The organism is Leclercia sp. M-A074-M (assembly GCF_965195605.1).
GTDB lineage: Bacteria > Pseudomonadota > Gammaproteobacteria > Enterobacterales > Enterobacteriaceae > Enterobacter.
Map to the genome: position 1 here is coordinate 1 of NZ_CBDAHM010000013.1, position 56908 is coordinate 56908.

At 56.7% G+C, this 56908-nt stretch carries 54 protein-coding genes, 4 tRNA genes and 1 pseudogene (1 of these 59 cut by a window edge); 18 read left to right on the plus strand and 41 right to left on the minus strand.

Going from position 1 to position 56908, the window contains the following annotated elements; genetic code table 11:
- A partial coding sequence (locus ACOKCT_RS20660) for a hypothetical protein (RefSeq protein WP_420193845.1) occupies positions 1–304 on the plus strand: 304 nt, incomplete at its 5' end.
- Between the two features lie 122 nt (positions 305–426).
- Here the strand turns inward: ACOKCT_RS20660 and hemG are convergent.
- The 4 genes from hemG to pepQ are packed head-to-tail and all read right to left on the minus strand — an operon-like array spanning position 427 to position 4418.
- A complete protein-coding gene (gene hemG, locus ACOKCT_RS20665) occupies positions 427–969 on the minus strand; it encodes a menaquinone-dependent protoporphyrinogen IX dehydrogenase (protein ID WP_103177408.1) in 543 nt (180 codons plus the stop codon).
- An 11-nt stretch (positions 970–980) separates the two neighbouring features.
- The gene (trkH, locus tag ACOKCT_RS20670; RefSeq protein ID WP_103177409.1) at positions 981–2432 is read right to left on the minus strand and encodes a Trk system potassium transporter TrkH; all 1452 of its coding nucleotides are present in this window, start codon (positions 2430–2432) and stop codon (positions 981–983) included.
- A gap of 40 nt (positions 2433–2472) precedes the next feature.
- A complete protein-coding gene (locus ACOKCT_RS20675; RefSeq protein WP_156655348.1) occupies positions 2473–3087 on the minus strand; it encodes an IMPACT family protein in 615 nt (204 codons plus the stop codon).
- Positions 3087–4418: a Xaa-Pro dipeptidase gene (gene pepQ / locus ACOKCT_RS20680; RefSeq protein ID WP_103177411.1), complete on the minus strand. Its 1332-nt coding sequence runs from the start codon at positions 4416–4418 to the stop codon at positions 3087–3089. Before pepQ ends, ACOKCT_RS20675 begins: the two co-directional genes overlap by 1 nt.
- A gap of 187 nt (positions 4419–4605) precedes the next feature.
- On the opposite strand from pepQ, the gene fadB reads away from it, so the two are divergent.
- Positions 4606–6795, plus strand: coding sequence for a fatty acid oxidation complex subunit alpha FadB (gene fadB / locus ACOKCT_RS20685; protein ID WP_420193846.1), 2190 nt, complete (start codon positions 4606–4608; stop codon positions 6793–6795).
- A 9-nt stretch (positions 6796–6804) separates the two neighbouring features.
- Positions 6805–7968, plus strand: a complete 1164-nt coding sequence (gene fadA / locus ACOKCT_RS20690) for an acetyl-CoA C-acyltransferase FadA (protein ID WP_103177414.1) — start codon at positions 6805–6807, stop codon at positions 7966–7968.
- A gap of 183 nt (positions 7969–8151) precedes the next feature.
- Here the strand turns inward: fadA and fre are convergent, their stop codons facing one another.
- Together fre and ubiD are read right to left on the minus strand one after the other, a co-directional pair.
- A complete protein-coding gene (gene fre, locus ACOKCT_RS20695) occupies positions 8152–8853 on the minus strand; it encodes an NAD(P)H-flavin reductase (protein WP_103825360.1) in 702 nt (233 codons plus the stop codon).
- Between the two features lie 43 nt (positions 8854–8896).
- A complete protein-coding gene (ubiD, locus tag ACOKCT_RS20700; RefSeq protein ID WP_103177416.1) occupies positions 8897–10381 on the minus strand; it encodes a 4-hydroxy-3-polyprenylbenzoate decarboxylase in 1485 nt (494 codons plus the stop codon).
- Positions 10382–10564: 183 nt separating this feature from the next.
- On the opposite strand from ubiD, the gene rfaH reads away from it, so the two are divergent.
- Positions 10565–11056: a transcription/translation regulatory transformer protein RfaH gene (gene rfaH, locus ACOKCT_RS20705; RefSeq protein WP_103177417.1), complete on the plus strand. Its 492-nt coding sequence runs from the start codon at positions 10565–10567 to the stop codon at positions 11054–11056.
- On the opposite strand, the gene tatD is transcribed toward rfaH, so the two are convergent.
- From tatD to udp, 9 genes are all read right to left on the minus strand, one after another.
- Positions 11053–11835 carry a 3'-5' ssDNA/RNA exonuclease TatD gene (tatD, locus tag ACOKCT_RS20710; RefSeq protein ID WP_103177418.1) on the minus strand — a complete coding sequence of 261 codons (783 nt, stop codon included), beginning with the start codon at positions 11833–11835 and terminating at the stop codon, positions 11053–11055. The genes rfaH and tatD overlap by 4 nt on opposite strands.
- A gap of 41 nt (positions 11836–11876) precedes the next feature.
- Positions 11877–12629 (minus strand): Sec-independent protein translocase subunit TatC, encoded by a 753-nt coding sequence (gene tatC, locus ACOKCT_RS20715; RefSeq protein WP_103177419.1) that lies wholly within the window; start codon positions 12627–12629, stop codon positions 11877–11879.
- A gap of 2 nt (positions 12630–12631) precedes the next feature.
- Positions 12632–13159 (minus strand): Sec-independent protein translocase protein TatB, encoded by a 528-nt coding sequence (tatB, locus tag ACOKCT_RS20720; protein ID WP_103177420.1) that lies wholly within the window; start codon positions 13157–13159, stop codon positions 12632–12634.
- A 3-nt stretch (positions 13160–13162) separates the two neighbouring features.
- A complete protein-coding gene (gene tatA / locus ACOKCT_RS20725) occupies positions 13163–13417 on the minus strand; it encodes a Sec-independent protein translocase subunit TatA (RefSeq protein WP_103177421.1) in 255 nt (84 codons plus the stop codon).
- 76 nt (positions 13418–13493) lie between these two features.
- Positions 13494–15134 carry a ubiquinone biosynthesis regulatory protein kinase UbiB gene (ubiB, locus tag ACOKCT_RS20730; protein WP_103177422.1) on the minus strand — a complete coding sequence of 547 codons (1641 nt, stop codon included), beginning with the start codon at positions 15132–15134 and terminating at the stop codon, positions 13494–13496.
- Positions 15131–15736 (minus strand): ubiquinone biosynthesis protein UbiJ, encoded by a 606-nt coding sequence (gene ubiJ / locus ACOKCT_RS20735; protein WP_103177423.1) that lies wholly within the window; start codon positions 15734–15736, stop codon positions 15131–15133. Before ubiJ ends, ubiB begins: the two co-directional genes overlap by 4 nt.
- Before the next feature lie 13 nt (positions 15737–15749).
- The gene (ubiE, locus tag ACOKCT_RS20740; RefSeq protein ID WP_103177424.1) at positions 15750–16505 is read right to left on the minus strand and encodes a bifunctional demethylmenaquinone methyltransferase/2-methoxy-6-polyprenyl-1,4-benzoquinol methylase UbiE; all 756 of its coding nucleotides are present in this window, start codon (positions 16503–16505) and stop codon (positions 15750–15752) included.
- 89 nt (positions 16506–16594) lie between these two features.
- Positions 16595–18019, minus strand: a complete 1425-nt coding sequence (gene rmuC / locus ACOKCT_RS20745) for a DNA recombination protein RmuC (RefSeq protein WP_420193847.1) — start codon at positions 18017–18019, stop codon at positions 16595–16597.
- A 139-nt stretch (positions 18020–18158) separates the two neighbouring features.
- Positions 18159–18920 carry a uridine phosphorylase gene (gene udp / locus ACOKCT_RS20750; RefSeq protein ID WP_045417628.1) on the minus strand — a complete coding sequence of 254 codons (762 nt, stop codon included), beginning with the start codon at positions 18918–18920 and terminating at the stop codon, positions 18159–18161.
- A gap of 251 nt (positions 18921–19171) precedes the next feature.
- Here udp and ACOKCT_RS20755 point away from each other — a divergent pair, with 251 nt between their 5' ends.
- The 4 genes and pseudogenes from ACOKCT_RS20755 (at position 19172) to ACOKCT_RS20770 (ending at position 21524) form a co-directional block, all read left to right on the plus strand.
- Complete coding sequence (locus ACOKCT_RS20755) at positions 19172–19975, plus strand: dienelactone hydrolase family protein (RefSeq protein WP_103177426.1); 804 nt, start codon at positions 19172–19174, stop codon at positions 19973–19975.
- A 243-nt stretch (positions 19976–20218) separates the two neighbouring features.
- Positions 20219–20716 (plus strand): annotated as a pseudogene (locus ACOKCT_RS20760) (Hcp family type VI secretion system effector).
- Positions 20713–21081, plus strand: a complete 369-nt coding sequence (locus tag ACOKCT_RS20765) for a tlde1 domain-containing protein (protein ID WP_103177428.1) — start codon at positions 20713–20715, stop codon at positions 21079–21081. Before ACOKCT_RS20760 ends, ACOKCT_RS20765 begins: the two are co-directional and overlap by 4 nt.
- Positions 21081–21524, plus strand: coding sequence for a Shiga toxin A subunit (locus ACOKCT_RS20770; protein WP_214422507.1), 444 nt, complete (start codon positions 21081–21083; stop codon positions 21522–21524). Before ACOKCT_RS20765 ends, ACOKCT_RS20770 begins: the two co-directional genes overlap by 1 nt.
- A 63-nt stretch (positions 21525–21587) precedes the next feature.
- On the opposite strand, the gene metE is transcribed toward ACOKCT_RS20770, so the two are convergent.
- Complete coding sequence (gene metE / locus ACOKCT_RS20775) at positions 21588–23849, minus strand: 5-methyltetrahydropteroyltriglutamate--homocysteine S-methyltransferase (RefSeq protein WP_214422508.1); 2262 nt, start codon at positions 23847–23849, stop codon at positions 21588–21590.
- 117 nt (positions 23850–23966) lie between these two features.
- On the opposite strand from metE, the gene metR reads away from it, so the two are divergent.
- Complete coding sequence (metR, locus tag ACOKCT_RS20780; protein WP_156240006.1) at positions 23967–24920, plus strand: HTH-type transcriptional regulator MetR; 954 nt, start codon at positions 23967–23969, stop codon at positions 24918–24920.
- Here the strand turns inward: metR and ACOKCT_RS20785 are convergent.
- The 3 genes from ACOKCT_RS20785 to pldB all read right to left on the minus strand — a co-directional run bounded on the left by ACOKCT_RS20785 (position 24808) and on the right by pldB (position 27608).
- A complete protein-coding gene (locus ACOKCT_RS20785) occupies positions 24808–25707 on the minus strand; it encodes a carboxylate/amino acid/amine transporter (protein ID WP_180210072.1) in 900 nt (299 codons plus the stop codon). The two genes, metR and ACOKCT_RS20785, sit on opposite strands and share 113 nt — an antisense overlap.
- Before the next feature lie 82 nt (positions 25708–25789).
- The gene (gene yigL / locus ACOKCT_RS20790; RefSeq protein WP_103177433.1) at positions 25790–26590 is read right to left on the minus strand and encodes a sugar/pyridoxal phosphate phosphatase YigL; all 801 of its coding nucleotides are present in this window, start codon (positions 26588–26590) and stop codon (positions 25790–25792) included.
- Between the two features lie 25 nt (positions 26591–26615).
- Positions 26616–27608: a lysophospholipase L2 gene (gene pldB / locus ACOKCT_RS20795; protein WP_103177434.1), complete on the minus strand. Its 993-nt coding sequence runs from the start codon at positions 27606–27608 to the stop codon at positions 26616–26618.
- A gap of 109 nt (positions 27609–27717) precedes the next feature.
- On the opposite strand from pldB, the gene rhtB reads away from it, so the two are divergent.
- Positions 27718–28338 (plus strand): homoserine/homoserine lactone efflux protein, encoded by a 621-nt coding sequence (rhtB, locus tag ACOKCT_RS20800; RefSeq protein ID WP_103177435.1) that lies wholly within the window; start codon positions 27718–27720, stop codon positions 28336–28338.
- Here the strand turns inward: rhtB and rhtC are convergent.
- The 3 genes from rhtC to pldA form a co-directional block, all read right to left on the minus strand.
- Positions 28335–28955 (minus strand): threonine export protein RhtC, encoded by a 621-nt coding sequence (gene rhtC, locus ACOKCT_RS20805; protein WP_420193848.1) that lies wholly within the window; start codon positions 28953–28955, stop codon positions 28335–28337. The two genes, rhtB and rhtC, sit on opposite strands and share 4 nt — an antisense overlap.
- A 61-nt stretch (positions 28956–29016) precedes the next feature.
- Positions 29017–30846: an ATP-dependent DNA helicase RecQ gene (gene recQ, locus ACOKCT_RS20810; protein ID WP_103825341.1), complete on the minus strand. Its 1830-nt coding sequence runs from the start codon at positions 30844–30846 to the stop codon at positions 29017–29019.
- 91 nt (positions 30847–30937) lie between these two features.
- Positions 30938–31798: a phospholipase A gene (pldA, locus tag ACOKCT_RS20815; protein WP_103177438.1), complete on the minus strand. Its 861-nt coding sequence runs from the start codon at positions 31796–31798 to the stop codon at positions 30938–30940.
- Between the two features lie 156 nt (positions 31799–31954).
- On the opposite strand from pldA, the gene yigI reads away from it, so the two are divergent.
- Together yigI and rarD are read left to right on the plus strand one after the other, a co-directional pair.
- On the plus strand, positions 31955–32422 hold the full coding sequence (gene yigI, locus ACOKCT_RS20820) for an acyl-CoA thioesterase YigI (protein ID WP_103177439.1): 468 nt from the start codon (positions 31955–31957) through the stop codon (positions 32420–32422).
- A 51-nt stretch (positions 32423–32473) separates the two neighbouring features.
- A complete protein-coding gene (rarD, locus tag ACOKCT_RS20825; RefSeq protein WP_114316424.1) occupies positions 32474–33370 on the plus strand; it encodes an EamA family transporter RarD in 897 nt (298 codons plus the stop codon).
- Positions 33371–33460: 90 nt separating this feature from the next.
- On the opposite strand, the gene corA is transcribed toward rarD, so the two are convergent.
- The 8 genes from corA to lptM form a co-directional block, all read right to left on the minus strand.
- Positions 33461–34411, minus strand: coding sequence for a magnesium/cobalt transporter CorA (gene corA, locus ACOKCT_RS20830; RefSeq protein WP_039031208.1), 951 nt, complete (start codon positions 34409–34411; stop codon positions 33461–33463).
- 148 nt (positions 34412–34559) lie between these two features.
- Positions 34560–34616, minus strand: coding sequence for a YsgD/CorL family protein (gene ysgD / locus ACOKCT_RS20835; protein ID WP_212743980.1), 57 nt, complete (start codon positions 34614–34616; stop codon positions 34560–34562).
- 149 nt (positions 34617–34765) lie between these two features.
- Positions 34766–36928, minus strand: coding sequence for a DNA helicase II (gene uvrD, locus ACOKCT_RS20840; protein WP_103177441.1), 2163 nt, complete (start codon positions 36926–36928; stop codon positions 34766–34768).
- Between the two features lie 107 nt (positions 36929–37035).
- On the minus strand, positions 37036–37752 hold the full coding sequence (gene yigB, locus ACOKCT_RS20845; RefSeq protein ID WP_103177442.1) for a 5-amino-6-(5-phospho-D-ribitylamino)uracil phosphatase YigB: 717 nt from the start codon (positions 37750–37752) through the stop codon (positions 37036–37038).
- Positions 37752–38654, minus strand: a complete 903-nt coding sequence (gene xerC, locus ACOKCT_RS20850; RefSeq protein WP_156655353.1) for a tyrosine recombinase XerC — start codon at positions 38652–38654, stop codon at positions 37752–37754. The genes yigB and xerC overlap by 1 nt, the downstream gene beginning before the upstream one ends.
- Positions 38651–39358, minus strand: a complete 708-nt coding sequence (locus tag ACOKCT_RS20855) for a DUF484 domain-containing protein (protein WP_420193849.1) — start codon at positions 39356–39358, stop codon at positions 38651–38653. The genes xerC and ACOKCT_RS20855 overlap by 4 nt, the downstream gene beginning before the upstream one ends.
- Entirely contained in the window at positions 39355–40179 is an 825-nt protein-coding gene (gene dapF / locus ACOKCT_RS20860; protein WP_114388254.1) for a diaminopimelate epimerase, read from the minus strand. Before dapF ends, ACOKCT_RS20855 begins: the two co-directional genes overlap by 4 nt.
- 32 nt (positions 40180–40211) lie before the next feature.
- Entirely contained in the window at positions 40212–40415 is a 204-nt protein-coding gene (gene lptM / locus ACOKCT_RS20865; protein ID WP_103177446.1) for an LPS translocon maturation chaperone LptM, read from the minus strand.
- A 136-nt stretch (positions 40416–40551) separates the two neighbouring features.
- Here lptM and cyaY point away from each other — a divergent pair, with 136 nt between their 5' ends.
- The gene (cyaY, locus tag ACOKCT_RS20870) at positions 40552–40872 is read left to right on the plus strand and encodes an iron donor protein CyaY (protein WP_103177447.1); all 321 of its coding nucleotides are present in this window, start codon (positions 40552–40554) and stop codon (positions 40870–40872) included.
- A gap of 91 nt (positions 40873–40963) precedes the next feature.
- Here cyaY and cyaA read toward each other — a convergent pair whose 3' ends face one another.
- Positions 40964–43510 (minus strand): class I adenylate cyclase, encoded by a 2547-nt coding sequence (gene cyaA / locus ACOKCT_RS20875; protein WP_325942067.1) that lies wholly within the window; start codon positions 43508–43510, stop codon positions 40964–40966.
- A gap of 345 nt (positions 43511–43855) precedes the next feature.
- Here cyaA and hemC point away from each other — a divergent pair, with 345 nt between their 5' ends.
- From hemC to ACOKCT_RS20900, 5 genes are all read left to right on the plus strand, one after another.
- Complete coding sequence (gene hemC, locus ACOKCT_RS20880) at positions 43856–44797, plus strand: hydroxymethylbilane synthase (protein WP_103177450.1); 942 nt, start codon at positions 43856–43858, stop codon at positions 44795–44797.
- Entirely contained in the window at positions 44794–45534 is a 741-nt protein-coding gene (gene hemD / locus ACOKCT_RS20885; RefSeq protein WP_420193850.1) for a uroporphyrinogen-III synthase, read from the plus strand. Before hemC ends, hemD begins: the two co-directional genes overlap by 4 nt.
- Positions 45535–45555: 21 nt before the next feature.
- Complete coding sequence (hemX, locus tag ACOKCT_RS20890) at positions 45556–46734, plus strand: uroporphyrinogen-III C-methyltransferase (protein ID WP_114388261.1); 1179 nt, start codon at positions 45556–45558, stop codon at positions 46732–46734.
- A gap of 2 nt (positions 46735–46736) precedes the next feature.
- The gene (gene hemY, locus ACOKCT_RS20895) at positions 46737–47936 is read left to right on the plus strand and encodes a protoheme IX biogenesis protein HemY (protein WP_103825327.1); all 1200 of its coding nucleotides are present in this window, start codon (positions 46737–46739) and stop codon (positions 47934–47936) included.
- A gap of 159 nt (positions 47937–48095) precedes the next feature.
- Positions 48096–49301, plus strand: a complete 1206-nt coding sequence (locus tag ACOKCT_RS20900) for an MFS transporter (protein WP_420193851.1) — start codon at positions 48096–48098, stop codon at positions 49299–49301.
- A 501-nt stretch (positions 49302–49802) separates the two neighbouring features.
- Here the strand turns inward: ACOKCT_RS20900 and ACOKCT_RS20905 are convergent.
- The 10 genes from ACOKCT_RS20905 to rffA form a co-directional block, all read right to left on the minus strand.
- Positions 49803–49879, minus strand: a tRNA-Pro gene (locus tag ACOKCT_RS20905).
- Between the two features lie 44 nt (positions 49880–49923).
- Positions 49924–50009: transfer RNA gene (locus ACOKCT_RS20910), tRNA-Leu, on the minus strand.
- Between the two features lie 21 nt (positions 50010–50030).
- Positions 50031–50106, minus strand: a tRNA-His gene (locus ACOKCT_RS20915).
- Positions 50107–50180: 74 nt separating this feature from the next.
- Positions 50181–50257, minus strand: a tRNA-Arg gene (locus ACOKCT_RS20920).
- 105 nt (positions 50258–50362) lie between these two features.
- Complete coding sequence (thrP, locus tag ACOKCT_RS20925) at positions 50363–51745, minus strand: bifunctional threonine/serine APC transporter ThrP (protein WP_103177455.1); 1383 nt, start codon at positions 51743–51745, stop codon at positions 50363–50365.
- A gap of 268 nt (positions 51746–52013) precedes the next feature.
- Positions 52014–52754 carry a lipopolysaccharide N-acetylmannosaminouronosyltransferase gene (gene wecG / locus ACOKCT_RS20930; RefSeq protein ID WP_159340422.1) on the minus strand — a complete coding sequence of 247 codons (741 nt, stop codon included), beginning with the start codon at positions 52752–52754 and terminating at the stop codon, positions 52014–52016.
- A gap of 12 nt (positions 52755–52766) precedes the next feature.
- Positions 52767–54119 carry an ECA oligosaccharide polymerase gene (gene wzyE, locus ACOKCT_RS20935; protein ID WP_103177457.1) on the minus strand — a complete coding sequence of 451 codons (1353 nt, stop codon included), beginning with the start codon at positions 54117–54119 and terminating at the stop codon, positions 52767–52769.
- On the minus strand, positions 54116–55195 hold the full coding sequence (locus tag ACOKCT_RS20940; RefSeq protein ID WP_420193852.1) for a TDP-N-acetylfucosamine:lipid II N-acetylfucosaminyltransferase: 1080 nt from the start codon (positions 55193–55195) through the stop codon (positions 54116–54118). Before ACOKCT_RS20940 ends, wzyE begins: the two co-directional genes overlap by 4 nt.
- Positions 55192–56442, minus strand: coding sequence for a lipid III flippase WzxE (gene wzxE, locus ACOKCT_RS20945; protein ID WP_214422512.1), 1251 nt, complete (start codon positions 56440–56442; stop codon positions 55192–55194). Before wzxE ends, ACOKCT_RS20940 begins: the two co-directional genes overlap by 4 nt.
- A 1-nt stretch (position 56443) precedes the next feature.
- Positions 56444–56908: the 3' end of a dTDP-4-amino-4,6-dideoxygalactose transaminase gene (gene rffA, locus ACOKCT_RS20950; protein WP_420193853.1), read on the minus strand. 666 nt of this gene lie beyond the right edge of the window; only the last 465 of its 1131 coding nucleotides appear in the window; its start codon lies beyond the right edge, outside the window; its stop codon occupies positions 56444–56446.

Below are 56908 nucleotides of genomic sequence, written 5' to 3' on the forward strand. Positions count from 1 at the left end.
AGGCCTGCCGCCAGCGTTCAATCTGAGCCATGATCAAACTCTTCAATTTAAGTTTGATGCTCGTGAATTAAACTTCGTAATGAATTACGTGTTCACTCAGAGACTTGGTATTCATTTATTGTCCGAAGACATTAAGAATCCATGTCACTTTGAGTGCCCACACAGATTGTCTGATAAATTGTTAAAGAGCAGTGCCGCTTCGCTTTTTCGCTGCGACGCGGGGTGTGCATATTACGCTTCCCCGCCTCAGAGTCAAGCGATTATTTTCGCTTTTCTCCGTGAGGTTCTTACCGAACCCCGCTGACCCGGCGGCGTGTTTGCCGTTGTTCCGTGTCAGTGGTGGCGCATTATAGGGAGTTATCTGACGGTGACAAGCAGAAATCTTAAAAAGTTTTCCGTTCGCTTACTTTTCGACCTTTGCGACTATTAATGCCGCGAATTGCGGGTTAATTGCGCAATTTCCCGGGCGAAACTGGAGACCTGGGACCAGTCGGTATAGACCACCTCTTTACGGGTATCCGTTTCGCCGCCTGTCATCTTCATAATAAGGCGGATCATAAAGCGATCGTACCAGCGGTAGCGCGGATAACGCAGCGCACCCGCAAAGACGGCACAGGCAGTTGGCTTCCAGGGTGAGTTCAGTAAAAACTTGCGCGTGTAGCTGTTGGTTTGCGGCGTGCGCTTTTCCGCTTTACGCGCCACCAGATTCACAGAGTAGAAAGCGCCAGGCAGGCTATTCAGCATTGCCGTATGCTTTTTCACGAAGCGATCCACCGCAGGATGGAAATGACCGTAACGAATCGAGGCGCCAATCACCACGCGGTCATACTCCTGCCACGCAATCTCTTCTGTGCGGTTCAGATTGACGACATCCGCATAGATACCCTGCTCTTTTAACTCAGAAGCCAGAAAAGCGGCAATCTCCCGCGTCTGCCCGTCGCGCGTTGAAAATAGAATTAATGTTTTCACAAACGGCTCCCTTATTCGCGCCAGAATGTTGGTGTCAGGAGAACCAACAGCGTAAAGACCTCAAGACGCCCGAACAGCATATTGGCAATCAGGATCCACTTCGCGGTTGGGTTCATACTGGCAAAGTTGTCTGCGACCACGCCAAGGCCCGGCCCCAGGTTGTTCAGTGTGGCGACCACGGAGGCAAATGCCGAAAAGTCATCCACGCCCGTCGCGATGATCGCCAGCATGCTGACGATAAAGACCAGCGCGTAGGCAGAGAAGAAGCCCCACACCGCCTCCAGAATACGCTCCGGCAGTGCGCGGTTGCCCAGTTTGATGCTGTAAACCGCATTCGGGTGTACCAGACGCTTAAGCTCGCGGTTCCCCTGTTTAAAGAGCAGCAGAATGCGGATCACCTTCAGGCCACCGCCCGTCGAACCGGCACAGCCGCCGATAAAGGCCGAACAGAGCAGCAGCACAGGCAGGAAGAGCGGCCAGCGCGCGATACTGTCGGTGGTGAACCCTGCGGTGGTCGCCATCGATACCACCTGGAAGAAAGCCTGATTAAGGGTGGTGACCGCCGAGTCATAGACATCGTGTAGCCACAGCACCAGGGTACAGATAGCCACCAGCGTCAGCTGCACGCCAATGAACATGCGGAACTCCGGGTCGCGCCAGTACACCTTCAGGTTACGGCCGCTTAACAGCGAGAAGTGCAGGCCGTAGTTACAGCCGGAGATAAGCAGGAAGATAGCAATGATGGTATTGATTGTAGGGCTGTCAAAATAGCCGACGCTGGCATCATGGGTTGAGAACCCACCAATGGCGATGGTCGCAAAACTATGGCCAATGGCATCAAAGGCTGGCATCCCGGCGAACCACAGCGCCAGCGCACAGGCGACCGTCAGCAGAACATAGATCAGCCATAACGTTTTGGCCGTCTCGGCAATACGCGGGCGCATTTTATTATCTTTCAGCGGCCCCGGCATTTCGGCACGGTAGAGCTGCATCCCCCCGACGCCCAATATTGGCAGGATAGCTACGGCTAATACGATGATCCCCATACCGCCGAACCATTGCAGCATCTGCCGGTAAAAAAGGATGGCATGAGGTAATGAGTCCAGCCCCACCAACGTGGTGGCTCCGGTGGTGGTCAGCCCGGAAAAGGATTCGAAGAAGGCATCGGTGATCGTCAGGTTGGGTTGTTCCGAGAAGATGAAGGGTAATGCCCCCACGCTGCCCAGCACGGTCCAGAACAGCACCACGATCAGGAAGCCTTCCCGGGATTTCAGCTCCCCTTTCTGACGGCGGTTAGGCCACCACAGCAGGGAGCCAATCATCAGCGCGACGAAAAAGGTCTGCGTAAAGGCGCGGCCCGCACCATCCCGATAAATAAGCGCTACCAGTCCCGGGAGGATCATCGTCCCGGAGAAAAGTATGACCAGCAATCCAACAATTCGGGTTATGGCACGAAAATGCATCTCTGCCGCTTCCTTTGGTATTCAATAAGTAGGGTGGGGATTATTCTTCAATCGGCCGCAATTGCAACGAACCACGACTAAAATCAGCCAGTTTTGCTGAGAATGCCGGAAGCGCCGCCTGGGGTAATGCCACCCGCAAGTGCACCATCGCCTGGTAGTCACTGAGTACGATCAGGCCCTGATACTGCTTCAGCAAGGCCTCGATGCCGGATAACTGGGCGTAATCGCACAATAAAGTATATTCGGTAAGTGGCGTTTTGCGGATAGTCGTCAGCTGATTAAGCGCCTGCTGGACGCCGCCGCCATAGGCCTTGACCAGCCCGCCCGTTCCCAGTAATACGCCGCCGTAGTATCGCACCACGACGGCGGTGATTTCGCCAACGCCGCTGCCCATGAGCTGCGAGAGCATGGGTTTGCCCGCCGTGCCCGCCGGTTCACCATCATCCGAGAACCCGAGCTTTTGCGAGTCGTCAGGCGGCCCGGCCACCCACGCCACGCAGTGGTGGCGGGCGTCGGGATGCTCCGCTCTTACTGACTCTACAAACGCCTTCGCCGCCTCCACGCCGTCGGTATGCGCCAACAGCGTGATGAAACGGCTTTTCTTGATCTCTTCCGTAAAGGTGACCGGCGCTGCCGGTATGAGCCAGCTTTCCATTACGCCAGCTTCAGATCTCGCGTCATGTTTTCAGTACCGTTCTCGTGGATCACCACGTTATCTTCGATACGGATCCCACCAAACGGCTTCAGCGCTTCGATTTTCTGCCAGTTGAAGTGTTTGCTGAACTGCCCTTCACGCCACGGCGCCAGCAGCGACTCTATAAAGTAGATGCCCGGCTCGATGGTCAGCACCATGCGCGGTTGCAGAATACGGGTGCAGCGCAGGTAGGGATATTTAGACGGCGCCGCCAGGTGCGTACCGGTATCATCCTGCATAAAGCCCGCCGTATCGTGGACCTGCAGACCCAGCGGATGGCCGATACCGTGCGGCATAAAGGGCCCGGTCAGGTCGTTTTCCACCATCGCCTCTTCGCTCATATCGCTGACGATCTGGTACTTACGCAGCAGTTTCGCAATGCGCTGATGGAACTGGATGTGGTACTCCACGTAGCTCACGCCCGCCTTCATGGTGGCGATCAGGGCAAGCTGTTCATCATTCACGTCTTTGATAAGCGCAGCGAACTCGGTGTCGCTGTTTCCGGCCCAGGTACGGGTCAGGTCAGCGGCATAACCGTTATATTCCGCCCCGGCATCCAGCAGGAAGCTGCGCATTTCGGACGGCGCGCGGTGATCGAGTTTGGTGTAATGCAGCACCGCCGCATGTTCGTTCAGCGCCACGATGTTGCTGTAAGGCACATCGGTATCACGATGGCCGGTCGCCGTCAGGTAAGCCTGGTTAATATCGAACTCGCTCATGCCGGACAGGAACGCTTCATGTGCCGCACGATGGCCGTTAACCGCGGTTTTTTGCGCTTCACGCATACACGCCAGTTCATAGTCGGTCTTATATGAGCGGTAATAGTGCAGATAGTCGATCACCCCTTTCGGGTTGACGTTTTCCGCTGTGATCTCCATGGCAAGTGCCCGTTCAGGCACCGGGCCAATATAGGCAATGTTACCGCGAGCCGCGGGTAACTGGCTGCTAATACCGTCCGCTTTCGGCAGGGCAATCACCTCTATCTCGTCCGTCCAGAATGAGGTCGGCAGCGGCTCCACGTTGTGCCAGTAATCCACTGGCAGATAGAACCAGAGTTTCGGCTTGTTCACACCATCCACCAGCAACCAGCAATTGGGAACCTGCGTTACCGGCACCCAGGCTTTAAATTGCGGATTCACTTTGAAGGGATAAGCATGATCGTCAAGGAAGACATTAAACAGTTCGCCGGAGTGGATGAGCAACGCATCCAGCTTAAAGCGAGCCAGTACGTCGCGTGTACGTTCCTGTAACGTAACAATATGATTTTTGTAGAGCGCGGCCAGTGAGTCCATCATTATTCCTTTCGTTTTGACCTCAAGTCTCCGCATCTTAGCACACCTCAGAAAAGCTGCGTGATCTTCGCCGAGCGTGATCAGACCTACAATTATTTAATGACTAATTTGCATTTCATTAACACAAAACCCACACTCCGTTTCATCTGGTATGACCAGATCCAATTGCTGGATTCAGGAGACTGACATGCTCTACAAAGGCGACACCCTGTACGTAGACTGGCTGGAAGGTGGCATTGCCGAACTGGTGTTCGACGCCCCCGGCTCAGTGAACAAGCTTGATACCGCAACCGTGGCCAGCCTTGGCCAGGCGCTGGACGTTCTTGAAAAACAAACCGATTTAAAAGGTCTGCTGCTGCGTTCCGAAAAAGCGGCATTTATTGTCGGCGCAGACATCACCGAATTCCTCTCGCTGTTCCTGGTACCACAGGAGCAGCTGAGCCAGTGGCTCCATTTCGCCAACAGCGTCTTTAACCGTCTGGAAGATCTGCCGGTCCCGACCCTTTCTGCGGTTAATGGCTATGCGCTGGGTGGCGGCTGTGAATGCGTGCTGGCGACCGATTATCGTCTGGCGACGCCGGATCTGCGCATTGGTCTGCCTGAAACGAAGCTGGGCATCATGCCGGGCTTTGGCGGCTCGGTACGTCTGCCGCGCCTGCTGGGTGCCGATAGCGCCCTGGAAATTATTGCCGCGGGTAAAGATGTCAGTGCCGATCAGGCATTAAAACTCGGTCTGGTGGATGGCGTCGTTAAGCCGGAAAAACTTCATGAAGGGGCACTGGCGATACTGCGCCAGGCGATTAACGGCGATCTCGACTGGAAAGCAAAACGCCAGCCGAAACTGGAGCCGCTGCACTTAAGTAAAATTGAAGCCACCATGAGCTTCACCATCGCTAAAGGCATGGTGATGCAGACGGCGGGTAAACACTATCCGGCGCCCATCACCGCGGTGAAAACCATCGAAGCCGCCGCACGTCTGGGCCGTGACGAAGCACTGAAATTAGAAAACCAAAGTTTCGTTCCGCTGGCTCACACCAACGAAGCGCGTGCCCTGGTGGGTATTTTCCTCAACGATCAGTTCGTGAAGGGCAAAGCGAAGCAGCTGACCAAACATGTCGAGACGCCAAAACAGGCTGCGGTGCTGGGTGCGGGCATTATGGGCGGCGGTATTGCGTATCAGTCGGCATGGAAAGGCGTGCCGGTTGTCATGAAAGATATCAACGACAAATCCCTGACGCTGGGCATGACGGAATCGGCCAAGCTGCTGAACAAACAGCTGGAGCGCGGCAAGATCGACGGTCTGAAGCTCTCCGGGGTGATCTCTACTATTCATCCGACGCTGGAATACAGCGGTTTCGATCGCGTGGATGTGGTCGTCGAAGCGGTAGTTGAAAACCCGAAAGTGAAAAAAGCGGTGCTGGCGGAAACAGAAGAGAAGGTTCGCCCGGAGACTGTGCTGGCATCCAACACCTCTACCATACCAATCAGCGAACTGGCCAGCGTGCTGAAGCGCCCGGAAAACTTCTGCGGTATGCACTTCTTTAACCCGGTGCACCGTATGCCGCTGGTTGAAGTGATTCGCGGAGAAAAGACCTCCGATGAAACGATCGCCAAAGTGGTGGCGTGGGCCAGCAAGATGGGCAAAACCCCGATTGTGGTGAATGACTGCCCGGGCTTCTTCGTCAACCGCGTGCTGTTCCCCTACTTTGCCGGTTTCAGCCAGCTGCTGCGCGACGGGGCGGATTTCCGCAAGATCGACAAAGTGATGGAAAAACAGTTTGGCTGGCCAATGGGCCCGGCCTATCTGCTGGATGTTGTCGGCATTGATACCGCCCATCACGCCCAGGCAGTAATGGCGGCTGGTTTCCCGGCGCGGATGCAGAAAGATTACCGCGATGCCATCGACGTACTCTTTGAATCGAATCGCTACGGTCAGAAAAACGGCCTCGGCTTCTGGCGTTATAAAGAAGACAGCAAGGGCAAACCGAAGAAAGAGGAAGATGCCACCGTGGACAGCCTGCTGGCAGAGGTCAGCCAGGCGAAGCGTGATTTCAGCGACGAAGAGATCATTGCCCGCATGATGATCCCGATGGTCAATGAAGTGGTGCGCTGTCTCGAAGAGGGCATTATCGCCAGCCCGGCGGAAGCCGATATGGCGCTGGTGTACGGCCTGGGCTTCCCTCCGTTCCACGGCGGCGCGTTCCGCTGGCTGGATACGCTCGGCAGCGCCCGCTATCTGGATATGACGCAACAGTACGAGCATCTCGGCCCGCTGTATCACGCCCCGGAAGGTCTGCGTGCCAAAGCGCGTCACAACGAAGCGTACTATCCTCCGGTTGAGCCTGCCCGTCCGGTTGGCGCAATCAAAACGGCTTAAGGAGTCACAATGGAACAGGTTGTCATTGTCGATGCAATTCGCACCCCGATGGGCCGTTCGAAGGGCGGCGCATTTCGTAACGTGCGCGCGGAAGATCTCTCCGCACATTTAATGCGTAGCCTGCTGGCGCGCAACCCGGCGCTGGAAGCCACCGCGCTGGACGATATCTACTGGGGCTGCGTACAGCAGACCCTGGAGCAGGGTTTTAACATTGCCCGTAACGCCGCGCTGCTGGCGGAAATCCCGCACTCAGTACCGGCTGTCACCGTCAACCGCCTGTGCGGTTCGTCGATGCAGGCCCTGCACGATGCGGCACGCATGATCATGACCGGCGACGCGCAGGTGTGCATGATTGGCGGTGTGGAACACATGGGCCACGTGCCGATGAGCCACGGCGTCGATTTTCATCCCGGCATGAGCCGTACCGTGGCGAAAGCCGCGGGCATGATGGGGCTAACGGCAGAGATGCTCTCCCGTCTGCACGGCATCAGCCGTGAAATGCAGGACAGCTTTGCCGCCCGCTCGCACGCCCGTGCCTGGGCCGCGACGCAGTCCGGCGCCTTCAAAAATGAGATCCTGCCGACGGGCGGCCACGATGCCGATGGCGTGCTGAAACAGTTCTACTTCGACGAAGTGATCCGTCCGGAAACCACCGTTGAAGCGCTCTCCGCGCTGAAACCGGCCTTTGATCCGGTGACCGGCACCGTGACGGCGGGCAGCTCTTCCGCCCTCTCCGATGGTGCTGCCGCCATGCTGGTCATGAGCGAAAGCCGCGCCCGCGAGCTGGGTCTGACGCCGCGCGCCCGTATCCGCTCGATGGCGGTCGTGGGCTGCGATCCATCGATTATGGGTTACGGCCCGGTACCGGCCTCAAAGCTGGCGCTGAAAAAAGCCGGGCTTTCCACCAGCGATATCGACGTGTTCGAGATGAACGAAGCCTTCGCCGCGCAGATCCTGCCGTGCATTAAGGATCTGGGCCTGATGGATCAGATCGACGAGAAGATTAACCTCAACGGCGGCGCCATTGCGCTGGGTCACCCGCTGGGCTGTTCCGGGGCGCGTATCAGCACCACGCTGATTAACCTGATGGAACGTAAAGATGCTCAGTTTGGTCTGGCGACTATGTGTATCGGCCTGGGTCAGGGGATCGCGACGGTGTTTGAGAGGGTGTAATCGAAGAATATTCCCCTAAATCATTCGCGTTGCATCGCGGCGGCAACTGCGCGAATCCCCGGGAGCATAGTTAACTATGTGACCGGGGTGAGCAAAGGCAGCCAACAAAGAGGCAGCGTGAATGATGACGGGGAAAGTTTTAGTTGCCGTTTTCCCGCCTGTCAGGGGCGGGTTTTTTTCGTCTCAAATAAAGGCAAATGCGTCGCCAAACAGACGATCTTCACGCGCGCCACGCTCGTTGCAGAACAGGTCACGGGCAATTTTCGCCATTTCGAAACGACCGGCAATATAGATATCGTGATTTACCAGGGTGCCATGATCCTGCAATACCGCCGTTAACACGGTGCCGCTGCGGCCGCGCCATCCCTCTTCCGGCTGCTCCACCACCGGCTCAACGCGCAGGTTTGGATGGGTCACGCTCAGCGCTTCCAGCTCGGACAGATCGTAAAGGTGCTTCGACTCGCGGCCACCCCAGTAGATGGTGATATCCCGGTCCGGATTACGCGCCAGCGCCGTCAGCAGGATAGAGCGCGCGTAGGAGAAACCGGTGCCGCCGGCAATCAGGATCAGCGGACGCTCTTCGTCATCGCGCAGCCAGGCTTCCCCGTGAGGCATATCAACTTCAATCACGTTCTCTTTCAGAATGCGATCCATCACCGCCATCGCATACAGGTTGAGCTCCGACGCCCCAATGTGCAGCTCGATAAACTCTTGCTCATCCGGCGTGGAGGCCATTGAGAAAGGGCGCTTATCCCGTTCATCCATCACCACCATCAAATACTGGCCAGCGCGGAAGGAGAACGCCGATTCAGGTACTAAACGGACGCGATATACAGTGTCGGTGATAGCGTCTACCGAGGTCACTTTACAGCTTAAGGTTGTCATTCGCTCTCTCTGTCGGGAAGTCTATAGGGCATAACGGGCGCATTCAGGCGTCTTTACCGTTATTCATTATGGCCAGTTCATCCCAGATCGCGTCAATTCGCGCAGTCACCTCAGGATCCTTTTTGATCGGTCGACCCCATTCACGTTGGGTTTCGCCGGGCCATTTATTGGTGGCATCCAGTCCCATTTTTGAGCCAAGACCGGAAACCGGCGAGGCAAAATCCAGGTAATCAATTGGCGTGTTTTCGACTAACACGGTATCGCGTGCCGGATCCATACGGGTGGTAATGGCCCAGATTACGTCATTCCAGTCTCGGGCGTTGACGTCATCATCGCAAACGATCACAAACTTGGTATACATAAACTGGCGCAGGAAAGACCATACGCCCATCATCACCCGTTTAGCGTGACCCGCATACTGCTTCTTAATGGTTACTACCGCCAGGCGATAAGAGCACCCTTCCGGCGGCAGATAGAAATCAACGATCTCCGGGAACTGTTTTTGCAGAATAGGCACAAACACTTCGTTGAGCGCCACGCCCAGTACGGCAGGTTCATCTGGTGGACGGCCGGTATAGGTGGAGTGGTAAATCGCATCTTCCCGCTGGGTAATGTGCGTCACGGTAAATACCGGGAAGTTGTCTATTTCATTGTAATAGCCGGTGTGGTCGCCATACGGCCCTTCCGGGGCCATCTCTCCAGCTTCGATGTAGCCTTCGAGGACGATTTCAGCGCTGGCGGGCACTTCCAGATCGTTAGAAACGCACTTCACCACTTCGGTTTTGGTGCCACGCAGTAACCCGGCAAAGGCATATTCCGACAGCGTGTCGGGCACCGGCGTCACTGCGCCGAGTATAGTGGCCGGATCGGCACCCAGCGCCACAGAGACCGGGAAGCGTTCGCCCGGATGCGCAGCACACCACTCCTGGAAATCAAGCGCACCGCCGCGGTGCGACAGCCAGCGCATAATGAGTTTGTTTTTACCGATCAGCTGCTGACGGTAGATCCCAAGATTCTGGCGCTCTTTGTGCGGCCCGCGCGTTACGGTCAGGCCCCAGGTGATCAGCGGGGCGGCGTCTTCTGGCCAGCACTGCATGATGGGAATTCGGGTCAGATCGACCGCATCGCCTTCCACGATTTTCTGCTGGCAGGGGGCACCACGCAGCCGTTTGGTCGGCATGTTCAACACCTGCTTAAACTGCGGCAGCTTATCAAAGAGATCGCGAAAACCTTTTGGTGGCTCAGGCTCTTTCAGAAAAGCCAGCAGCTTACCTACTTCACGCAACGCGCTGACATCCTCCTGCCCCATCCCCATCGCCACACGCCTAGGTGTGCCAAACAGGTTACAGAGCACCGGCATGGTGTAGCCTTTCGGATTTTCAAACAGCAGCGCGGGCCCACCGGCACGCAGGGTGCGGTCGGCAATCTCTGTCATCTCCAGATAAGGATCGACAGGCAGGGTAATACGTTTGAGTTCGCCCTGCTTTTCCAGCAGTTCCAGGAAGTCGCGTAGATCGTTGTATTTCATGCAGTTAGTCAAGCTCTCTCTGTATGCGGTTCATTATACGGCGTAAGACTGCGTGATGCTGTATTTTTGTTAAATTAGCGTGAAGATTCACGGCTTCTTCTGCGTACTGCCATTATAATCAGCTTAGCGATCCCGCCAGGGTTTTGATATGCTTGCCGGCATAACAAGCGGAAAAGAGTCATTATGCGGGCCTGGTATTTACTGTATTGCAAGCGTGGGCAACTTCAGCGTGCTCAGGAACATCTGGAACGCCAGGCAGTGAACTGTCTGACGCCTGTGATCACGCTGGAAAAAATGGTTCGCGGTAAACGTACAACCGTCAGCGAGCCGCTGTTTCCTAACTATCTGTTTGTTGAATTCGACCCTGAAGTGATCCACACCACCACCATCAATGCGACGCGCGGCGTCAGCCACTTCGTGCGCTTTGGCGTTCATCCGGCCACGGTGCCCTCTTCCGTCATCCACCAGCTCTCGGTTTATAAACAGCCAGAAGGCATGACCGATCCTGATACGCCCTTCTCCGGCGATGATGTGGTGATCACCGAAGGGGCGTTCGAAGGGCTGGTAGCGATTTTCGCTGAGCCGGATGGGGAAGCCCGCTCCATGCTGCTGCTGAACTTGCTGAATAAAGAAGTGAAGCAGAGCGTGAAAAACACCAGTTTCCGCAAAGTTTAAAAGTCGACGCCAAACAGACGACGCACGTTGTCATCCGTCTGCGCAGCCAGCCACTGCGTCTCTTCGCCGCGCCAGTGGGCCACCCGCTCAAGTATATGGCCCAGCCAGGCTGGCTCATTACGCCTTGAGGCCGGTTTAGGGCTGAGATCGCGCGGCAGCAGGTACGGCGCATCGGTCTCAATCAGCAGGCGTTCGGCAGGAATAACCGGTAACAGTTCACGCAGCGCCAGCCCGCGCCGTTCATCGCAGACCCAGCCGGTGATCCCCAGATATAAGCCACGATCCAGACAAGCTATCGCCTCCTCACGCGTGCCGGTAAAACAGTGCAGCACCGCGCCGGGCAGTTTATCCAGCCAGGGTTCCAGCAACGCCAGAAAGCGTTCGTGAGCGTCACGGCAGTGCATAAATACTGGCATACCCAGCTCCGCGGCCAGTGCAAGCTGGGCGCTAAAGGCATGCTCCTGCTCGGTGGGGGTGGAGAAGTTGCGATTAAAGTCGAGGCCACACTCTCCGATTGCCACGACCTCAGGCGAGGCGGCTAACGCCCGCAGCGTATCTGCGCTCTCTGTCGTCCACTGGCTGCTGTCGTGAGGATGAACGCCTGCCGTTGACCAGCAGCGATCGTAACGTTGAGCCAGCTGCTGCGCCTGCTCACTTTCATGCAGGTTGGTGCCCGTCAGCAGTAAGCCCTTTACCCCGGCAGCGAAGGCCCTGGCAACGACCTCATCGCGATCCTGGGCAAACTGGGGACTGGTCAGGTTCAGACCGATATCAAACATACTCGCTCCCATATGACAACCGCCCTGGCGGGCGGTTGGTTTTATTCTTCTGACTCTTCCTCGTGATCTTCACGTCGCTTTCCAATATAGAAGCGCGAGAAGAAGACGCCGACCTCAAACAGGCAATACATCGGGATTGCCAGCAGGGTTTGCGAGAAGACATCCGGCGGCGTTAGCATCATGCCAATGACGAAGGCACCCACCAGAATGTACGGACGCTTTTTACGCAAGTCTTCCGGCGTGGTGATCCCCACCCAGCAGAGCAGCACGATGGCAACCGGCACCTCAAACGCCACGCCGAAGGCCATAAACAGCGCCATCACAAAGCTCAGATAACTGGCAATGTCCGTCGAGACCTGGACCCCTACCGGCGCGGTGTTTGCCAGGAAGCCAAAGGCCAGGGGGAAAACCACGAAGTAGGCGAAGGCCATGCCGATATAAAATAGCAGCGAGCTGGAGACCAGCAGCGGGATCACCAGACGGCGTTCATGCTTATACAGCGCAGGGGCAATAAAGGCCCAGACCTGGTAAAGGATCACCGGGGCAGAAGCAATCAGCGACACCCAGAAGGTCAGCTTAATCGGCGTGAAGAAGGGCGACGCGACATCGGTCGCAATCATGGTTGCACCCAGCGGCATCTGTTTAATCAGCGGCGCAGAGACCACCTGATAGATGTCGTTGGCGAAATAGACCAGGCCTATAAAAATGAGGAAGACCGCAATAATGCAGTTCAGCAGGCGCTTACGCAGCTCGATCAGGTGCGTAATCAGCGGTTGAGTTTCATCTACTGCCATATTTACGCTTTATCACTCGACGAGGGGGACGCATCAGCGACGGGGGCAGGCTTCTTCTCTGCGGACGCTGGCGTCGGTTCTGAATTTTTGATCACCGGCTCTGAAGGCGTCTGTTCGGGCGCACTGGCCTGGTGTTCTGCGGTAGCAGGCGTCACGCCTTCGTGCTGCGCTTCGTTATCTTTGACCAGCGGATTGCGAATGGTGTTGGCTTCATCACTCGCTTTTTCCGGGTCGTTAACGCTGTAGGAGCGCTTCATGGATTCCGCCGCTTCGCGCAGTTCATCCATGGAGGCTTTGAGTTCCGGCGTCAGGTTATCCATGCTCGCCTTCTCCACTTTTTTCAGGCTGTCCTGAAACTCCTGCAGCTTAAGCTCCTGCGCCAGCTCGTTTTGAACCGTTGTCGCAAGCGAACGTAGCGCCCGCACCCAGCCTGCAATTGTTTTTACTGCCACCGGCAAACGCTGTGGCCCCAGTACAATGAGGCCAATCACGAATACCAGCAGCAGTTCGCTAAAACCAATATCAAACACGGATTACACCTGCTCGTTATCGTGGCGTTTAGCATTTTCCTTTTTGACGTCGTCTGGTTTATCGGCGATAGATTTAGCAGTGAAATCCGCGTCCTGGCTGGATTTGTCCTGCTTCTCGTCATCATCTTTGATCGCTTTCTTGAAGCCTTTGATGGAGGCGCCAAGATCGGAACCGATAGAACCCAGTTTTTTGGTACCGAAAAGCAGCACGACGATGACGGCAATAATCACCAATTGCCAGATACTGATACCACCCATACTTCTTCCTCAGTTGTAGATGATAAATTAATCAGGCCGCATTATACGTTATGCGGCCCTGCGATAGCGATGCAATTCAGCGTGTTTTACGCCATCCTGCCAGCCAGACCACCACTCCACCGGCCATCAGCCAGGCGGGCATCAACTCCCAGTCAGGACGGTTGATTAGCAATAGCGTGCCGCTTAACAACAGCGTGGCGCCTATGCCAAACAGATACCGTGACTGGCCCTGACGCACATGATTGGTTTGCAGCTCACGAGCGATTTTATCTACGCTATGTTGCAAGTTTTTGCTCTGACGCAAACTGTCGTACACCAGTTCCGGCAGTTCGGGCATTTTTTCGATCCAGAAAGGTGCTTTCTCTTTCAGGGAGCGGACCAGGGCAGGCAGCCCAACCTGGTCTTTGATCCAGGACTCAAGGAACGGTTTTGCCGTTTTCCATAAGTCTAACTGAGGATAGAGTTGCCGCCCCACCCCTTCAACGTAAAGTAATGTTTTCTGAAGTAAAACTAATTGCGGCTGCACTTCCATATTGAAGCGTCGGGCGGTATTGAACAGGTTCAGCAGCACATGGCCAAACGAGATCTCCGCCAGCGGTTTCTCGAAAATAGGCTCACAAACCGTCCGAATAGCGAACTCAAACTCTTCGACGTTGGTGTCCGGAGGAACCCAACCGGAGTCGACGTGCAGTTCAGCCACTTTACGGTAATCGCGATTGAAGAAGGCGATAAAGTTCTCGGCCAGATAGCGCTTATCTTCTTTGTTCAGCGAGCCGACGATACCGCAGTCAATGCCGATGTATTGCGGATCTTCAGGGTGCTCGTAGCTAACAAAGATATTGCCCGGGTGCATATCGGCATGGAAGAAGCTGTCGCGGAACACCTGGGTAAAGAAGACCTGTACGCCACGCTCGGCCAGCAGCTTCATGTTGGTGCCCTGCTTTTCGAGGGTCGCGACGTCCGATACCGGGATGCCGTAGATGCGCTCCATCACCATCATGTCCTGGCTGCAATAGTCGGAGTAGACCTCCGGCACATACAGCATCGGGCTGTTTTCAAAATTGCGGCGCAGCTGAATCGCGTTCGCCGATTCACGCAGCAGATTCAGCTCATCAATCAGCGTCTTTTCATATTCACGCACCACTTCCATCGGACGCAGGCGACGGCCATCAGGCAACAGACGCGGCACCCAGCGAGCCAGACGGTAGATGAGTCTCATGTCGGCTCTGATGATCGGCAGAATATCCGGGCGGATCACCTTGATGACCACCTCTTTGCCGTTCTCTTTCAGCCGCGCGGTGTGAACCTGGGCGATAGAGGCCGAAGCCAGCGGTTGGATGTCGAAGTCATCGAACCAGCTTTCTACCGGGATATCACCCATCGCCTTTTCGATCTGCCGCTTTGCCAGCCGGCCATCGAACGGGGCGACTTTATCCTGCAGCAGAGCCAGCTGATCGGCAATCTGGGGAGGGAAGAGATCGCGGCGGGTCGAGAGCATCTGGCCGAACTTGATCCATACCGGACCCAGCTCCTGCAACGCCAGCCGCAGCCGCTCACCGAGCAGCTTGTCTTTATGGCGATTTGGCATCCAGAATAGCGTTTGCCGCCAGAGGCGCAGCGGCAAGGTAATACGCATTCGAGGGATCAACTCATCGAGCCCGTAGCTCAAAAAGGTGCGGATGATAAAATAGAGGCGCCGAATTTCACCTGGCGTCATTTGCCCTCCAGCTTTTCAAGCCTTTTAGTCAGTGCATCAACCGAACGTTCAACCGCTGCGGTTTCTTCTGCAAACCATGCTGCTTCCAGCGGCCCGGGAGCCATGCGCCACTCTTCGGTAAGCACCTCCGCAGCATAGCGCTGCTGACGCTGAAAACCTTTTTTCAGCAATGAGGCACCGCCGCGCAGCACTTTACTGATCCCCTCTGCGGCAATATCGCCCGTCCAGGGAGCCAGCAGTTCAGCCGGATCAAATTCCGCCAGGTCAGCCAGCGAAACGAAGTTTTGTACCACCTGGATATCGCCGTCGACTTCCAGCTCACCGCTACGGATGAGGGCGGTGAGCTGCTGGCGATCGCGCAGTTTAGGCAGCGTACTCATATGGGTGATAACAGAGCAGTCAGCCTCGCCCTCCCACTCGCCCAGCACGTCGAGCTGACGCTCGCTAAATACCAGCACCAGCGGGGTCGAAAACTCTTTTACCACCACGCGCAGCACTTTACCGTTCAGTCGCTGGCGTGCCGTTTTGAGCGCGGGCGAGCGATACAGAAAGGTATTGAGTACGTTTTCAACACCGGCTGTGATCAAGGGTTTAAACGGCATCTGCCACCTCCACTCAGAACTTGTACCCGCGATGCAGGGCGACAACGCCCGCGGTCATGTTGAAGTAATCAACATTGTCAAAGCCCGCATCCTGCATCATAGCCTTTAACGTGTCCTGGTTAGGGTGCATACGGATGGACTCGGCCAGGTAGCGATAGCTGTCGGCATCGTTAGCAACCACTTCACCAATGCGCGGCAGAATGTGGAAAGAGTAAGCGTCGTACGCTTTGCTCAGGGGCTCAATAATCGGTTTAGAGAACTCCAGCACCAGCAGGCGTCCACCCGGTTTCAGCACGCGGTACATGGAACGCAGCGCTTTCTCTTTATCGGTGACGTTACGCAGACCGAACGAGATGGTGATGCAGTCAAAAGTGTTATCCGGGAAAGGCAGCGCCTCGGCGTTCGCCTGGACGTACTCAACGTTGCCGACCACACCGAGATTGCGCAGTTTCTCACGCCCCATTTTCAGCATGGAGTCGTTGATATCAGCCAGCACAACGCGGCCTGTTTCCCCTACCAGACGCGAGAATTTCGCGGTAAGGTCGCCGGTCCCGCCCGCCAGATCAAGCACGGTTTGCCCACGACGCACGCCGCTACAATCAATAGTGAAGCGCTTCCACAAGCGATGAATGCCGAATGACATCAGGTCATTCATTACATCGTACTTCGCCGCCACGGAATGGAATACGTGGGCCACCATGTCAGCTTTCTGCGCTTTAGCGACAGTCTGAAAGCCAAAGTGCGTTGTGTCTTGTGAATCTTCAACCATCTCAGAGCCTGCTTATCAATCAAATGTACGAGAAGTGTAACAGATTGGGCGAATTTGCCCTACGATTCAACCACCCCAGGAATAACGCCCTACAGGTCTGCCGACGCGTGTGCCTCTGCTAACGTATTGTTTGTCTTTTGAACATCGCCCTCGCCACGCAACCAGTACTCTTCATCCTGCGCGGTGGCCTGCTCGACTAAATCCGGATTAATCTCGCGTTTAACCTCCACGCCAAGGCTGCGGAACGATTCGGCCTGAGCCAGCAGGTTGCCGCGACCGGAGGCCAGCTTTTTCATCGCCTGACGATAGTTATCCTGGGCGCGATCCAGACTCTGCCCAACGGACGACATGTCATCGACGAACAGGCGCATTTTGTCGTACAACCGGCTGGCGCGATCGGCAATCTGCTGGGCATTGCGGCTCTGATGCTCGTAGCGCCAAAGATTAGCAATGGTACGCAGCGCCACCAGCAGCGTGGTCGGGCTGACCAGCATAATGTTGTTTTTTAACGCTTCGGAGATCAGCTCCGGCTGGCGGTCCAGCGCCAGTAAGAAGGCGGGTTCAACCGGGATAAACATAAGCACATAGTCAAGCGAACGCAGGCCGGGTAACTGCTGATAATCTTTACGCCCCAGCAGGCGAATGTGGTTCCGCACCGAGGCGATATGCTCCTGCAACGCCGTCTCGCGGGTGTAGTCGTCCTCGGCATTAAAGTAACGCTCATAGGCCACCAACGTCATTTTGGCATCGATGACCACATCCTTCTCCTGCGGCAGGCGGACAATGACATCCGGCTGCATCCGCGCGCGAGATTCTGTTTCGATACTGACCTGGGTCTGATATTCATGCCCTTCACGCAGGCCGGAAGCTTCCAGTACGCGGGTCAACACCACTTCGCCCCAGTTGCCCTGGGTTTTATTGTCGCCTTTCAGCGCCCGGGTCAGGTTGATCGCTTCCTGGGCCATCTGGGCATTTAGCTGCTGGAGATTGCGAATTTCATGGGCCAGCGTGTGTCGCTCCCGCGCCTCCTGGCCAAAGCTGTCCTGCACCTGGCGACGAAAACCGTCCAGCTGTTCGCGCAGGGGAGTCAGCAGACCGTTCAGGCTCTGACGGTTTTGCTCGTCAACACGGCGGTTGCTCTGCTCAAAGATGCGGTTCGCCAGGTTTTCGAACTGCTCGCTCAGGCGCTGTTCGCTGTTGATCATCTGGCGGATTTTATCTTCCGCATGCAGTTGGGTGGATTCCAGGCGGGTGGTGACTTCGCGCAGGTCGGCTTCCAGCGAGGTGTTGATATCCCGCAGATTACGCAGTTCGTTATTGAGTAGCTCGCACTCGTCGCGCCAGTGTCCGCTTTGCGCCGCCTGTTGTTTCAGCGCGCTTAAGGCAGCCACCATCTCCTCACGTTCGGCCAGCTGATCGGCTTTTTGCTGAGCATGCTGATAGCTGGCGAACAACCAGCCCACGCCGACGCTGACCAGCGCGATAACGACATAAAAAAGGATGGAAATATCCACGACGCCCCCTGCATCAAGGTATGACCCGCACAAAATAGAATTGTGCTGTATAAACGTCCAGTTTGAAAAGGGTTTTCTGCGAGGGGCTACGCAAAGAAAAAGGCCGAACGGGTCGGCCTTTGGCAAAGAAAAGGAGTAATTACAGCAGGCGGCGGGCCGCTTCCACCACGATTTTCACCGCGTGGCTTTCGGTCTGCTTCATGGTCTCGGCGTTCGGGATCTCTTGCTGGGTACGGTTCACAATGACACCCGCAACCATACCGGCACGCAGACCCTGGCTTGCACACATGGTCAGCAGCGTAGCGGATTCCATTTCATAGTTCATAACGCCCATAGACTGCCACTCTTCCATCGAGCCTTTGAAACGGCTGACCACGCGACCGGAGAAGGTATCGTAGCGCTCCTGGCCCGGGTAGAAGGTGTCTGAGGAGGCGGTCACGCCAACGTGAGTGGTTGCGCCGACGGATTTCGCGGCTTCCACCAGCGCGGTGGTGCACTCGAAATCGGCCACTGCCGGGAACTCCATCGGGGCAAAGTGCAGGCTCGCGCCGTCCAGACGCACGGACGCGGTGGTGACCAGTACGTCGCCAACGTTGATGTGCGGCTGGATCGCACCGGTCGTACCGATACGCAGGAAAGTACGGATGCCCAGCTGTGCCAGCTCTTCAACGGCAATAGAGGTAGACGGGCCACCGATACCGGTTGAGCAGACGATCACCGCTTTGCCATCCAGCTCTGCCCGCCAGGTCGTGAATTCGCGATGGGCTGCCAGCTTAACCGGCTTATCCATCAGCGCGGCGATCTTTTCCACACGCTCAGGATCGCCAGGGACGATAGCGAGCGTAGCCCCTTGTAAATCATTTTTAGTGAGGCCGAGATGAAAAACATCAGACTTAGACATAGAAAACTCCTCTGTGGGTCAGTTTGTCAGCAGAAGCAAAGCGGTACTTTACCGGAGCATATAGCTTAATTTCGTGACAGATATCACCGCGAATGAAATTGATTGCATTTAATTACCATGAAATAGTGATTAACATCACATTAACGACTTATATCGTTATCTGTTGCACAAAAGATAGCCTGTTTCGGGCACTGTGGATTGTTAACCTGCGGACTATATTTACTTTTGCGCTAATTGGTACGGAGAATGCCATGACTGGAACATCTGGATTTGCCCCTGCTGCTGATCTGCAAGCCTCAACCGTTGTCACTACCCCCGACGAGGCGATTACCGCCGGGGAGACCTCGATTCCGACCCAGGGCGATAATATGCCTGCTTACCATGCCCGGCCCAAAAATGCGCAAGGGGCATTGCCGATCGTCATCGTGATTCAGGAAATTTTCGGCGTACATGAGCATATTCGCGATATCTGTCGCCGCCTGGCGCTGGAAGGCTATCTGGCGGTCGCGCCGGAGCTCTACTTCCGTCAGGGCGATCCGAACGAGTACAGCGACATCCCTACCCTGTTCAGCAATCTGGTCAGTAAAGTGCCGGACGCGCAGGTGCTGGCGGATCTCGATCATGTCGCCAACTGGGCAGCGCGCAACGGTGGCGATCCTCATCGTCTGCTGGCGACCGGTTTCTGCTGGGGCGGACGGATCAGCTGGCTCTATGCCGCCCATAACCCGCAGCTGAAAGCAGCCGTGGCGTGGTATGGCAAACTGGTCGGCGAGAAAACCCTGAACTCACCAAAGCATCCGGTGGATGTGGCTACCGATTTAAACGCCCCCGTGCTGGGGCTCTATGGCGCCGAAGACACCGGCATTCCACTGGATACCGTCGAGACGATGCGTCATGCCCTGCGGGCGGCGAACGCAACGGCGGAGATTGTGGTCTATCCGGGAGCGGGTCACGCGTTTAATGCCGATTACCGTCCGAGCTATCACGAAGAGTCAGCGAAGGATGGCTGGCAGCGGATGCTGGCGTGGTTTGCGCAGTATGGCATTAAAAAATAATACCCTTACGCCCGGCACGTCTGCCGGGCGTACAATCCATGGTTATTAATTCCAGCAATATAAACATCTATTTATATATTCTACAGAGAGGATCACTATTTAAATAACAATCGCCTCCCTGATTTTGTGAGCCATCATAAATTACAAACGCTTTAGGAAATTAACCATACAGTTATGCTTTTCTCTCCTGTATGTGGGGCGTACGCTGGCATCCATATTACTTGCCAAACAGGAGGTTACAGGATGGCTATACCGGTATATCTTTGGTTAACAGACCATACAAGAAATCAGGTTAAAGGTTCAGTTGATATACAAGGAAGAGAAGGAAGCATTGAGATTATAGAGTTTATGCATTCTGTCGATCTTCCCACGGACAACCTTACAGGTAAAATTACTGGCAAACGTATCCATGGTGACTTTGCTTTAATCAAAGAAATTGATAGCTCATCGCCTTACCTTTATAAAGGCGTATCTACTGGTCAAAAATTTAAGCAAGCAGAGCTTAAGTTTTTCCGTATCAATTATAATGGTCAGGAAGAGGAATATTTCCGTATAATGATGGAAAATGTCAGGGTTAATGGAATAGAACCGTTAATGTTCGACATTAAAAATACCACCTTTGAAAGGCACAATCACCTTGAAGCCTTTTATTTAGCTTATTAAATAATCACATGGCACTATCTGGATGGAAATATTATTCATACAGACAGATGGGATGCTGAGGAGGAGGCTACGGTATGACGTGGGTTTATAAAGTAAGTTCGCACTCATTTTATCTGGATGGCACTTATCAGTTTGATGGTCAGTATGCAGGTAGGCCTGGGTTTAAAAACGACTCAGCAAATGAATGTGTAAAAAACAAAGGCCCGCTACCAAGAGGAACGTATACAATAGGACCCGCTTTTTATCATTCTAAAACCAAAGCATGGACAATGAGATTAACTCCCTACGCCGGGAACGATATGTGCGGTCGGGATGGCTTCATGATACATGGGGAAAGTTCATTGCATCCGGGAGAGGCATCCGACGGATGTATCATCCTAACTTTATCCAGTCGTAAAATCATTGCTGCAAGCAGTGATAAAATACTCGTTGTGGAGGATTAATGCTTAATAAAAAATCTCTCTACCTATTGATTATTTATCCTTTTCTTACGCACGCAAATAATAATGGATGTGCTATTGTCGGTGCGTCAATGGAGACCGCTTTATTCAATGCCATTTCGCGAGACTTACAAATTGATACGTCGACTATTCAGCGAAACAAAACAACCATTAAAATTATTGACCTTTCTCCTGTATCAAAACTGTACGCGCAATCATTAGCAAAAATCGATTATGAAATGGCTGTGGCACAGGGAAAAGCGACAATACCCGAGGGTGCTTACCTGGACAGTTATTATGAAAACAACACTCAATCCCTCACTGTAAAATACACTTATATCAACAAGAAAAAAAAGGAAGATATATTCATTGCTTCTGGCCTTATAAATGACGATGAATGCTCAGTCAGGTTTAATGGTTATATGGTAATAGCAAGAGAGTTTTAATTATTCAGGAAGGTCGTACGTAGGCCGGGCAGCCACACGCCGCCCGGCAAACGTGTGCCAGGGTTAACCCTGACGCAAATTCTGCGCCGCCTTCACCATGTTCGCCAGTGCGGCGCGCGTTTCAGGCCAGCCGCGGGTTTTCAGGCCGCAGTCCGGGTTCACCCACAGGCGCTCTGCCGGAATGCGCTGAGCCGCTTTTTGCAGCAGGGCTTCAATCCACTCTACGCTCGGGACGTTCGGGGAGTGAATGTCATAGACGCCCGGGCCGATCTCGTTCGGGTAGTCGAACTCTTCAAACGACTCCAGCAGCTCCATATCCGAGCGTGAGGTTTCGATGGTGATCACGTCGGCATCCAGCGCGGCGATGGAGTCCATGATGTCGTTGAACTCGCAGTAACACATGTGGGTGTGGATCTGGGTCTCATCCTTCGCCACCGCAGCGTTGATGCGGAAGGCTTCCACCCCCCACTTCAGATAGGCATCCCAGTCGCTGCGACGCAGCGGCAGTCCTTCGCGCAGTGCCGGTTCGTCAATCTGGATAATGCCGATACCAGCGGCTTCCAGATCCGCCACTTCGTCACGCAGCGCCAGCGCGATCTGCTTCGCGATGGTCTCACGCGTCACATCCTCACGCGGGAAGGACCAGCAGAGAATGGTCACCGGCCCGGTCAACATGCCTTTTACCGGTTTGTCGGTCAGGGACTGGGCATACTTCGCCCACTCAACGGTGATCGCTTCCGGGCGGCTGACGTCCCCGATCACCACCGGCGGTTTCACGCAGCGGGAGCCGTAGCTCTGCACCCAGCCATTCTGGGTAAAGACGAAACCGTCCAGATGCTCACCGAAGTACTCCACCATGTCGTTACGCTCGGCTTCGCCGTGGACCAGCACATCCAGCCCCAGGCGCTCCTGCTCCACAATCGCCTGCTTGATATGTTCGGCGATGCCGGTGCGGTAGTTGCCAGCGTCCAGATTGCCCTTTTTGAAGTCCAGACGCAGGCCACGGATCTCGGTGGTCTGCGGGAAGGAGCCGATAGTGGTGGTTGGCCAGGCCGGGAGTTTAAAGCGTGCACGCTGGGCTTCAGCACGCACCTCATAAGGACTCTGACGCTGGCTCTCCTTCGCGGTGATGGCGGCCAGACGTTTCTCAACCGCCGGGTTGTGCACGCGGGTAGAGTGGTGGCGGGCCTGAATTGGCGCGCTCCATGCGGTAATCGCCGCCGTATCGCCGCTGTTCAGCGCATCGCGCAGCAGGGCCAGCTCTTCGCATTTTTGCAGGGCAAAGGCAAACCAGCTCTTCACTTCGGCATCCAGACGGGTTTCGACGCTGAGGTCGATCGGGCTGTGCAGCAGGGAGCAGGATGAGGCGATCCACAGATCGCGTTTGCCAACGATCTCTTTAATCTGACCATATTTTTCTGTCAGATCGGCGCGCCAGACGTTGCGACCGTTCACCAGCCCGGCAGAGAGCAGCCAGTCGGACGGCAGACGGGAATGGAGTTCTGCCACGTCATCTTTACCGTGCACCAGATCAACATGCAGTCCCTGCACCGGCAGCGCAGTGATGGTATCGAGATTTGGCGTCACGCCTTCGAAATAGGTGGTGAGCAGCAGCTTCACCTGGCCCGCGAGGGCGTCGTATGCCGGTTTGAAGGCATCCAGCCATGCCTGCGGCAGCTCCAGCACCAGCGCCGGTTCGTCGATCTGTACCCACTCAACGCCGCGTTTCGCCAGTTCGCCCAGCACCTGCTGGTACACCGGCAGGATCTCATGCAACAGGCTCAGGCGATCAAACTGTTCGCCCTTCACTTTACCGAGCCACAGGTACGTTACCGGCCCCAGCAGAACAGGTTTCACCTGATGGCCGAGGGCCAGGGCTTCGTCCACCTCATCCAGCAACTGGGTCCAGGTCAGTCTGAACTGCTGGCCCTTCACGAACTCCGGCACCATGTAGTGGTAGTTGGTGTTGAACCATTTGGTCATCTCTGCCGCCGCCGCGGGTTCACCCGTTGGCGCACGGCCACGGCCAATGCGGAACAGGGTGTCGATATCTACCGAGCCATCGTTGTTCTGATGACGAGCCGGCACGTTGCCCAGCAGCAGGCTGGTCGTCAGAACATGGTCGTACCAGGCGAAATCGCCCACCGGCAGCAGGTCAATGCCCGCCTGCTTCTGCTGATCCCAGTGGCGGGCACGGAGTTCGCGTCCCACCGCCAGCAGTTCATCACGGGTGGCGTTACCCGCCCAGTAGCTTTCGAGCGCTTTTTTCAGCTCGCGGCGCAGGCCGACGCGCGGGAAACCGAGGGTATGGTTGCGAATTGTCATGATGTGCTCCTTATGGAATTTTCAGTATTTAGCCGTCCAGATGTTTACACTTCCATAATGTGTAGGTACTGTATATTCCTCAAGCGCAAATTGTTCATGGCGAAGTGAAGGACATTCATGATCGAGATAAAACACCTGAAAACGCTCCAGGCGTTGCGGAACTGCGGCTCTCTTGCGGCGGCGGCGGCGGCGCTGCACCAGACGCAATCCGCCCTTTCCCACCAGTTCAGCGATCTGGAACAGCGCCTTGGCTTTCGTCTGTTTGTGCGTAAGAGTCAGCCGCTACGCTTCACGCCGCAGGGTGAGATCCTGCTGCAGCTGGCGAATCAGGTGTTGCCGCAGATCGCCAGCGCGTTGCAGGCCTGCCATGAGCCCCAGCAAACCCGGCTGCGCATCGCCATTGAGTGCCACAGCTGTATCCAGTGGCTGACACCCGCGCTTGAGAACTTCCGCCAGAGATGGCCGCAGGTGGAGATGGACTTTAAATCCGGCGTGACCTTTGACCCGCAACCGTCACTCCAGCAGGGCGAGCTGGATCTGGTCATGACCTCGGATATTCTGCCGCGCAGTGGCCTGCACTATTCGCCGATGTTTGATTTTGAAGTTCGCCTGGTGCTGGCCCCGGATCATCCACTGGCTGCCAGAACGCGCATTACGCCGGAAGATCTGGCGACCGAAACGCTGCTGATCTACCCGGTCCAGCGCAGTCGTCTGGATATCTGGCGTCACTTCCTGCAGCCGGCGGGTATCAGCCCGCAGCTGAAAAGCGTGGACAATACTCTGCTGTTAATTCAGATGGTGGCGGCCCGCATGGGTATTGCCGCGTTACCACACTGGGTGGTGGAGAGCTTTGAACGCCAGGGCCTGGTAGTGACCAGAACCCTGGGCGAGGGATTATGGAGCCGGTTGTACGCCGCCGTGCGCGATGGCGAGCAGCGTCAACCGGTTACCGAGGCCTTTATTCGCTCAGCGCGGAATCACGCTTGCGATCATCTGCCGTTTGTCCGGAGCGCGGAGCGACCCAACGGCGATGCACCCACAGTGAAGCCAGGATCACCGTCCCCCCAATAATGAAGCTCGGCCAGTGCGGTTGTTCCTGCCAGATGGCGAGGTTCACCAGCAGGCCTGCCGGGACGTGAACGTTGTTCATGATCCCAAGCGTTCCGGCGTCAACCTGCGTGGCGCCATAGTTCCACATGAAGTAACCCAGCCCGGATGCCACCACCCCCAGCCAGACCAGCACGCTCCACTGCACCGTCGTGGTCGGCAGTTTTTGTGGGTTCCCCAGCATAAACCACGCCGCGACCGCCACAATCGCCGCCCCCATATAAAACCAGGCAAAGGCGTTGTGCTGCGGCATCGGACGGGTTTCCATCAAACGCTTATACCCCACCATGCCGATGGCAAAGCTGATGTTGGCGAGCTGGACAAACATCAGCCCGGTCCAGAAGTGGTCGCTCACTTTGTCGTAGCGAATGATCGCCGCACCCACCACCGCCAGCGCCGCGCTCAGCAGGTAGCCCCAGCGCAAACGGCGTTTGCTCAGCAGATCGTAAATCAGCGTGATATAGAGCGGCGTGAGCACGGTAAACAGCAGGAATTCCGATACCGACAGGTAGACGTAAGCGCGGAAGCTGAACAGGTACATGATGCCGAGCTGCATCGCGCCTACCAGCATGTACAGCAGAAGGGTTTTCAGCGTTTGTCCGCGCGTACGCAGGAACGGCAGGAACACCAGCGCCGCCAGCCCTACGCGCATCAGCACCGAGAAATAGCTGTCGACATGTCCGGCGAGATATTCACCGATAAGGCTAAAGGAGAAGGCCCACAGAATAGTGGTGATAATGAGTAGCGCCACAATGCTTGTCTCTTGAAAAGATGGACAGGCATTGTAGCGAACTCCGCGGTTGACAACTGAACGTTAAACAACCAAATGAAGATTATTCAAGAAACAGCTTACGCAGATATTTTGGCACCGCGTTATCGCCGTTAGTGCCGATCACTTCCAGCTCCGGGTGCAGATCTTTCAGGCGCTGGTGGGCGTTTTCCATGATGCAGCCCTTGCCCGCCATGGAGAGCATTTCGGCGTCGTTCATGCCGTCGCCAAAGGCGATGCAGTCCTTAAGATCAAAGCCCAGGCGTTTGGCTACCGCTTCAAGGGCATGCCCCTTGGAGACGCCGCCCGCCATCACTTCCAGGCAGGTCAGCGTGGAGAAGCTAACGTTAACCCGATCGCCCCAGCGGGCGTTAATCGCCTGCTCCAGCGGCAGCAGCGCTTCGTGGCTGTCGGTGGTGAAGAACACCTTGCTGATGCCTTCCGGCTCCAGCAGACCCGGCTCATACAGCGAATAGTTGAATACCGCCTCTTTAAAGAAACGCATCTCGTCCGGGCGGTGACGGTTCATAAACCACTCGTCGTCGCGATAGACGTTGGTGATGATGTCGGGGTTGTTGTGCATGATCCCGAACAGATCGGTGGCGATGTCGCGATCGAGGTTATGGGTGAAGATCAGATTACCGTCCAGATCGTGCACGCGGGCGCCGTTGGAGGTGATCATATAGGATTTGATCTCCAGATTATCGCGGATCTGCCCCACATCAACGTGGTGGCGACCGGTGGCGAAGACAAAATTCACGCCTCGGGCGGTCAGGAGTTTCAGGGTCTCTTTCGCGTAGGGCGATAAAGTGTGATCGGGGGAGAGCAGCGTGCCATCTAAATCAGACGCGACAACCTGGTACATAGAAAAATTTAACCTCTGGTGAATATCAGTTATGCCTGTCGAAAAAGTCGACGATGGCGTGGAGTGCGACCGATCGCATGGCGTCCTTTTCGAAAAGGATCTCATGGTACGCGCCGTTTATGACCAGCGGTTTACCCCCTTCGCAAGGGTGACCGGCTGCGGCCCGGCGTTCACAGAAGCGGTCGTGCATGCGGTTATCCACCACCCGCTCCTCTTCAGCCTGAAGGATGAGCGTGGGCGTATCGTCCTGACCGGCACCCGCCAACACCTCTTCACCCGCCAGAATACCTTCGCGTACCCAATGCCAGGTGGGGCCGCCAACGCGCAAGCGCGGCTCATCGGCATAGAAACGCAGGTTGCGGCGATAACGCTGCTGGCTGTGGGTTAAGACGTTGATGGCAAACGGCAAAGCCCGCCAGCGTCCTGTTCCGATGGCGTAGCCTTCACGAATGCGCTGATGGCCCTCAGCCCAGTCGAGAAGATGGCGCACCATCCAGTCCGGAAAACGTATCACAATGCCATACATCGGCGCGGTAAGCGCAATGGCATCGCACTGGTGATCGTAGCGCTGCAAAAAGAGCGTAGAGATGGCGCCGCCCATGGAGTGCGCAAGAATATAGCGCTTGCGCCACGGGCCGGGCTGCACTTCCTGCTGCCAGAATGCGGCCAGATCGTCGACGTAATCGCTGAAGTTTTCCACGTGGCCACGATGGGTATCCGGCAACATCCGACCGGAAAGTCCCTGCCCGCGATGGTCGATAATTAACACATCAAAACCCAGATGGAACAGATCGTACGCCAGCTCGGCATATTTGATGTAGCTTTCGATACGTCCGGGGCAGACGACAATCACCCGGTCATTTTTTTCATCACGGAAACGAACGAAGCGTACCGGGATATCCCCAACGCCCGTAAACTCATCTTCCTCGCGCTGGCGCCAGAAATCGGTCAACGGTCCCATGGAGAAAGCAGCAAATGCCTTTTCTCGCGTTTCCCAGTCCTTATTCAGCTGAAACATCGGGTTTACGCCCCTGTAAGCCAAGGAATATCGTTTTTTTGTGACAGGCCGTAAAATGACGCAACATTAGCGTATTGTGGCATAAAAATAGACGATTCGGGAGTTTCAAATGACCTTTGAGTGGTGGTTCGCCTACCTGCTGACATCCATTATCCTCAGCCTTTCACCGGGCTCAGGGGCGATCAATACCATGACCACCGCCATGAACCACGGCTATCGCGGCGCAGCGGCGTCCATTGCCGGCTTGCAAACCGGGCTGGCTATTCACATTGTGCTGGTCGGCGTGGGGCTCGGCACGCTCTTCTCCCGTTCGGTGCTGGCCTTCGAAGTGCTGAAATGGGCCGGGGCAGCCTATCTGATCTGGCTGGGTATTCAGCAGTGGCGCGCCGCAGGATCCCTTGACCTCAACACGCTCGCCCAGACGCAAAGCAGGGGAAAACTGTTTAAGCGGGCGGTATTTGTGAACCTGACCAACCCGAAGAGCATCGTCTTTCTTGCCGCCCTGTTTCCGCAGTTCATCGTGCCGCATCAGCCCCAGATCATGCAGTACGTGGTGCTCGGCTTGACCACTGTTGTGGTCGATATCATTGTGATGATTGGCTATGCGACGCTGGCTACGCGGATTGCGGCATGGATTAAAGGGCCTCGTCAGATGAAGGCCCTGAATAAAGTGTTCGGTTCGCTGTTTATGCTGGTGGGTGCGCTGCTGGCATCAGCAAGGCACGCTTAACGCGACAGGATCAGGTGAATGCCGAAGCCGGCGAATAACGCGCCGGCAACGCCGTCAATCCACTTCGCCAGACGTTGGTAGCCGCGTCGCATGGAGGGTAACGCAAACAGGCTTGCCACCACGGTGAACCAGGCAAACGTCTCCAGGACGATCAGCAGGAAGATGCCCCAGCGCGCCCCGGCACCGACATCCTCACCCACGAACAGTGAAAATACCGAGCCGAAATAGATAATGGCTTTTGGATTAGCGAGGTTCGTCAGCAGCCCTTTCACAAAGCTGCGTCCGCTGGCCGCCAGCTCCATTTTAGGCTCAGGCGCTTCGTTATCCTCTTTTTTGAACGCCCCGCGCAGCATCTGATAGCCCATCCAGCACAGATAGAGACCGCCGCCGACCATAATGATGTTATGCAGCCAGGCCATCTTAGCGAGGATCAGGTTCAGGCCCAGCAGGGCCAGGGCAGCCCAGACCATAACGCCAAGGGTAATGCCCAGCACGCCCATCATCGCCTCTTTGCGCGAACGGCTCACCGCCGTTTGGGACACGAAGAAAAAGTCGGGGCCAGGGCTCATCAGCGCCACAATATGCACCAGCGCCACGGTCAGAAACAGGGTTAACATAATTAACTCGCGGGGAAATAGTTCAGGGAGCAATCATCCTGGCACTTTTTTGCCGGGCTGACTACTCCTCATCATCACCATCGGTATGAGAACGAATAAGCGCCATAAACTCTTTGCCGAAGCGCTCCAGTTTGCGGGTGCCCACACCGTTGACGCTGAGCATTTCGCTGGCGCTGAGCGGCATCTGCTCGGCCATCTCAATCAGCGTGGCATCGTTGAACACCACATAAGGTGGGATATTCTCTTCGTCGGCGATGGCTTTGCGCAGCTTACGCAGCTTGGCAAACAGCTTACGATCATAGTTGCCGCCGTAGGATTTCTGCATCACACGCGGTTTCAGCGCCACCACGCGCGGCACGGCTAGCTGCAATTCGACTTCGCCGCGCAGCACCGGACGGGCGGCTTCGGTGAGCTGCAGCGCGGAGTGCTGGGCAATGTTCTGGGTGGCAAAGCCCAGGTGGATAAGCTGGCGGATCACGCTGACCCAGTGCTCATGGCTCTGATCGCGGCCAATGCCATACACCGGCAGCTTGTCATGCCCCATCTCGCGGATGCGCTGATTGTTGGCGCCGCGCAGCACTTCCACCACGTAGCCCATCCCGAAGCGCTGATTGACGCGGCCAATGGTGGAGAGCGCCTTGCGGGCGTCCATCAGCCCGTCGTACTGCTTCGGCGGGTCGAGGCAGATATCGCAGTTGCCGCACGACTCCTGGCGCCCCTCGCCAAAATAGTTCAGCAGCACCAGACGGCGACAGGTTTGCGCTTCGGCAAAGGCGCCCATCGCGTTGAGCTTGTGACGCTCGATATCCTGCAACTGCCCCTGCGGTTTCTCTTCCAGACAGCGACGTAGCCAGGCCATATCCGCCGGATCGTAGAAGAGCATCGCCTCGGCGGGCAGGCCGTCACGCCCGGCACGGCCTGTCTCCTGGTAGTAGGATTCGATATTGCGCGGAATGTCGAAATGCACCACAAAGCGCACGTTCGGCTTGTTGATACCCATACCGAAGGCGACGGTCGCCACCACAATTTGCAGATCGTCGCGCTGGAATTTCTCCTGCACGTCGGCACGGATGTGGTTTTCCAGCCCCGCATGATAGGCCGCGGCGCTGAAGCCGCGGCTTTGCAGACGGGCGGCGGTGTCTTCAACCTTCGCCCGGCTGTTGCAATAGATAATGCCGGATTTACCGCGCTGCTCCTGGACGTAGCGCAGGAGCTGATCGAGGGGCTTAAATTTCTCCATCAGCATATAGCGGATATTCGGGCGGTCGAAGCTGCTGACCTGGATCAGCGGATCGTTGAGCCCCAGCAGACGGACAATATCCTGCCGGGTGGTGTCGTCGGCGGTAGCGGTAAGGGCCATAAACGGCACCGACGGGAAGCGCTGACGCAGCTGACCGAGGGCGGCATACTCCGGGCGGAAATCATGCCCCCACTGGGAGATACAGTGCGCTTCGTCTACCGCCAGCAGTACCGGGTTCCAGTGTGCCAGATGCTCAAGGAAGTTATCCAGCATCAGACGCTCAGGAGCGATATAGAGCAGACGAACCTGCCCGGTGCGGCACCCGGCCATCACCTCCTGCTGCTGCTCGCGGGTCTGGGTAGAGTTGAGGCAGGCCGCCGCCACGCCGTTCGCCAGCAGCTGGTCGACCTGGTCTTTCATCAGCGAGATCAGCGGTGAAACCACCACCGTCAGGCCATTCAGTACCAGCGCGGGAACCTGATAGCACAGCGATTTACCGCCGCCTGTCGGCATGACCACCAGACAGTCACGCCCCTCAAGGGCCGTGTTGATGATGGTTTCCTGGCCCGGGCGGAACTGGTGATAGCCAAAGGTTTCATGCAAAACCTGTTTAGCCAGCGACTCCTGATTAACGACTTCCGCCTGCACCACATCAACCCCATTTGCCCGAAATTAAAACAGGCGCTATTTTCAGCGCCTGCGAGAGAAACTTCAACGTTTAAGAGAAAAACATTCGAGGAGGCTAGAAAAGATCGTTCAGCATCACGCCCACACCCACGCGGGTCTGGTTGAAGTTGTAGTCGATGAGGGATTCGCCATAGCCGCTGTAGACCTGGGTATACAGACGAACATGTTTGGTCAGCGGGTAGCTGACGCCCATCTCTGCGCCGCCATAGCCGGTGTTCCAGTTGTACTGCCCTTTCACACTCAGCACCGCTTCGCCCAGCTGATAGCCCACCCGCAGCTGGTAGTAGCCCATGTATTTGGTGATATCCGGGTTATCGTCGATGTTACCCACTACATACCAGGGCTTCACCTCCACCAGCCAGTTGCCGTTCTGCGCCATCAGGCGGCTATAGATACGGTTCCAGCTGCGCGAGGTGGGATCGGAGCGACCGTTGGATTGATGGTTGTAGCCAAATTCCACGTCCCGCAGCGTCCAGCCCGCCAGCGAGTAGTCGGTGGCGAAGCCAAGGAACAGCTGCGGCTCGTAGTTGGTCTCACGGAACGGCGACGATTCATCGCTGTTAGATAACTGCCACCATGACTTCTGCGTATAGGAGGCGCCCAGAATGGAATTCTGCCCCAGAATCCCGCGCCACAGCGGGAAGGCGAGACTCAGCTGGAATTTCACCTCATCTTTCTGCGAATCGTCGGCCCAGTCATAGGTTTTGATCGCCTCTTTATTGAGGTCGCTGGTCACGGTATAGATCAGGTAATTGCTGTCGTAAGGATAGAGCGTAAAAGGATTATCGTGCTCCTCCAACAGGTTAGCGATGATGCTGCCCCGCACGGCAGGCACCTCCTGAGTTGTCGCGTCCTGCGCAAATGCCGAAAGAGGCAGCGCAGCCGCCGCCATGAGTACGGCCTGATATGTCCGCATCGGTGTTGCTCTCCTGCAAAGCGTTTTAATGAGAAATATTTTGATCCCTTTTAGCATATTTAATGATGAGTGGCTTCACCTGTGCTCCGAATCTGGCAATTCAATTTGATGGGGCATAAAATCAACATTCTTTTAACAATAAGGATGTGACGTGTTATGTCTGCCACGCTTACTGCCGAAGAAGCGCTGAAGCTTGTCGGCGAGATTTTCGTCTACCACATGCCGTTCAACCGTGCTCTGGGGCTGGAGCTTGAGCGCTACGAAAAAGATTTCGCCCAACTGAGCTTTAACAATCAGCCAATGATGGTCGGTAACTGGGCTCAAAGCATTCTGCATGGCGGCGTTATTGCCTCCGCCCTCGACGTTGCAGCCGGTCTGGTCTGCGTTGGCAGCACCCTGACCCGCCACGACACCATTAACGAAGATGAGCTGCGCCAGCGCCTGTCGCGAATGGGAACCATCGACCTGCGCGTCGATTATCTGCGTCCGGGTCGCGGCAATCGCTTCACCGCCAGCAGCAGCCTGCTGCGTGCAGGCAATAAAGTCGCCGTCGCCCGCGTGGAACTGCATAACGAAGAGCAGCTCTATATCGCCAGCGCAACTGCCACTTATATGGTGGGTTGAGAGGGTAAAATCAGGTAAAATTGCGTGACATATTTGTAACGGATTTTCCTGATGGATGCTAAACAGACGCGGCAGGGCGTTTTACTCGCGCTTGCCGCTTATTTTATCTGGGGTATCGCGCCCGCCTACTTCAAGCTGATTCACTACGTTCCTGCCGATGAAATTCTCACTCACCGCGTGATCTGGTCGTTTTTCTTTATGGTGGCCCTGATGAGCGTAAGCCGTCAGTGGTCAGGGGTGAAAACGCTTCTGCAAACGCCTAAGAAAATTTTCCTGCTGGCGCTCTCCGCCGTATTGATTGGCGGCAACTGGTTGCTGTTCATCTGGGCGGTGAACAACCAGCATATGCTGGAGGCGAGCCTCGGCTATTTCATTAACCCGCTGGTGAATATCGTGCTGGGGATGTTGTTCCTCGGCGAGCGCTTCCGTCGGATGCAGTGGCTGGCGGTGCTTCTCGCCTTTTGTGGCGTGCTGGTTCAGCTGTGGACCTTTGGCTCGCTGCCGATCATCGCTCTGGGGCTGGCGTTCAGCTTCGCCTTTTATGGTCTGGTACGTAAAAAAATCGCCGTCGAAGCGCAAACCGGGATGCTGTTTGAAACCCTGTGGCTGCTGCCAGTGGCCGCCATTTATCTGTTTGCTATCGCCGACAGCAGCACCAGCCATATGGGCAGCAACCCGTGGACGCTGAACGTGATGCTGATGGCCGCCGGTGTGGTCACGACCATCCCGCTGCTCTGCTTTACCGGTGCGGCAACGCGCTTGCGCCTGTCAACGCTGGGCTTCTTCCAGTATATCGGCCCGACGCTGATGTTCCTGCTGGCGGTGCTGTTCTACGGCGAAGTGCCGGGGGCAGATAAGATGGTGACTTTCGCGTTTATCTGGGTGGCGCTGGCGGTGTTTGTGGCGGATGCGATTTATACCCAGCGCAGGACGCGCAGAGGGCTGTAGTGTTTTTTTGCCGGATGGCGCTTCGCTTATCCGGCCTACGGGTTCGTGCTTTTCCAGGCCCGGTAAGCGTAGCGCCACCGGGCGCAACACTCACAACCAGTTACGGCGCTTGAAGTAGAGATACGGCGCCAGCCCGGCAAGCACCATAAAGACAATCGCCCCCGGGTAGCCAAAGCTCCACTTCAGCTCCGGCATAAACTCGAAGTTCATCCCGTAGCTGGACGCCACTAAGGTAGGCGGCAGGAAGACCACCGAAACCACCGAGAAGATCTTGATGATGCGGTTCTGCTCGATGTTGATAAAGCCCATCGCCGCCTGCATCAGGAAGTTCACCTTCTGGAACAGGGATTCGTTGTGCGGCAGCAGGGATTCGATATCGCGGAGGATCTCACGCGCCTGCTCCAGCTGCCCACCCGGCAGACGTGCCTTGCGCACCAGGAAGTTCAGCGCGCGCTGGGTATCCATCAGACACAGACGGACTTTCCAGCCGATATCTTCCAGCTCTGCCAGCGTTGACAGCGCTTCATCGTACTCATCGCCCTGATGCCCTTCCATGATCACCCGGCTCAGCTCTTCCAGATCGCTGTAGATGTTCTCAATCTCATCCGCCAGCTGTTCGATTTTGGTTTCAAACAGGTCAAGCAGCAGCTCGTAGGCGTTGCCGTCCACCATCGCCTGGTTACGGGCGCGCATACGGTAGAGGCGGAACGCAGGCAGTTCACGCTCGCGCAGGGTAAACAGGCGGCCATCGCGGATGGTGAATGCGACGGTGGAGTTACCGGCGTGATCTTCGGCATCTTCAAAGAAGAAAAAGGAGTGAATATGCAGGCCATCTTCGTCTTCGAAGAAACGGGCCGATGCTTCGATGTCTTCCAGTTCCGGGCGGGTGGCCAGGCTTTGTCCGAGCTCAGATTGTACACGCAGGCGTTCGTCGTCATCCGGTTCGACCAGATCCACCCAAACGGCATCAATGAGGGGTTGTGACTCTTCAGCTTCAAGCCGAATCAGTCGGTTTTTTTCCAGTTGAAATGCGCTCAGCATGACCGGGACTCCCAATGCAAAAAATATCGGACAGTTCGGTGGGCACACAGAAACAATTTGGGTTTCAGACCATTAAACAGCCTGACTCAGCGCGACGGGAAGAAGTGTCGCTGACAACCACTAAGGCCATCAGCGTGAGGAGATAGCCTTAGGAGTTGTTCCTGGATGACAGGGAATTGAGCCAGTATCTACTGGGTGTGTCCAAGGCGAATGTCCTCTTAGCGTAATCGTGCGCGCATGTTACGCCAGCAGTCACGGCGGCGTCAACTCGCAACGGAACGCTGAAGGGTAATAAATAGCCTTATACATATAAGGCTAGCAGATAGTTACAAAATAGTGATATTTTTCTGAAAGTTACACGGTTTCCAGCCTGGCGTAAGCGGCCACCAGCCATTTGATGCCCTGCCCCTGGAACGCCACCTGCAGACGGCTGTGCTCGCCACTGCCTTCCAGATTGACGATGGTGCCTTCGCCAAATTTGGCATGGCGAACGCGCTGGCCCAGCTTAAAGCCGCTGTCGCTTTCCGAGACCGGCGTCCCCAGACGCTGATGGCTCACCGGGCGGCTGATGCTTGCGCGCAGGCGTACCTCTTCCACACACTCCTCCGGCAGCTCGCCGACAAAGCGTGACGGGCGGTGATAGACCTCTTTGCCGTACAGACGGCGGGTTTCGGCATAGGTCAGGGTCAGCTTTTGCATCGCGCGGGTCACGCCCACATAGGCCAGACGACGCTCCTCCTCCAGACGTCCGCCCTCATCCAGCGACATCTGGCTCGGGAACATCCCCTCTTCCATGCCGACGATAAATACCTGCGGGAACTCCAGGCCTTTGGCCGAGTGGAGGGTCATCAGCTGCACCGCGTCCTGCCAGGTGTCGGCCTGCCCTTCGCCCGCCTCCAGCGCGGCATGGGACAGGAACGCCTGTAGCGGCATCAGGTCTTCGTCTTCTTCGTTGTAGCTGAACTGACGCGTGGCGGTCACCAGCTCCTCTAAGTTCTCGATACGGGTCTGGCCCTTCTCGCCTTTCTCCTGCTCATACATCATGCGCAGGCCGGAGTCTTTGATCACCCGGTCGGTCTGAACGTGCAACGGCATGTCGGCGGTTTCCTGGGCCAGAGCTTCGATAAGCTCCAGGAAGCGCTGGAGCGCGCTGGCTGCGCGTCCGGCAAGCGCCCGCTCCTGCAGCAGCTCGCGACACGCCTGCCACAGCGTCAGCTGGCGATCCCGGGAGGTCTGACGCACCACGTCGAGGGTGCGATCGCCGATGCCGCGGGTTGGCGTGTTGACCACGCGCTCGAAGGCTGCGTCGTCGTTGCGATTGGCGATCAGACGCAGATAGGAGAGCGCGTCTTTGATCTCCTGACGTTCGAAGAAGCGCATGCCGCCGTAGATGCGGTAGGGCATGCTGGCCTGTAGCAGCGCCTCTTCCAGCACACGCGACTGGGCGTTACTGCGATAGAGGATGGCGCATTGCTCCAGCGCCCCGCCGTTGTCCTGCCAGGTTTTGATCCGGTTGACCACAAAGCGGGCTTCATCCAGCTCGTTAAAGGCGCAGTAGAGGGAGATCGGCTCGCCGTCGATGCCCTCGGTCCAGAGCTTTTTGCCCAGGCGCCCGTTGTTATTTTCAATCAGGGCGTTGGCGGCGCTCAGAATGTTGTTGGTGGAGCGGTAGTTCTGTTCCAGGCGAATGGTCTCTGCGCCCGGGAAATCCTTCAGGAAGCGCTGGATGTTCTCGACCTGCGCGCCGCGCCAGCCGTAGATCGACTGGTCGTCGTCGCCGACGATCATCACTTTGCTGGAGTCGCCCGCCAGCAGGCGGATCCAGGCATACTGAATGTTGTTGGTATCCTGGAATTCATCGACCAGGATGTTGGTAAAGCGTTCGCGATAGTGCTGCAGAATATGCGGTTTGTTGAGCCACAGTTCATGAGCGCGCAACAGCAGCTCGGCAAAATCTACCAGTCCTGCGCGATCGCAGGCTTCCTGGTAGGCCTGGTAGACCTTCTGCCAGGTCTGCTCTATCGGGTTACCAAAGCTCTGGATATGGTGCGGACGCAGCCCTTCGTCTTTCTGGCTGTTGATGTACCACATCGCCTGACGCGGCGGCCACTGCTTCTCGTCGAGGTTCATCGCCTTGATCAGGCGCTTCAGGAGACGCAGCTGGTCTTCGCTGTCGAGGATCTGAAAGTCCTGCGGCAGGTTAGCGTCCAGGTGGTGCGCACGCAGCAGGCGGTGCGCCAGCCCGTGGAAGGTACCCACCCACATGCCGCCCTGGCTGGTGCCCATCAGCTGGGCGATACGGTGGCGCATCTCCGCCGCCGCTTTGTTGGTGAAGGTCACCGCCATAATGGAGTATGGCGAACAGTTCTCCACGCTCTGCAACCAGGCAATACGGTGCACCAGCACGCGTGTCTTACCACTGCCCGCCCCAGCCAGTACCAGCATGTTGGTGCGCGTCGCGGCAACCGCGTCACGCTGTTTGTCATTGAGGCTGTCGAGCAGGTAAGAAACGTCCATTGGCACCGTCACGTAGTAATCAGGAACACTGCAAAACGCCCGCTGGCGCTTCGCTTACCGGGCCTTCGACCGCAAAACCCTGGTAATTTATACAATATTACTGGTGATTATATCAGCGTGGTGAGGGATGCCAACCGTGAAATTTCCAGGTGCGGCAGCAGACGGCTGTCCAGCGTAGTCATCAGATCGGCATTTTCAGGCTTGATCCAGCAGGCCTGCATGCCGCAGCGGATCGCCCCAGCAACATCGGTGGTCAGGTCATCGCCCACGTGAAGAATATTCCCCAGCGGCAGGTCGAGCTTCTCCGCCGCCAGATGGTACATATCGTTAAAGGGCTTCGAGCGCCCATGCGGGCCTGCGCGCAGCACAAACTGGAAGTAGTCGCCAAGGCCGAACAGTTCCGGCTGGGCATTGCCGTTGGTGATAGCCACCAGCGGCCACTTTTCGGCAAGCGCAGCCAGCGTGTCGTGCGTCTCCTGCGGGACGTCGATACGGCTGCGCCATGTCGCGAAGTGCGCCATCGAGGCTTCTGCGCCAAGCGCGGCCTCGGCAGCGGTCAGACCCGCGTTGAGCATAGCCAGCTCAACGGCCCGACGGCGCCATTCCGTCACATCGTGATAGATTTCCGGCTCGGTCTGCCGTAACGCCTGGCGAAGACGGTGAAACTCTTTGTTTTCCAGCGCTTTTAACGCCGGATGATAGTTTTGTACAAAGGCCAGTGCTTCCTGCTCGGTTCGCAGGATCACCTGACGGTTGTCGTAAAGGGTGTCATCAAGGTCAAACGTCAGGGCAGAGATTTGGCCTAATGGACGATAAAAACGCATTATTTCCCCCGTTTGGCGCGTGGATGCGCCGCGTCGTACACCGAGGCAAGGTGTTGAAAATCGAGATGGGTATAGATTTGGGTGGTGGACAAGTTGGCGTGGCCCAGCAGCTCCTGGACGCCACGCAGGTCACCGCTGGACTCCAGCATGTGGGTGGCGAACGAATGGCGCAGTTTATGGGGATGGACATGGCTGTTCAGCCCCTGCTTAATCCCCCACTCGGCAAACCGTTTTTGCACGTTACGCGCCGAGATGCGCTTGCCGAGCTTCGAGAGAAAGAGCGCCTCCTCTTCGGTACCAAACAAGCCGCGCAGATCGAGCCAGTGCTCAATCCACACCACGGCATTGCGGCCAATGGGCAAGCGCCGCTCTTTGCTGCCTTTGCCCATCACCCACACTTCCCCGGTATCCAGATCGAGATGTTTGATATCCAGGTTAACCAGCTCGGAAAGACGCAGGCCGGCGCCGTACATCACTTCCAGCATGGCGCGGTCACGCACCGCCAGCGGATCGTTGAGATCGATATCCAGCAGGCGGTTAACGTCATCCACGTCGATATTTTTGGGCAGATGGCGCGGCGCTTTCGGGGCGGCGATCCCTTTGGCCGGATTGGCGCTGAGTTCGCCCTGGCTGACCAGCCAGTCAAAGAAGCTGCGCAGTGCCGAGAGCCGAAGCGCAAGGCTGGCCGGGCCTAACCCTTTACGGCGGCTGCGCACGGCAAACGTGCGCACCGTGGCGGCATCACATTGTTGCCAGCTCGTCAGGCCGATTTCATCGGCTAACTGCATGATGGCATCAAGCTGACGCTGATAGTTCAACAGGGTGATCGGGCTGAGCTGGCGCTCAACGCCCAGATAGCGCAGAAAACGGGTAACGGCAGGTGCCAGCTGAGCGTCCGTCATACGCGTTCAATCCAGCGCTCCAGCAGCTCGGGCAGCATCTGCGCAATCTCCTGCAGCAGTTGTGTGCCTTGTCCCTGCTGGTAATGATGCGGATCGAGGCTGGTAAACAGCATTACACCAAGCTCGCCGTCGCGCCCCATCAGCGACATGGCTACCGACCCAATGGCTTTGGCCTCTGGCAGCACCACCAGGAGTTCAGGACCATTCAGCTGTCCAAGATAGTGGTCCGCTTGTCCCATACGCTGAATGCGCAGCGGCTCAAACGCCTGACGCGACAGGGCCAGATGGGTAAAACGTGAGGGTGCGCCAATGCGCCAGCGGTCCGGGAAGAGGCGTATCGTGGCACCCGCCAGCCCCAGATCCCGCGCCCAGCGATGCAAACGGAGAAGAAATTCGTCCAGGCTACTGGCCGACGCCAGCCGGGATTGCAGGTGCAGGAGGCGATAGAACAGCCCTTCATTACTGCTCGCCTGCTCCATCAGCAGGGAGATGTTCTTTTCAAGATGGTTTATATGGTTGCGCGCGCGCGCCATATGCCACTCAACCAGCGAGACCGTGCCGCGGATCGGGTGTGGGACGCGCATCTCTTCAACGACACGCGCATTGCGAATAAAGAAATCAGGATGGCGCAACAGGTAATCAACAACCGCCCGGTCGTCCATTGCCGTCAGCGTCTCCTGCAGTTCTTCTCCTGGTTGTTTCATAGATGGATAAACCCGTCATAAACTTGTGTCGCCGGGCCGGTCATATAGAGCGGCTGGCCCGGGCCTTTCCAGGCGATATCAAGACGCCCGCCTGGTAAATCCACGCGAACCTCTGGTGCCAGTAAACCCTGCGTAATCCCCACCGCGACGGCCGCACAGGCACCGCTGCCGCACGCCTGCGTCTCGCCTGCGCCACGTTCAAAAACGCGCAGACGGATGTGTTCGCGGGTGAGAACCTGCATAAATCCAATGTTGGCGCGTTCCGGAAAACGCTCATGGCTCTCCAGCACCGGGCCGAGGGTTTCGACGGGCGCCGTCGCCACGTCATCAACCTGAATCACGCAGTGCGGGTTCCCCATGGAGACCACGCCGCACAAGACTGTCTGTTCCGCCGCGCGCATGATATAGGTCTTTTCCGCTTTGTTGGCGCGGAACGGCACCTGCGAGGGTTCGAAGTTCGGCTCGCCCATATTCACCCGCACCAGCTCGTCGTCGGTCACGCTCAGTACCATCCGTCCGTTGGCGGTGCTGACGCGAATATCGCGCTTGTTGGTGAGCCCCTTCAGACGGACAAAACGGGCAAAACAGCGCGCGCCGTTGCCGCACTGGGAGACTTCGCTGCCGTCGGCATTAAAGATACGATAGTGAAAATCGAGATCCGGATCGTAGGGCGGCTCAACCACCAGCAGCTGATCAAACCCCACCCCCAGGTGCCGATCGGCCAGACGGCGGATCAGCTCCGGGGAAAAGAAGACATTCTGCGTTACCGCGTCGACGACCATAAAGTCATTGCCAAGGCCATGCATCTTAGAAAACTGCATTATTTACTCCATTGCGCGGACAGGAGCGCTTGTCAGTAATTGACCTGGCTTGGACCGTTGTTATCGCCACGATCGTTACGATCCGGCATCGTGGTTTGCACTGGGCTTTCCACTTTTTTGGTCGGCGGTGGTGCGGTTTCATCTGCTGGCGGGAAATAGAGCGGCCCTTTCAGACCACATCCGGTCAGGCTAAACAGCGTAAGGAGAACGGCAAGCGTTCGAAAAACGTTTTTCATTATCATGTTGCCTGTAAGTTCAAATCTGTTTTCTATCATCGCAGGAGAAGGCACAAAAGCAAGAGTTTGCCGCTAACCTGCAACCGGAATTATTTAGCGTTATACTGCCGCCATCACGAAAAACAGGAACAGAACCATGAATGACAGTGAATTCCATCGCCTCGCCGATAACCTGTGGCAAACCATCGAAGAACGCCTGGATGACTGGGATGGCGACAGCGACATCGATTGTGAAATCAATGGCGGCGTGCTGACCATCAGCTTCGAAAACGGCAGCAAAATCATTATTAATCGCCAGGAGCCGCTTCACCAGGTCTGGCTCGCCACCAAACAGGGCGGCTACCACTTCGACCTGAAAGGCGACGAGTGGATTTGCGATCGCAGCGGTGAGACCTTCTGGGATCTGCTTGAGCAGGCTGCGACGCAGCAGTCGGGTGAAGAGGTGAGCTTCCGCTAAGGCTGTTTTGCCGGATGGCGCTTCGCTTATCCGGCCTACGGGTTCGTGCCTTTGTAGGCCCGGTAAGCGTAGCGCCACCGGGCAATGGCCGTCAGGAGAAATACTGCTGCAACAGCGGGGTACTGACGTCCTGTCTGTCAGGGACGACCGGGGTAATCGCCTGGGTGCGGAACGGGATCACCTGCGCACGGCCATCCACCTTCACAATCTGATAGAACTGCGGCAGGTTGAAGTTGATAAAACTTGAGCCGTAGGTGAAGCGGTCATGGGAAGAGGAGTAGAAGCGGCTGACGTCGCGCACCAGCTCCTCTTTGCTGCCTTCACAGTGGTGATACACTTCGGCGCGGTTGGTTTCGTCGAGGATGTAGATATTGAACCCGGCATCCTCCCCCGTCTCCTCAAAGAAGAACTGAATAATCCCTTCACTGGCGAAGCCGTCCACCACCTGCGGCAGTTTAACGTGGTTGGTCTCAACCTGTACCGACAGACCGTGCAGTTTGTTGTGCGAAATGGCGCCGTAAAACTCAATGGCGTTTTCCAGCTTCTGCACCGAGACGTTCAGACGTTCAAAGAAGAGGCCCCAGGTCTGGCCGGAGACGCGCAGCGCTTTAAAGCGCCCGGTTTCCTGACGGGTACTGGAGAGGCGCAGATCGATACATTCAGAGACCAGCTGCTGTACGCGGGTACGGATCAGGCCGCGCAGATGCTGGCTGTAACAGAACACCTCGACGCTGTCCGGCGGCGCGGCATCCTGGTGCATTTTACCGAGAATCGTTTTCAGCGCTTCGATCATCGCCTGCTCGCCGTTGAAGTGCAGGGTACGCACTTCGTTCCACGAGTTGCGGTAGAGCAGATCGACGCTGCCCACCAGGCAGTTTTGCTGCTCGCCAAAGCTGAAGACGTCCAGCTTACGGAAGTCGAAATGCACCACCTGATTGCGGAACGCCGCCGTCGGGTCATATTCCAGGTTGACGATAATCGCCAGATGGCGAATTTCGCACGGGCTGTAGAGCGCTTTCGGCGTCGGCGCAGGCAGACGCAGCGGGAAGTGGTGCGACACATCCGCCACCATCTCCTGCAGTTTAGCCAGATCGACGATCTCGTTGCCCTTAATGAACAGGCGGGTACGTGACGTCAGCAGGCCGTTAAACCAGGCCCACGCCACCAGCTTGTTCAGGTAACGGTTATATTCCAGCGGCTGATGGCTGATGATCGAATCCATGCTCGGCGCACGGTTATACAGATACCAGCCGGTACGGTTCGCACGACCCGGTGGAACATAGATAAAGGTCAGGTTCGGTTCAGACAGGTCCGGCGAAATCTGTGGGTTCACCAGCGTCACTTTACCCGGCAGCGCTTCAAACGCCGCGTACAGCTTACGGGTCAGCACCCCGATGTCCTGCGGGCTGGCGGAAACGCTGAGGTTGTTACGACGGGCAAAGCGGATCAGGTTACGGTAGCTCTGCATCATCGCATCGAGCAGTTCGTTGTGCGCTTCACGCACCTGATCGATCTTCCAGTTGGCGCGGTTATCCAGCATCGACAGGCGCTCTTCGTCCCATCCCCACTCTTTAACTAACTGACTGACCACTTCACGACGCCAGCCGACGCAGGCGCGTTCGCGGCTGAGCTTCTCACAAACTTTAAGATAGAAACATCGACGGACCAGATCGAGACGGGTCGGATCGTCGATGGCTTTCAGGTATTCGGTGACGCGCTCAAGCATCATGCAGTAGGCATCAAGACCGAAAGAGACGATCTCGCCATCATGCAGACGCTGTTTAATGTCTTTCGCCAGCAGGCGCGGGGTTGGGTATTCCCAGGAATAGGCTTCGAGCAGCAGCGTTTTCAGCACCGCTTTGTACGGGGAATCGATACTTTTATAGAGCTGCCACAGGCTGGCGCCAAAGTACTCTTCCGCAGAGAGCGAGCTTAAGCCCCCCAGGTCCAGCCACTCGTTTGGCGTCAGGACACCCTGGGCATAGAGCTTCATGACGTAATCGTCGTAATGCTCCTCTTCGTCGCACGGCACCATACTCCACAGGATACGCTTCCCGGCCAGGCGCACGGCGGTACGGTAAAATTCATCCAGCAACAGGATGTGCTGGGTCGAGCCGCAGTCTTCGCCCCCCAGACTGCCGCTTTCATTATGGCGGAAACGGTTTTCATCAATCAGGAAGAAGCTGACTTCCACGCCGAGCGATGCCGCCCAGCTCTCCAGCAGGCTGCATTTACGCTGCAGCAGTTGACGTTCTTCATTATCAAGCCAGGATTGATGGCAGACCCAGATATCGAGATCCGACGAGCAGCTTTGCCCCACCGAAGAGGTGCTGCCCATGGTGTAGACGCCGGTGATAGGCAGTTCGCCTTTTGGCGACTCCTGTGCCGGCATACCGCGATAGAGTTCCAGCTCTTTCAGATAGTGCTGTTGGGTTTCATCAGGCGTGAAAAGGCAGATGCCTTTGGGAACGTTACCATCGAGGTAACCCGGCATCAGCGGATGGTGATAATGCAACAATGTCGGCAGCAGACTGTAAACCTGCTGGAAAGCAGGTCCCATTGCAGCAAGCGCGCGATCGACGCGCAGTTGATTGATGGCATCCAGTCGCTGTTTCAGAGTCTCAATATAGAGGTACAAGACGTATCGCCTGATGTTCAGAAAGCGCTCACCTTCAGCAAGACCGAGGATTACGCGTTCACAGTATTTCGAAAGTAGCCGTCACCCTTTTTCGCCCTTATCTTTATGGTCATGGAGACGAAAAAATGGTCTAAAACGTGATCAATTTAACACCTTGCCGTTTGACCGTAAAGAAAGATGCGCTACATACAAGTGTAGCACCGTTCTGAACGTGTAAATTCCTGAATACGGCAGCAGGCAACCTGAATCGCTGCCCTGTCCTGAACCCCTTCTACGTCCGTAAACCTGACAGTCCTGAGACAACAATGTTAGGATGGTCAGCAGACGATTAAGACGGTAACAAGCATGTTAGACAATGTTTTAAGAATTGCCACACGCCAAAGCCCCCTTGCGCTCTGGCAGGCACATTATGTTAAGCAGCGCCTTGAGGCCTGCCATGCAGGTTTGCGTGTAGAGCTGGTGCCGATGGTGACGCGCGGCGATGTCATCCTTGATACACCGCTGGCGAAAGTGGGCGGGAAAGGCCTGTTCGTAAAAGAGCTTGAGCTGGCACTGCTTGAAGGTCGCGCCGATATTGCGGTTCACTCCATGAAGGACGTCCCGGTTGATTTCCCTGAAGGGCTGGGTTTGGTCACCATTTGCGAGCGGGAAGATCCACGCGATGCCTTTGTCTCGAATCACTACGACTCCCTGGATGCTCTGCCACAAGGGAGCATCGTTGGCACGTCAAGTTTACGCCGCCAGTGCCAGCTGGCCGAGTATCGCCCGGATCTCATCATCCGCTCCCTGCGCGGTAACGTCGGCACCCGCCTGAGCAAGCTGGATAACGGTGAATATGACGCCATAATTCTGGCGGTAGCTGGCCTGAAACGCCTGGGCCTGGAGTCGCGTATCAAGGCGGCGCTCTCCCCGGAACAGTCGCTACCGGCCGTGGGCCAGGGCGCGGTGGGCATTGAGTGCCGGCTCGACGATACCCGTACCCATGCGCTGCTGGCGCCGCTCAATCACGACGAGACCGCAATCCGCGTGCAGGCGGAGCGCGCCATGAATACCCGCCTGGAAGGGGGATGTCAGGTGCCGATTGGCAGCTATGCTGAATTAACAGATGGCGAACTGTGGCTGCGCGCGCTGGTTGGCGCGCCGGACGGTTCGCAGATGGTACGCGGCGAACGTCGCGGCAAACCGCAGGACGCCGAACAGCTGGGTATTTCGCTGGCGGAAGAGCTACTGGATAACGGCGCCCGTGAAATTCTCGCGGATGTCTATAATGGAGAACCCCCGGCATGAGTATTCTCGTCACCCGCCCTTCTCCCGCAGGAGATCAGTTAGTGAGCCGTCTGCGCGCACTGGGGCAGGTGGCGTGGAGCTTTCCGCTGATTGAGTTTTCCCCGGGCCGGGAACTTCCCCTGCTCGCGGGCCATCTTGCCGCGCTGCGGGCCGATGACATGCTGTTTGCCCTGTCGCAACATGCCGTGGCATTTGCCCACGCCCGGCTGCAGCAGGAGGGCCATCGCTGGCCGGATGCGCCACGCTATTTCGCTATCGGCAGAACCACCGCCCTGACGCTGCATACCGAAAGTGGCAAAGAGATTCGCTATCCGCTGGATCGGGAAACCAGTGAAGTGTTGCTACAATTACCTGAATTACAAACCGTTGTGGGAAAGCGCATTCTGATTTTGCGCGGCAACGGTGGGCGGGAACTGCTGGGCGACACGCTGCGCGAGCGCGGAGCAGAAGTGACATTTTGCGAATGTTATCAACGTTGTAATAAATACTATGACGGTGCAGAAGAGGCGATGCGCTGGCAGTCGCGCGGCGTCACTACCCTTGTGGTGACCAGCGGCGAAATGTTGCAACACCTCTGGTCGCTGATCCCACAATGGTATCGTGAAAACTGGTTACTCCGCTGTCGGCTTCTGGTCGTCAGTGAGCGTCTGGCGAACCTCGCCCGGGAACTGGGCTGGCAAGATATTCGGATCGCTGATAACGCCGACAACGATGCGCTGCTGCGCGCATTACAATAACTCTCATAATGGGAAGCCATAATGACGGAACAAGAAAAATCCTCCGCCGTGGTTGAAGAGACCAGGGAGACTGTGGACACCACGCCACAGCCAGAAACGACAGAGAAAAAGCATGGCAGCAATAAAACCAGTCTGGCGTTAAGCGCAATTGCCATCGCCATTGCGCTGGCCGCTGGCGTCGGTCTGTATGGACTGGTGAAAAAACAAGCGACCAATCAGGTTGCCACGAACGACGAACTGGTGACGCAAATCACCGCCCTGCAACAGGCGCAGCAGTCGCAAAAAGCCGAGCTGGATGGGGTGATCAAACAGCAGGCCGATCAGCTGGCCGCTGCCACCCGTAAGCAGGACGAGCTGACCAAACAGCTGGATGAAATGCAGCAAAAAGTGGCGGCTATTTCCGGTACCGATGCCAAAACCTGGCTGCTGGCGCAGGCTGATTTCCTGGTCAAACTGGCCGGGCGCAAGCTGTGGAGCGATCAGGATGTCACCACCGCTGCCGCGCTGCTGAAAAGCGCCGATGCCAGCCTGGGCGACATGAACGACCCAAGCCTGATCACTGCCCGCCGGGCACTCACTGCGGATATCGCCAGCCTGTCGACCGTATCGCAGGTGGATTATGACGGCATCATCCTGAAAGTGAATCAGCTGTCGAACCAGATCGATAACCTGCGTCTGGCAGATAATAACGACGACGACTCCCCGATGGATTCCGACAGCAGCGAACTCTCCAGCTCATTGAGCGAGTGGCGCATCAACCTGCAAAAAAGCTGGCAGAACTTTATGGACAGCTTTATCACCGTTCGCCGCCGCGATGAGACCGCCGTGCCGCTGCTCGCGCCGAATCAGGACGTCTATCTGCGCGAGAACCTGCGTTCACGTCTGCTGGTGGCCGCGCAGGCTGTGCCTCGCCATCAGGAAGAGACCTACAAGCAGGCGCTGGATAATGTCTCCACCTGGGTACGCGCTTACTACGATACCGACGATGCCACCACTACCGCTTTCCTCGAAGAGGTGGACAAGCTGAGCCAACAGAACATCACCATGAACGTTCCGGATAAGCTGGAGAGCCAGCCGATTCTGGAGAAGCTGATGCAGACGCGCGTGCGTAACCTGCTGGCACAGCCGGGCGAAGCGGCGGAGCAGTCTCCTGCCCCAGCTCCAGCTCCCGCCCCTGACAGCGCACCGCAAGGAGAGTAATTATGTTAAAAGTTTTATTACTCTTCGCACTGCTGCTCGCCGGGATCGTGCTGGGTCCTATGCTGGCGGGTCATCAGGGCTACGTGCTGATCCAGACCGATAACTACAATATCGAAACCAGCGTCACCGGGCTGGTGATCATTTTGATCCTGGTGATGGTGGCATTTCTGGCGATCGAGTGGATCCTGCGTCGCATCTTCCGTACCGGGGCCCATACCCGCAGCTGGTTTGTCGGCCGCAAGCGCCGCCGTGCCCGTAAGCAGACCGAACAGGCCCTGCTGAAACTGGCTGAAGGGGACTATCAGCAGGTTGAGAAGCTGATGTCGAAGAATGCCGATCATGCTGAACAGCCGGTGGTCAACTATCTGCTGGCGGCGGAAGCCGCACAGCAGCGCGGCGACGAAGCACGCGCCAATCAGCATCTGGAGCGTGCCGCCGAGCTGGCTGAAAACGATCCGATCCCGGTTGAGATCACCCGTGTTCGCCTGCAGCTGGCGCGTAACGAAAACCATGCCGCCCGTCACGGCGTCGATCGCCTGCTGGAGATCGCGCCGCGTCATCCAGAGGTGCTGCGTCTGGCTGAGCAGGCCTATATCCGCACCGGCGCGTGGGGCTCGCTGCTGGACATCATCCCGTCGATGGCGAAAGCCGACGTCGGCGATGAAGAGCAGCGCGACAGCCTGCAACGTCAGGCATGGATCGGGCTGATGGACCAGGCGCGAGCCGATCAGGGTAGCGATGGCCTGAAGGCCTGGTGGAAAAATCAGAGCCGCAAAACGCGCCAGCAGGTGCCCCTGCAGGTGGCGATGGCGGAACACCTGATTGAGTGTGACGATCACGATACCGCCCAGAGCATCATCCTTGATGGCCTGAAACGCCAGTACGACGATCGTCTGGTGATGGTGATCCCACGTCTGAAAACCAATAATCCGGAGCAGATCGAGAAAATGCTGCGCCAGCAGATCAAAACCGTGGGCGATCGCCCTCTGCTGTGGAGCACTCTGGGTCAGTCACTGGCCAGACATGGCGAATGGAAAGAGGCCAGCCTCGCCTTCCGCGCCGCGTTAAAACAGCGCCCGGATGCGTTCGATTATGCCTGGCTGGCGGATACGCTGGATAAACTGCATCTGCCGGAAGAGGCTGCCGAAATGCGCCGCGACGGTCTGCTGCTGACATTACAGAACAATCCCCCGCAGCAATAATTGCACAGGAGGCCTGACGGCCTCCTTTTTTATTTGCTACATTCTTAGCATCTTCTTCAGAGACCCACTCCGCCAATGTAACGATCTCCTTTCATTGAACATTTTTTCTGTACACGCCTTTTACGGCGTGGATTAAATCGTTTTTGAAAGGATCGTTTCATGAACACGCTTTTGTATGCGCTTTTTCACGCGCTGCGCTGTCATCGCTGGCTGCGCCTGCTGGCCTGCGCTTTTCTGTTTACCTCTGTGGGAAATGGCTTAACCCAGGTGATGGTCTTTGGTCTGCTGCTGGAGTGGCAGGCTCCCGCCTCTTTACTGACCCTGGCATATCTGTTTGCCCTGCTACCGGGATTTCTGGGCAGCCTCGTCGGGGAGAAGTTCTGTATGCGTTTTTCACCCATCGGCCTGCTGCTCCTGACAGAGTGGATGGGTCTGCTCGCCCTGCTGTTTCCCCTGCTGGGCATTCAGTTTCACAGTATGGTAGCGCTGCTGGCGGTGCAGTCCACCGAGGCCTTTCTGACGGGCATGAGCTGGCCCGCGCTGGCCCTGCTGTTTCGGCGAGGATTGTCCGAAGCCGAGCTGCCTGCGGCGACCTGCCTGGAGACGATGATTTTTGCTTCGCAGGTGCTACTGGGCACCGGGCTGGGTATGGTGCTGTTTCATCACCTGCCCGCGCTGGCACTGCTGGGGATCGACGCGCTCACCTTTGCGGGCTCCTTGCTGATGCTGCGCCTCACTGGCAGCGCGTTGCCTTCTCTGGCGCCTGAGCAGGCAGCAGAAACCGAAAAACCGGTGGCGATGCGCTGGCAGGCACTGGGAGCGCAGCAAAAACGCAGCCTGTTGCTGCTTCCTGCCCTCGCCGCCGTGGGTTCACCCGCTATGGCGCTGCTGCCTGCACTGGCGCAGCAGATCGAGCCGAATGATGCTGCCGGGCTGGCCCTGCCTCTGCTTTTTGCCCGCAGCATGGGACAGCTGTGCGGCCCGCTGCTGCTGAAAAGAGAGAGCCTGCCCCGCTACGCCGGGCAAAACCGCCTCCTGCTAACCTGCCTCGGCCTCTTTTTACTCGCCTACGGGACGATCCCGCTGCTATCGGGGATGCAAGCGCTGGGGGTCGTTTTTGTCGCCCATCTCGCTTCGAACGTCGTTTTTGCGGTGGGCACTTTTAGCCTGTTAAGCAGCTTTCAGGCTGACCTGATCTCCTCGGCCAGCGGCAGGGCCTGGCGATGGCAAACCGCCAGCGCATCGCTCTTTACCGGCCTCACGGCACTGGTTGCTGACGTGCTGGGGCCGCTACAGGCGCTGTATGGCGTTTCGGGCTGTGCCCTGCTAATGGTGGTGGGGATCCTGACGCGCTACTGCAGATAAGGCATAAAAAAACGCCTGCTAAAAAGCAGGCGTTAAACAGGTCTGTTTGACAACTTGTGGTGCTTCACTCAACGTTGTGTCCAGGGTGTTTGATGAGGCCGAAGCGACATCTGTCAGTGGACGATAAGCACCGTAAATGGCTCTGCGTCATTCCGGAGTTTATGAGGCACTAAGGCGAACATAAGAGGTGGAATGAGCATCTACACGCATATTATTGCATGCAATGTGCCAATGTTGCATTACGAAGTTGTATGTATCTCAACTTTTTAAGATAAAAGGAAATTATCCCTGTCAGTCAGGAAACGGGCGGCAGAATGGGCCAATAATCAGGCCAAAGTGTCTCCAGGAAGAGACAGGCTGACGGATAAAGCGATATATTGATTCATTTCAATAGGTTATATGTCACTTATTCACGACAGGCCAGGATATCGCTGTCGGCAATAAACAACAGGGGCAGGAAAAGCAGAAAACAAAAAACCCCGCCGAAGCGGGGTTCAAAATTGGTCGGCGAGAGAGGATTCGAACCTCCGACCCACTGGTCCCAAACCAGTTGCGCTACCAAGCTGCGCTACTCGCCGATATACTGCTTTTTTGAATTTTTAGTTCAATTCATTAAAAGTCGTGGTGCGAGGGGGGGGACTCGAACCCCCACATCCTAAGGACACTAACACCTGAAGCTAGCGCGTCTACCAATTCCGCCACCTTCGCAATTCACAACTCTTTAAATAATGGGGTGGCTAATGGGATTCGAACCCACGACAACTGGAATCACAATCCAGGGCTCTACCAACTGAGCTATAGCCACCACTACTTGATTCTTTACTCTTTCACGCGGTTCTGCCTACTTAACAGACCACCGCAGCTCCAGCACCGGGTGAATGGTGCGCCCGACAGGATTCGAACCTGAGACCTCTGCCTCCGGAGGGCAGCGCTCTATCCAGCTGAGCTACGGGCGCTTAGCGCCGTTGCGGGGCTGGATATTACGGAGGTCTCGGTCTGCTGTCTAGTGCTTTTTTAAAATAAATGCGCGTTTGCTTAGACTTTGCGCACTTTGCCGCATATTACTGCGTTTTGACCCTTTCCACGTGTCGCCCCAGGCCAAAAAGCCTGTATCCCGCGCTAACGGCCGCCAGGAATATCGCCCCGACATACAGCGACATGCGGGTGTCTTCGTTGAAGTACATGCCGATCAGCACGCAGATCAGGAACGCCATCGTTAAATAGTTAGCCCATGGGAAGAGAATGGAGCGGAACGGATGGCTGGCAATCGCGTTTTTATGCGCCTGACGAAAACGCAGCTGGCTAATCAGGATCACAAACCACGGCACCATACCTGGCAGAACGCTGGCGCTGTAGACATAAACGAAGACACGCTGCGGGTTCGGGATGATGTAGTTCAGGCATGACCCCACCAGCAGAATAATAATCGAGATGGCAACGCCCACCACCGGCACTCCGGCGCCGGAGACTTTCCCCACCGCCGCCGGCAGCTGACGGTTGTTCGCCAGCGCGTAGAGCATACGCCCGCAACTGTACATGCCGCTGTTACAGCCGGAGAGCGCCGCCGTCAGCACCACAAAGTTGATAATCGCCGCCGCTGCGGTAATGCCGATTTTGGCAAAGGTGAGCACGAACGGGCTGCCGTTACTGCCAATCTCATTCCACGGGAAGATAGTGACGATGACAAAAATCGCGCCGACATAGAAGATGAGGATACGCCACAGCACCTTGCCGACCGCGCTGCGCAGGGTCACCTGCGGGTTTTTCGCCTCCCCGGCAGTGATCCCGATAAGCTCAACCCCCTGATAGGACGCCACCACAATGCAGAGCGCCGTCAGGAAGCCCTTCCAGCCGCCAGCAAAGAAGCCGCCGTGTTCCGTCAGGTTGCCAAAGCCAATCGCCTGGCCCCCGTTACCCAGGCCGAAGAAGATCACCCCCACGCCGATGACAATCATCACGATAATGGTGGTTACTTTAATCATCGCAAACCAGAATTCGATCTCACCGTACAGACGCACGGCGGCGAGGTTCGCCAGCGCCACCAGCCCCACGGCGATAAGCGCAGGTATCCACTGTGCCATCTCCGGGAACCAGAACTGCACGTAGACCCCAATGGCGGTGATCTCCGATATGCCCACCGCCATCCACATAAACCAGTACGACCACGCCGTGAGATAGCCAAAAAACGGGCTTATGTAGCGATGCGCATAAACGGCGAACGAACCGGCGACCGGCTCGAGGAACAGCATCTCCCCCATGGAACGCATGATAAAGAAGACGAACAGCCCGGCGATGATATACGCCAGCAGGACCGACGGCCCGGCCCATTTCAGGGTGCTGGCGGAGCCCATAAACAGGCCCACGCCAATCGTCCCGCCAAGGGCGATAAGTTCGATATGACGAGCTTCCAGCCCACGCTGAAGCTCCGGTTTTTTCTCTGACATAAATCCTCGGTTGTGCTTGCGACTCTCCCGGCCTGCGCCGGTTATTGTTATAGGTACAGATGCGCTATCACAGGCTGTGCGTAATGGACCGTTTATGTTTACGGTTGATGCAAAAACAGCCTGGTACGGTAGTGACGGAGGGGAATGGTTTCTTAAATTTTGTGAAATGGCAAACGATGCGTTAAAAAAATGAATGTATTGTTGAGAAAAGCAGCAGATTTACGGGCGTATTGCAGCGCGAGCAGTATATCGCGCTGCGATTCAGATATTACAGGCGTCCGGAGTAGTGCCAGCCGAGATAACGCAGCAGACGGAGCTGGCGGGTGATCCGGCTCGGCTGGGATAACAGGCGATAGAGCCACTCCAGCCCCAGGTTCTGCCACACTTTTGGCGCGCGCTTTACGTGGCCGGTAAAGACATCGTAAGTGCCGCCCACGCCCATATAGAGCGCATCCGGATAGACCTGACGGCAGTCGCGCATCAGGATCTCCTGGCGCGGTGAACCCATCGCGACGGAGATGATCTTCGCCCCGCTGTCTCGAATACGGGCAAATAGCGCCTGCTGCTCGTCAGGGCTGAAATAGCCGTCCTGGCTGCCGACGATATTCACCTGCCACTGGTCACGCAATTTCTGCTCGGTTTGCGCCAGCACCCCAGGTTTGCCGCCGACGAGGAAGACTGGCGTACCGTCTGCCCCCGCCCGCGCCATCAGCGCTTCCCAGAGATCGGCCCCCGCGACGCGAGAGATGTTCGCCCCCGGGTACTTCTTACGCACGGAGCGCACCACGCTTATCCCGTCCGCATATTTAAATTCGGCCGCCTCGATGAGGTCGCGCACCTGGGCGTTATCCTCAAGGGTAAGCATTTTTTCTGCATTGATGGCCACCAGCGTGCCGGTTTTGATCCCGTCCCCGGCACAGAGATAGTCCAGCGCATGCTGCATATCACGCCAGCCAATCAGCTTCAGGCCCCGCAAGTCATACTGCGGTGCTGAGGTATTATCAGTCATTATTATCCTTACTCAGACTCGCGAAAGCGCCCTGCCGTTTACCGGTTCGCGCTTATGCACTAACCCGGCGCTGTCGAACAGCCAGTACAGCAGCTTCGCCATCAGCAGACAGGCGCCAAAAACCACCATGAAAAAGACCACGCGGGAGACGAACGAATCCAGCCCTTCTCGCGCCAGTACGATCATATTGAAAATGGCACCGAAACAGAAACTATGCAAAATCGCTGCCTTATAGCGGTTGGTCTCCTGATTGCCCAGCGTATAGAGCCAGTCGAACCATTTTATAATCAGCCCAACGGCAATCGCCCCAGGCAGGATAAACCAGCCGCCGCCCATCACCACCAGCGAACCTATCAGCGTCGGTGAGATTGCCAGCCCGGAGTGGTTGTTCAGCACTTCCCAGGTAAAGTAGTTTGCCGTATTCAGCACCACGCCCGGTCTGTCCGGCCACAGCCAGGTGGGGATAAAGACATAAAAATCGCGAACAATGGGCGCCAGCCCCTGAAAATCGATTTTGTCGTAGTTCTGCAGCAGCAGGGCTAAGTTTTCCCACGGCGAGAAGGTGTCGCGGGTGAGGTACAGGAAGGTGTAAAACGCTTCGTCGCCGCTGACATCCATGCCGTAGCGCTTCAGCGCCAGCCAGAACATCCCCACAATCCCCAGCACACCCGCCGCAGCCAGCATCCACAGCGAGATCCAGCCGCGAATAATGCCGATAAACAGGAAGATCGCGAAGGCGATAATGATGTTTGCACGCGTGCCGCCGACAATCATATAGGTCAGCAGGCCAAACGCCACGGTACTGACCAGGAAGAAGAGCCACGCCCGGGCATCCTGACGCAGGAAATAGATCACCAGCATCGCCGGAATGAAGAAATAGAAGAAACGCTTAAGCGCCACCCCGGAGACTTCGCTGGAGAAGATCTGGCTGTAGGAGTGCAGCTTGAACAGCAAAAAGCCGTTGTGCATGAAGAAGATACCGACAGTGACAAGGGCAATGCCCATCAGCATCATCCAGGTCAGATGCGTCTCAACCCGGTTCATGGTGAACAAAGGCCGTCGCGATGCGTCGCTGCTGGCCGGTTTCAGCCGCGTCTTATAGGCGACGTAATAGACCCCATAGAAGCAGGTGGCCGACAGCAGCGCCTGCATCAGGATCTCCGGCGGTACGACGGCCACATCGAAGCGGAACACCAGCACGCTGGTCAGCGGGAAGCCGAAGTAAAAGGTCAGCAGAAACAGCAGCGAGAAGAAGACGTTGAAGTTAAAGCGCACCCGGCGGAATTCAAACCACGTCAGCGTGGCGATAAACAAGGCGCTCAGAAGCCAGATGACCAGCAGGCCGCTAAATTGCAACTGGCTCATGCATTCTCTCCTGAGGCGATCCGCAGCGCCTGGTGCCACGGCGTAAGGTAGTTCGGGCTGAAGAAGTCGATGGCGTTTTTATCCACCTGCGCAAGCTGTCGCTGGGCTTCACGCACCACCTCTTCGTTCAGGTCATCAGTGGTAAACAGCACCGGAATGTGCTGTTCGGCCATGTCCTGCCAGAACGGGTTTTCGCGATTAAGCACACAGGGAATGCCCGCCTGGATCAGCAGACAGAGCGTGCCGATCCCCTGCTGGCGCGCAAAAATGAAATAGCCCAGATCGCACTGACGCAGCAGGGCGAGATAGTCCTCAAAGGCCAGCTTATCGCTGAGGATCTGCAAATTGTCCGGGCTGAATAATGCCTGTCCACTCTGACGGACTTCATCGATGTATGCCGCGTTATTAGCAGGATAGCCCATCGGCACGATCACGTTGACCGTATCGCCAAACTGCTGATGAACCGCCTTCAGGGCCGCAATATGTTCGTTACTGCGATCTCCAGAGTTACCCACCAGAATCGTCAGTTTACCCTCCCGTTTCACCTCCCGGGCTAACCCGTTCAGCGACGGGTCCATGCGGGTCGGAAAATAGAGCAGCTCACCGCGCACGTTCGGATGCTGTTTTGCGAAATAGTTTAAATCGCCGCGGGTGGCAAAGATGCAGCCCACCCGCCCCTGCGCCATACGCCGCAGCGGGTAGAAGAGACGGAACTTCCAGCCCCGGGAGACTTCATACAGGTCGGCGCCCCAGATATGCCAGTTAAACTGCGCGGGCCTGATCCCACCACTCAACAAGGCCAGCCACAGGCCGGTATTAAACTGCCCGTGAAAAAAGAACCGCTGCTGGCGGTTGGCTTTGGCTTTGGCGATCACCGCTTTCGCAAGCGTGGCTTTGTCCGGCCAGAAGGTCAGCTGCAGTGCCGGGAAGGCGGCGCTAAGGCCGGTGTCCTTACCCACCACCATAAATTCGCGCGCCAGCGCGCTGCCGGGAGCCAGTTCATCATTAAAGAACCGCAGTACGGTCTGGTTATGGTGTGGGATATCCGATCCCAGGACGTGAATCAGTGCAGTCATGCGCGTTTATGCCAAAGTAAAAAGACGCCGCAACAGGCAGCAAAATAGACAATATAGGTGGCCATATAGGCCTGAGCCGCTCCCAGCGCGCCATGCGCGGGGATCAACCAGTGAGAGAATGCCGTCAGCAACGCAAACTGGCTGATTTCCGCCAGAATGTAGAGCCGCAGCGACGCTTTAGCAATCACCAGATAGCCAAAGACGTAAGCGCCTACTTTCAGTACGTCCCCCACCAACTGCCAGGCGAACAGGTCGCGCATCGCGGTAAATTTGGCGGAAAACAGCAGCCAGATGGCGACATCGCGCAGCAGCCAGACGGTAAAGCTGGCAACCGCCACCGCCGGTAAGACGAAGCGCAGCGAACGGAGGATCTCGCGGGTGATCTCCTGCCGGGCGGTGAGCCGTGAGAGCGTGGGCAGCAGGTAGACGCTAAAGGAGGCGGTAATAAACTGCAGATAGGCATCGGAGATGCTGCTGACCCCCTGCCAGATCCCCACCTCATCCCAGCTGTAGTGCGCCGCCAGCAGGTTTCGCATCATCACGTAGGCCACCGGCAAGGTGACGGAGGTGATAAGCGCCATCAGGGTAAATTTGCCCAGCTGCCCCGCCAGAAGCCGATCCCATCCGGGCTTCAGATAGTGCAGCGGAATTGTGCCCCTGCGCATCAGCATAAACGCCGCCGGAACGACCACCAGCGCGGGCACCAGCGCCAGCCCCAGCAGTGCGCCTTCATAGCCGCCCAGCCGGTAGCAGACGTAATAGGCAACCACCCCGATGACGCTACCGACGATGAGCGCCAGCGCATTACCGGCAGCATCGCGAAAGCCTTTCATCAGCGCCAGCAGCAGGTTCGCCCAGGCGATGCCCATCTGCACCAGCGCCACCAGCCTTACCAGACCCTGATAGCCCGTGTGACCGAACAGCCCCTGGCTGATGGGTGCAGCCGCCAGTAAAAAGACGACCGCCAGCAGGGTGGAAAAGCCCAGCACCATCGCTGATGAGGTACCCACCACCGTGCGTAATTGCGCCTTATCGTCATGATATTGCGCCACGTACTTGGTCACGCCGTTAAAGATCCCCGCCCCGGCCAGTACACCGAGGACGGTGACCAGCTGGCGAAAGTTCCCCGCCTGCCCGACACCCGCCGGGCCAAAGGAGACGGCCAGCAGTTTTACCACCAGCAATCCCGCGCCGATCTTGACGAGTGTGGACGCGGCGGTCCACACCGATGCTTTCGCCAGAGACATATCAGCCGAAATAACTCAGAAGGGTATTGATCACCGTGCGCTGGTTGACCGCCGCGAGGTTGTAGAACAGCGGTAAGCGGAGTAACCGCTCACTTTCTTTGGAGGTAAAGCGATCTTCACCCACGAACTGACCAAAGGCTTCCCCCGCCGGGCTGGAGTGCAGCGGAATATAGTGGAACACCGCCAGAATTTCGGCCTCTTTCAGGTATGCAATAAGCGCGCTGCGATCGTCGTTATCCCGCAGCTTGATATAGAACATATGGGCGTTATGGACGCATTCTGCCGGAATGGTCGGCAGCTCGATACGGCCCTTGCGCGCCAGGGGAGCCAGCGCATCGTGATAGGTCTGCCACAGCGCCAGACGCTGCTGGTTGATACGGTCTGCCGCCTCCAGCTGTGCCCACAGGTACGCCGCCTGCAGATCCGCCATCAGATAGCTGGAGCCGATATCGCGCCAGGTGTACTT

Bases quoted from the DNA above. Each gene is read 5' to 3' on its own strand.
- pldB (WP_103177434.1), bottom strand. From the start codon at position 27,608: ATGTTTCAGCTGAATAAGGACTGGGAAACGCGAGAAAAGGCATTTGCT.
- tatD (WP_103177418.1), bottom strand. From the start codon at position 11,835: ATGTTTGATATCGGTCTGAACCTGACCAGTCCCCAGTTTGCCCAGGAT.
- rhtB (WP_103177435.1), top strand. From the start codon at position 27,718: ATGACCTTTGAGTGGTGGTTCGCCTACCTGCTGACATCCATTATCCTC.
- dapF (WP_114388254.1), bottom strand. From the start codon at position 40,179: ATGCAGTTTTCTAAGATGCATGGCCTTGGCAATGACTTTATGGTCGTC.
- ACOKCT_RS20675 (WP_156655348.1), bottom strand. From the start codon at position 3,087: ATGGAAAGCTGGCTCATACCGGCAGCGCCGGTCACCTTTACGGAAGAG.
- xerC (WP_156655353.1), bottom strand. From the start codon at position 38,654: ATGACGGACGCTCAGCTGGCACCTGCCGTTACCCGTTTTCTGCGCTAT.
- yigB (WP_103177442.1), bottom strand. From the start codon at position 37,752: ATGCGTTTTTATCGTCCATTAGGCCAAATCTCTGCCCTGACGTTTGAC.
- ubiD (WP_103177416.1), bottom strand. From the start codon at position 10,381: ATGAAATACAACGATCTACGCGACTTCCTGGAACTGCTGGAAAAGCAG.
- ACOKCT_RS20770 (WP_214422507.1), top strand. From the start codon at position 21,081: ATGCTTAATAAAAAATCTCTCTACCTATTGATTATTTATCCTTTTCTT.
- ubiJ (WP_103177423.1), bottom strand. From the start codon at position 15,736: ATGCCGTTTAAACCCTTGATCACAGCCGGTGTTGAAAACGTACTCAAT.
- wzyE (WP_103177457.1), bottom strand. From the start codon at position 54,119: ATGAGCCAGTTGCAATTTAGCGGCCTGCTGGTCATCTGGCTTCTGAGC.
- tatC (WP_103177419.1), bottom strand. From the start codon at position 12,629: ATGGCAGTAGATGAAACTCAACCGCTGATTACGCACCTGATCGAGCTG.
- fre (WP_103825360.1), bottom strand. From the start codon at position 8,853: ATGACAACCTTAAGCTGTAAAGTGACCTCGGTAGACGCTATCACCGAC.
- trkH (WP_103177409.1), bottom strand. From the start codon at position 2,432: ATGCATTTTCGTGCCATAACCCGAATTGTTGGATTGCTGGTCATACTT.
- fadA (WP_103177414.1), top strand. From the start codon at position 6,805: ATGGAACAGGTTGTCATTGTCGATGCAATTCGCACCCCGATGGGCCGT.
- ACOKCT_RS20755 (WP_103177426.1), top strand. From the start codon at position 19,172: ATGACTGGAACATCTGGATTTGCCCCTGCTGCTGATCTGCAAGCCTCA.
- ACOKCT_RS20900 (WP_420193851.1), top strand. From the start codon at position 48,096: ATGAACACGCTTTTGTATGCGCTTTTTCACGCGCTGCGCTGTCATCGC.
- rhtC (WP_420193848.1), bottom strand. From the start codon at position 28,955: ATGTTAACCCTGTTTCTGACCGTGGCGCTGGTGCATATTGTGGCGCTG.
- hemD (WP_420193850.1), top strand. From the start codon at position 44,794: ATGAGTATTCTCGTCACCCGCCCTTCTCCCGCAGGAGATCAGTTAGTG.
- uvrD (WP_103177441.1), bottom strand. From the start codon at position 36,928: ATGGACGTTTCTTACCTGCTCGACAGCCTCAATGACAAACAGCGTGAC.
- ACOKCT_RS20765 (WP_103177428.1), top strand. From the start codon at position 20,713: ATGACGTGGGTTTATAAAGTAAGTTCGCACTCATTTTATCTGGATGGC.
- cyaY (WP_103177447.1), top strand. From the start codon at position 40,552: ATGAATGACAGTGAATTCCATCGCCTCGCCGATAACCTGTGGCAAACC.
- fadB (WP_420193846.1), top strand. From the start codon at position 4,606: ATGCTCTACAAAGGCGACACCCTGTACGTAGACTGGCTGGAAGGTGGC.
- rfaH (WP_103177417.1), top strand. From the start codon at position 10,565: ATGCGGGCCTGGTATTTACTGTATTGCAAGCGTGGGCAACTTCAGCGT.
- metR (WP_156240006.1), top strand. From the start codon at position 23,967: ATGATCGAGATAAAACACCTGAAAACGCTCCAGGCGTTGCGGAACTGC.
- hemC (WP_103177450.1), top strand. From the start codon at position 43,856: ATGTTAGACAATGTTTTAAGAATTGCCACACGCCAAAGCCCCCTTGCG.
- ubiE (WP_103177424.1), bottom strand. From the start codon at position 16,505: ATGGTTGAAGATTCACAAGACACAACGCACTTTGGCTTTCAGACTGTC.
- yigI (WP_103177439.1), top strand. From the start codon at position 31,955: ATGTCTGCCACGCTTACTGCCGAAGAAGCGCTGAAGCTTGTCGGCGAG.
- ACOKCT_RS20940 (WP_420193852.1), bottom strand. From the start codon at position 55,195: ATGACTGCACTGATTCACGTCCTGGGATCGGATATCCCACACCATAAC.
- ubiB (WP_103177422.1), bottom strand. From the start codon at position 15,134: ATGACGCCAGGTGAAATTCGGCGCCTCTATTTTATCATCCGCACCTTT.
- metE (WP_214422508.1), bottom strand. From the start codon at position 23,849: ATGACAATTCGCAACCATACCCTCGGTTTCCCGCGCGTCGGCCTGCGC.
- lptM (WP_103177446.1), bottom strand. From the start codon at position 40,415: ATGAAAAACGTTTTTCGAACGCTTGCCGTTCTCCTTACGCTGTTTAGC.
- yigL (WP_103177433.1), bottom strand. From the start codon at position 26,590: ATGTACCAGGTTGTCGCGTCTGATTTAGATGGCACGCTGCTCTCCCCC.
- rarD (WP_114316424.1), top strand. From the start codon at position 32,474: ATGGATGCTAAACAGACGCGGCAGGGCGTTTTACTCGCGCTTGCCGCT.
- wzxE (WP_214422512.1), bottom strand. From the start codon at position 56,442: ATGTCTCTGGCGAAAGCATCGGTGTGGACCGCCGCGTCCACACTCGTC.
- pldA (WP_103177438.1), bottom strand. From the start codon at position 31,798: ATGCGGACATATCAGGCCGTACTCATGGCGGCGGCTGCGCTGCCTCTT.
- tatA (WP_103177421.1), bottom strand. From the start codon at position 13,417: ATGGGTGGTATCAGTATCTGGCAATTGGTGATTATTGCCGTCATCGTC.
- wecG (WP_159340422.1), bottom strand. From the start codon at position 52,754: ATGACTGATAATACCTCAGCACCGCAGTATGACTTGCGGGGCCTGAAG.
- ACOKCT_RS20855 (WP_420193849.1), bottom strand. From the start codon at position 39,358: ATGAAACAACCAGGAGAAGAACTGCAGGAGACGCTGACGGCAATGGAC.
- pepQ (WP_103177411.1), bottom strand. From the start codon at position 4,418: ATGGACTCACTGGCCGCGCTCTACAAAAATCATATTGTTACGTTACAG.
- thrP (WP_103177455.1), bottom strand. From the start codon at position 51,745: ATGTCAGAGAAAAAACCGGAGCTTCAGCGTGGGCTGGAAGCTCGTCAT.
- udp (WP_045417628.1), bottom strand. From the start codon at position 18,920: ATGTCTAAGTCTGATGTTTTTCATCTCGGCCTCACTAAAAATGATTTA.
- hemY (WP_103825327.1), top strand. From the start codon at position 46,737: ATGTTAAAAGTTTTATTACTCTTCGCACTGCTGCTCGCCGGGATCGTG.
- hemX (WP_114388261.1), top strand. From the start codon at position 45,556: ATGACGGAACAAGAAAAATCCTCCGCCGTGGTTGAAGAGACCAGGGAG.
- corA (WP_039031208.1), bottom strand. From the start codon at position 34,411: ATGCTGAGCGCATTTCAACTGGAAAAAAACCGACTGATTCGGCTTGAA.